Origin of the sequence: Paenibacillus lacisoli (genome assembly GCF_030580655.1) — a bacterium.
Lineage (GTDB): Bacteria > Bacillota > Bacilli > Paenibacillales > Paenibacillaceae > Paenibacillus > Paenibacillus lacisoli.
On record NZ_JAUQTB010000005.1, the window covers coordinates 1 to 57,671 of the forward strand.

49 protein-coding genes, 2 tRNA genes, 1 rRNA gene, 1 pseudogene and 2 other annotated features (1 of these 55 running past the window's edge) are annotated in these 57,671 nt (G+C 51.8%); of the genes and pseudogenes, 3 read left to right on the top strand and 50 right to left on the bottom strand.

All coding sequences use genetic code 11. The features are described from left to right. From Q5741_RS10650 to Q5741_RS10870, 45 genes and pseudogenes are all read right to left on the bottom strand, one after another. Positions 1-74, bottom strand: a 16S ribosomal RNA gene (locus Q5741_RS10650); the annotation flags it as partial. 330 nt (positions 75-404) lie between these two features. Continuing rightward, entirely contained in the window at positions 405-1,958 is a 1,554-nt protein-coding gene (locus tag Q5741_RS10655; protein ID WP_305024076.1) for a LysM peptidoglycan-binding domain-containing protein, read from the bottom strand. A gap of 194 nt (positions 1,959-2,152) precedes the next feature. After that, on the bottom strand, positions 2,153-3,040 hold the full coding sequence (gene ilvE / locus Q5741_RS10660) for a branched-chain-amino-acid transaminase (protein ID WP_305024077.1): 888 nt from the start codon (positions 3,038-3,040) through the stop codon (positions 2,153-2,155). A 4-nt stretch (positions 3,041-3,044) separates the two neighbouring features. Continuing rightward, positions 3,045-3,932 carry a prephenate dehydratase gene (gene pheA, locus Q5741_RS10665; RefSeq protein WP_305024078.1) on the bottom strand — a complete coding sequence of 296 codons (888 nt, stop codon included), beginning with the start codon at positions 3,930-3,932 and terminating at the stop codon, positions 3,045-3,047. Next, positions 3,929-4,897, bottom strand: coding sequence for a homoserine kinase (gene thrB, locus Q5741_RS10670; protein ID WP_305024079.1), 969 nt, complete (start codon positions 4,895-4,897; stop codon positions 3,929-3,931). Before thrB ends, pheA begins: the two co-directional genes overlap by 4 nt. A gap of 64 nt (positions 4,898-4,961) precedes the next feature. Then, positions 4,962-6,248, bottom strand: coding sequence for a homoserine dehydrogenase (locus tag Q5741_RS10675; protein ID WP_305024080.1), 1,287 nt, complete (start codon positions 6,246-6,248; stop codon positions 4,962-4,964). Positions 6,249-6,276: 28 nt separating this feature from the next. Beyond that, complete coding sequence (locus Q5741_RS10680) at positions 6,277-6,714, bottom strand: ACT domain-containing protein (protein ID WP_305024081.1); 438 nt, start codon at positions 6,712-6,714, stop codon at positions 6,277-6,279. Between the two features lie 241 nt (positions 6,715-6,955). Further along, the gene (gene obgE, locus Q5741_RS10685; RefSeq protein WP_305024082.1) at positions 6,956-8,266 is read right to left on the bottom strand and encodes a GTPase ObgE; all 1,311 of its coding nucleotides are present in this window, start codon (positions 8,264-8,266) and stop codon (positions 6,956-6,958) included. A 15-nt stretch (positions 8,267-8,281) separates the two neighbouring features. Continuing rightward, positions 8,282-9,019: a Spo0B domain-containing protein gene (locus Q5741_RS10690; protein WP_305024083.1), complete on the bottom strand. Its 738-nt coding sequence runs from the start codon at positions 9,017-9,019 to the stop codon at positions 8,282-8,284. 142 nt (positions 9,020-9,161) lie between these two features. Continuing rightward, complete coding sequence (gene rpmA, locus Q5741_RS10695; protein WP_305024084.1) at positions 9,162-9,473, bottom strand: 50S ribosomal protein L27; 312 nt, start codon at positions 9,471-9,473, stop codon at positions 9,162-9,164. Between the two features lie 18 nt (positions 9,474-9,491). Beyond that, positions 9,492-9,824 (bottom strand): ribosomal-processing cysteine protease Prp, encoded by a 333-nt coding sequence (locus Q5741_RS10700; RefSeq protein ID WP_305024085.1) that lies wholly within the window; start codon positions 9,822-9,824, stop codon positions 9,492-9,494. A 12-nt stretch (positions 9,825-9,836) separates the two neighbouring features. After that, positions 9,837-10,148, bottom strand: a complete 312-nt coding sequence (gene rplU / locus Q5741_RS10705) for a 50S ribosomal protein L21 (RefSeq protein ID WP_305024086.1) — start codon at positions 10,146-10,148, stop codon at positions 9,837-9,839. Positions 10,149-10,161: 13 nt separating this feature from the next. Beyond that, positions 10,162-10,254 (bottom strand) — a sequence feature (ribosomal protein L21 leader region). 114 nt (positions 10,255-10,368) lie between these two features. Next, positions 10,369-10,809 (bottom strand): MarR family winged helix-turn-helix transcriptional regulator, encoded by a 441-nt coding sequence (locus tag Q5741_RS10710; RefSeq protein ID WP_305024087.1) that lies wholly within the window; start codon positions 10,807-10,809, stop codon positions 10,369-10,371. 212 nt (positions 10,810-11,021) lie between these two features. Further along, positions 11,022-12,206 (bottom strand): Rne/Rng family ribonuclease, encoded by a 1,185-nt coding sequence (locus tag Q5741_RS10715; protein ID WP_305024308.1) that lies wholly within the window; start codon positions 12,204-12,206, stop codon positions 11,022-11,024. Positions 12,207-12,328: 122 nt separating this feature from the next. Beyond that, on the bottom strand, positions 12,329-13,180 hold the full coding sequence (locus Q5741_RS10720; protein ID WP_407074346.1) for a M50 family metallopeptidase: 852 nt from the start codon (positions 13,178-13,180) through the stop codon (positions 12,329-12,331). Then, positions 13,173-14,105 carry a M23 family metallopeptidase gene (locus tag Q5741_RS10725; protein ID WP_305024088.1) on the bottom strand — a complete coding sequence of 311 codons (933 nt, stop codon included), beginning with the start codon at positions 14,103-14,105 and terminating at the stop codon, positions 13,173-13,175. Before Q5741_RS10725 ends, Q5741_RS10720 begins: the two co-directional genes overlap by 8 nt. Positions 14,106-14,316: 211 nt before the next feature. Further along, complete coding sequence (gene minD / locus Q5741_RS10730) at positions 14,317-15,114, bottom strand: septum site-determining protein MinD (protein ID WP_305024089.1); 798 nt, start codon at positions 15,112-15,114, stop codon at positions 14,317-14,319. 3 nt (positions 15,115-15,117) lie between these two features. Continuing rightward, positions 15,118-15,780, bottom strand: a complete 663-nt coding sequence (minC, locus tag Q5741_RS10735) for a septum site-determining protein MinC (RefSeq protein WP_305024090.1) — start codon at positions 15,778-15,780, stop codon at positions 15,118-15,120. 83 nt (positions 15,781-15,863) lie between these two features. Next, complete coding sequence (gene mreD, locus Q5741_RS10740) at positions 15,864-16,397, bottom strand: rod shape-determining protein MreD (RefSeq protein WP_305024310.1); 534 nt, start codon at positions 16,395-16,397, stop codon at positions 15,864-15,866. Beyond that, positions 16,397-17,272 (bottom strand): rod shape-determining protein MreC, encoded by an 876-nt coding sequence (gene mreC / locus Q5741_RS10745; protein ID WP_305024091.1) that lies wholly within the window; start codon positions 17,270-17,272, stop codon positions 16,397-16,399. The genes mreD and mreC overlap by 1 nt, the downstream gene beginning before the upstream one ends. Before the next feature lie 154 nt (positions 17,273-17,426). Beyond that, positions 17,427-18,461, bottom strand: a complete 1,035-nt coding sequence (locus Q5741_RS10750) for a rod shape-determining protein (protein WP_305024092.1) — start codon at positions 18,459-18,461, stop codon at positions 17,427-17,429. A gap of 113 nt (positions 18,462-18,574) precedes the next feature. Continuing rightward, positions 18,575-19,263 (bottom strand): annotated as a pseudogene (gene radC / locus Q5741_RS10755) (RadC family protein). Between the two features lie 19 nt (positions 19,264-19,282). Beyond that, a complete protein-coding gene (locus tag Q5741_RS10760) occupies positions 19,283-19,891 on the bottom strand; it encodes a Maf family protein (protein ID WP_305024093.1) in 609 nt (202 codons plus the stop codon). A gap of 32 nt (positions 19,892-19,923) precedes the next feature. Beyond that, positions 19,924-20,166 (bottom strand): DUF4321 domain-containing protein, encoded by a 243-nt coding sequence (locus Q5741_RS10765; protein ID WP_305024094.1) that lies wholly within the window; start codon positions 20,164-20,166, stop codon positions 19,924-19,926. A gap of 133 nt (positions 20,167-20,299) precedes the next feature. Continuing rightward, positions 20,300-21,580 (bottom strand): SPOR domain-containing protein, encoded by a 1,281-nt coding sequence (locus Q5741_RS10770; RefSeq protein ID WP_305024095.1) that lies wholly within the window; start codon positions 21,578-21,580, stop codon positions 20,300-20,302. A 216-nt stretch (positions 21,581-21,796) separates the two neighbouring features. Next, positions 21,797-23,161, bottom strand: a complete 1,365-nt coding sequence (gene murC, locus Q5741_RS10775) for a UDP-N-acetylmuramate--L-alanine ligase (RefSeq protein ID WP_305024096.1) — start codon at positions 23,159-23,161, stop codon at positions 21,797-21,799. Between the two features lie 5 nt (positions 23,162-23,166). Next, complete coding sequence (locus Q5741_RS10780) at positions 23,167-24,543, bottom strand: bifunctional folylpolyglutamate synthase/dihydrofolate synthase (protein ID WP_305024097.1); 1,377 nt, start codon at positions 24,541-24,543, stop codon at positions 23,167-23,169. 37 nt (positions 24,544-24,580) lie between these two features. After that, complete coding sequence (locus Q5741_RS10785) at positions 24,581-27,253, bottom strand: valine--tRNA ligase (protein WP_305024098.1); 2,673 nt, start codon at positions 27,251-27,253, stop codon at positions 24,581-24,583. Positions 27,254-27,301: 48 nt separating this feature from the next. Beyond that, positions 27,302-27,597: a binding site (T-box leader), on the bottom strand. A 256-nt stretch (positions 27,598-27,853) separates the two neighbouring features. Then, on the bottom strand, positions 27,854-29,365 hold the full coding sequence (locus tag Q5741_RS10790; protein WP_407074347.1) for a LysM peptidoglycan-binding domain-containing protein: 1,512 nt from the start codon (positions 29,363-29,365) through the stop codon (positions 27,854-27,856). Positions 29,366-29,516: 151 nt separating this feature from the next. Continuing rightward, positions 29,517-30,425, bottom strand: a complete 909-nt coding sequence (locus tag Q5741_RS10795; protein WP_305024100.1) for an RluA family pseudouridine synthase — start codon at positions 30,423-30,425, stop codon at positions 29,517-29,519. Next, positions 30,422-31,726, bottom strand: a complete 1,305-nt coding sequence (hemL, locus tag Q5741_RS10800) for a glutamate-1-semialdehyde 2,1-aminomutase (RefSeq protein ID WP_305024101.1) — start codon at positions 31,724-31,726, stop codon at positions 30,422-30,424. Before hemL ends, Q5741_RS10795 begins: the two co-directional genes overlap by 4 nt. A 31-nt stretch (positions 31,727-31,757) precedes the next feature. Next, a complete protein-coding gene (gene hemB / locus Q5741_RS10805) occupies positions 31,758-32,759 on the bottom strand; it encodes a porphobilinogen synthase (RefSeq protein WP_305024102.1) in 1,002 nt (333 codons plus the stop codon). Positions 32,760-32,787: 28 nt separating this feature from the next. Then, positions 32,788-34,341, bottom strand: coding sequence for a uroporphyrinogen-III C-methyltransferase (gene cobA, locus Q5741_RS10810; RefSeq protein ID WP_305024103.1), 1,554 nt, complete (start codon positions 34,339-34,341; stop codon positions 32,788-32,790). A 4-nt stretch (positions 34,342-34,345) separates the two neighbouring features. Beyond that, a complete protein-coding gene (gene hemC, locus Q5741_RS10815; RefSeq protein WP_305024104.1) occupies positions 34,346-35,302 on the bottom strand; it encodes a hydroxymethylbilane synthase in 957 nt (318 codons plus the stop codon). Between the two features lies 1 nt (position 35,303). Beyond that, on the bottom strand, positions 35,304-35,948 hold the full coding sequence (locus Q5741_RS10820; protein ID WP_305024105.1) for a precorrin-2 dehydrogenase/sirohydrochlorin ferrochelatase family protein: 645 nt from the start codon (positions 35,946-35,948) through the stop codon (positions 35,304-35,306). A gap of 4 nt (positions 35,949-35,952) precedes the next feature. Next, on the bottom strand, positions 35,953-36,753 hold the full coding sequence (gene ccsA, locus Q5741_RS10825; RefSeq protein ID WP_305024106.1) for a cytochrome c biogenesis protein CcsA: 801 nt from the start codon (positions 36,751-36,753) through the stop codon (positions 35,953-35,955). 42 nt (positions 36,754-36,795) lie between these two features. Continuing rightward, positions 36,796-38,193 (bottom strand): glutamyl-tRNA reductase, encoded by a 1,398-nt coding sequence (hemA, locus tag Q5741_RS10830; RefSeq protein WP_305024107.1) that lies wholly within the window; start codon positions 38,191-38,193, stop codon positions 36,796-36,798. Between the two features lie 305 nt (positions 38,194-38,498). After that, positions 38,499-39,128, bottom strand: a complete 630-nt coding sequence (yihA, locus tag Q5741_RS10835; protein WP_305024108.1) for a ribosome biogenesis GTP-binding protein YihA/YsxC — start codon at positions 39,126-39,128, stop codon at positions 38,499-38,501. An 18-nt stretch (positions 39,129-39,146) separates the two neighbouring features. Continuing rightward, entirely contained in the window at positions 39,147-41,483 is a 2,337-nt protein-coding gene (gene lon / locus Q5741_RS10840) for an endopeptidase La (RefSeq protein WP_305024109.1), read from the bottom strand. A gap of 86 nt (positions 41,484-41,569) precedes the next feature. After that, positions 41,570-43,300 carry an ATP-dependent protease LonB gene (gene lonB, locus Q5741_RS10845; RefSeq protein ID WP_305024110.1) on the bottom strand — a complete coding sequence of 577 codons (1,731 nt, stop codon included), beginning with the start codon at positions 43,298-43,300 and terminating at the stop codon, positions 41,570-41,572. 187 nt (positions 43,301-43,487) lie between these two features. Beyond that, entirely contained in the window at positions 43,488-44,609 is a 1,122-nt protein-coding gene (gene ispG, locus Q5741_RS10850) for a flavodoxin-dependent (E)-4-hydroxy-3-methylbut-2-enyl-diphosphate synthase (protein WP_305024111.1), read from the bottom strand. A gap of 112 nt (positions 44,610-44,721) precedes the next feature. Next, positions 44,722-45,984: an ATP-dependent protease ATP-binding subunit ClpX gene (clpX, locus tag Q5741_RS10855; RefSeq protein WP_305024112.1), complete on the bottom strand. Its 1,263-nt coding sequence runs from the start codon at positions 45,982-45,984 to the stop codon at positions 44,722-44,724. A gap of 14 nt (positions 45,985-45,998) precedes the next feature. Further along, complete coding sequence (gene clpP / locus Q5741_RS10860) at positions 45,999-46,589, bottom strand: ATP-dependent Clp endopeptidase proteolytic subunit ClpP (protein WP_305024113.1); 591 nt, start codon at positions 46,587-46,589, stop codon at positions 45,999-46,001. 380 nt (positions 46,590-46,969) lie between these two features. After that, positions 46,970-48,289 carry a trigger factor gene (tig, locus tag Q5741_RS10865; protein WP_305024114.1) on the bottom strand — a complete coding sequence of 440 codons (1,320 nt, stop codon included), beginning with the start codon at positions 48,287-48,289 and terminating at the stop codon, positions 46,970-46,972. Between the two features lie 142 nt (positions 48,290-48,431). Beyond that, entirely contained in the window at positions 48,432-49,265 is an 834-nt protein-coding gene (locus Q5741_RS10870) for a hypothetical protein (RefSeq protein ID WP_305024115.1), read from the bottom strand. Between the two features lie 349 nt (positions 49,266-49,614). Here Q5741_RS10870 and Q5741_RS10875 point away from each other — a divergent pair. Beyond that, positions 49,615-49,688: transfer RNA gene (locus Q5741_RS10875), tRNA-Arg, on the top strand. Positions 49,689-49,880: 192 nt separating this feature from the next. On the opposite strand, the gene bglX is transcribed toward Q5741_RS10875, so the two are convergent. From bglX to Q5741_RS10890, 3 genes are all read right to left on the bottom strand, one after another. After that, positions 49,881-52,040 carry a beta-glucosidase BglX gene (bglX, locus tag Q5741_RS10880; protein ID WP_305024116.1) on the bottom strand — a complete coding sequence of 720 codons (2,160 nt, stop codon included), beginning with the start codon at positions 52,038-52,040 and terminating at the stop codon, positions 49,881-49,883. 174 nt (positions 52,041-52,214) lie between these two features. Continuing rightward, positions 52,215-53,210 (bottom strand): LacI family DNA-binding transcriptional regulator, encoded by a 996-nt coding sequence (locus Q5741_RS10885; RefSeq protein ID WP_305024117.1) that lies wholly within the window; start codon positions 53,208-53,210, stop codon positions 52,215-52,217. Between the two features lie 407 nt (positions 53,211-53,617). Beyond that, positions 53,618-53,691, bottom strand: a tRNA-Arg gene (locus Q5741_RS10890). A 222-nt stretch (positions 53,692-53,913) separates the two neighbouring features. Here Q5741_RS10890 and Q5741_RS10895 point away from each other — a divergent pair. Then, positions 53,914-54,219, top strand: a complete 306-nt coding sequence (locus tag Q5741_RS10895; RefSeq protein WP_305024118.1) for a DUF4870 domain-containing protein — start codon at positions 53,914-53,916, stop codon at positions 54,217-54,219. A gap of 52 nt (positions 54,220-54,271) precedes the next feature. On the opposite strand, the gene Q5741_RS10900 is transcribed toward Q5741_RS10895, so the two are convergent. After that, positions 54,272-54,640, bottom strand: coding sequence for a hypothetical protein (locus tag Q5741_RS10900; RefSeq protein WP_305024119.1), 369 nt, complete (start codon positions 54,638-54,640; stop codon positions 54,272-54,274). 142 nt (positions 54,641-54,782) lie between these two features. Here Q5741_RS10900 and asnB point away from each other — a divergent pair, with 142 nt between their 5' ends. After that, on the top strand, positions 54,783-56,627 hold the full coding sequence (gene asnB, locus Q5741_RS10905; protein WP_305024311.1) for an asparagine synthase (glutamine-hydrolyzing): 1,845 nt from the start codon (positions 54,783-54,785) through the stop codon (positions 56,625-56,627). 148 nt (positions 56,628-56,775) lie between these two features. Here the strand turns inward: asnB and Q5741_RS10910 are convergent, their stop codons facing one another. After that, positions 56,776-57,671: the 3' portion of a LacI family DNA-binding transcriptional regulator gene (locus Q5741_RS10910; RefSeq protein WP_305024120.1), read on the bottom strand. Its footprint extends 91 nt past the window's final position; the window shows 896 of its 987 coding nt (coding positions 92-987); the start codon falls outside the window, past its right edge; its stop codon occupies positions 56,776-56,778.

Genomic DNA, 57,671 nt, shown 5'->3' on the forward strand with positions numbered 1-57,671 from the left:
AAACCCCGCTCGACTTGCATGTATTAGGCACGCCGCCAGCGTTCGTCCTGAGCCAGGATCAAACTCTCCAATAAAGTTATTGAAAAGAGCGATAAGCTCATTTTGAATCTGACGAGATATAAATCTCATGGTTTGCTGTTACTTACGCAACAGCGATACTCACTCGTTGTTCAGTTTTCAAAGATCAAACAGTCATCTGCATTTTCAGCAGCAACTCTTATAATATATCAGATCTCTTCAGACAAAGCAAGTCTTTCTTTTAAATCTTTACTGCTTTACTTGCTGTCTCTTCAGAAGAGAACTTTTATAATTTATCATAGGATAACATACTAATGCAACTGTTAATATAACCCATAAGGAAAGGCACCAAGAGAATCCCGGTGCCTTTAATACCGAAAATAGAGCTATCCTTGAATCCATGGGCTGTTGCGCTTGGAGCGCGACACCCGTTCCTTTGCTTTACCTTTACTGTTTTCACCTGATGTCTTGGAACGTGCAGCCTTACCAGATGAGGAATCACTTTGCGAAATCTTTACCTGTTTGTGTTTGGACGGGGCTTTGGCAGCTGCCCCCCTCGGAATCGTCTGCGGTTTTGGTTCCTCAGCTGCAATGGTAACCGATGGTGTAACTTCCTCATCCGGCTGGATGATAAAATTAGCATCTTGTGTTGAAAGCACAGCCTGCGTCTCGCGGCACCCGCAATCTCCAGCTTTGGGCGGATATATGCCGCCGTATGCACCGGATGGCTGCTGTGGTACACCAGGCTGGTTAAAATAAATCGGTTGAACCGGATATTCATAGCTGTGGCTTATGCCTGCTTGAGGCTGATAGCTATAAGGCATTGGCGCCTGGGCGCCGCCGCATCCACAATCGCCTCCCGCTCCTACAGGTCCATACATAGAAGGACTGGTCATGGGAGGCTGCATCATCAGTGGTGAAGCATAAGACTGCTGAGGCTGGTAAGGCATCGGGACTGGATATCCGTTAGGATAGCCGCCTCCCTCGTGATGATACTCTGCCATTAACGGAGCCTGCATATACGGCTGAATTTCCGGCATCCATGTCGGGCCTTTATGGCCGTGGCAGCCGCAGTCATCCATATAAGGGAGCGGTTGACTATAGATCGGCTGCATGTTTGCAGCTCCTACCTGCTCCGGCTGGATGCCCGGATAAATCCCCATTCCCATGTCCCCACACTCTTCCATCTTGTTTCCTACCTCGGAATACATATCAGGCATCATCGCATAAGGCATAGGAATAGGCGCTGGCATTTGCCCGCAGCCGCAGTCTTCTTTCGGCTTCTCATATCCGCAAGGCATTTCCTGCTGCGGCGGCATCATAATCGGCGCGGGAACCGGCTGAGGCAGCGGAGCTGGTGCGGGCGGTGTAATCATTACAATCGGCTGGGGCATCTCCTGCACAGGAGGAGGAGTCGGCTGGACCGGCATCTCGGGCATGACCGGAAGCTGCTGAACAGGAGGCAAAGGCATTTCCTCCTTCGGCTTGGTCAGTTCCTCTTTAGGTGCGGTCAGTTCTTCTTTCGGTTGGGTCAGCTCCTCTTTAACCCCTGTATAGGTTTTCCCCCCCGGCATCTTCGGATTGCTCGGAACAGTCATCTGTTCTCCCTTGACTTTGGGGATGTTGACCGTTTCACCAACCAACAGCGCATTCGGGTTCTTCAGCTGCGGATTAGCTTCAATCATGTTCTGCAGTGGAATTCCCCACGCTTTGGAGAGCTGCCATAGTGTATCCCCCTGCTTCACCTTGTGCTGATACACGACATCCTGGGCCGGTGATGCCGGAACCGCTTCTGACGGAATTTTAACCTTCATACCAATTTCAAGCTGGTTGGGATCCGTTATCTGCGGATTCGCCGCAGTGATTTTCTCCAGGGTCACTCCATACTTCTGAGCCAGCAGATAGAGAGTATCTCCCTTTTTGACGATATGGATCTTCACGTATCACTAACCTCCTAGACGTATCATTTGGGTCAACCTGCACCCGTCTTTCCGATACTACATCCTATGCAGGGACTGGGCGAATGACATCCTTATCTGTAAAAAAACACTCCGCTGACCGCCAAAGCCTTCGCGCACCCGACAAAAAAAGCCCTTTCTCCGAAGAGAAAGGACTTGATGCTAAAGCATAAGACTTATTCAGCTGGCCATACCTTGTAACCGTCTTGGTCCACGATCGCACGGAACTCCTGAAGCAGCTGCAGTGTGATTGGACCCGCCACGCCGGAACCAATCGTTCTGCCGTCCACTTCATAAGCAGCGATAACTTCAGCAGCCGTACCTGTGAAGAATACTTCATCGGCAACATACACATCATGCAGGGTAAATGGTTGTTCCTTCAGCGGAAGGCCGATTTTACCGCAGATGTCAATGATCGCATTACGGGTTACACCTTCAAGCGCCCCGAGATAGCAAGGCGGGGTATAGACCACACCATTTTTGATGATAAAAATGTTATCACTAGAGCCCTCAGTTACATATCCCTGGGAGTTCAGCATGATAGCTTCGCCTACACCGGCGTAGTTGGACTGGATTTTAACCAAAATATTATTCAGGTAATTCAAGGATTTGATCTTCGGATTCAGTGCATCCGGAATGTTGCGGCGCTGGGAGACCGACACCGTCTTCAGGCCAGTACGGTAGGCTTCCTCCGGATAAATTGCCAGCTGCTCCACGATAATCAATACAGTAGCTTTGGGACAGCGGTTCGGATCAAGACCCAGATTACCTGCACCGCGGGATACAACCAGACGGATATATCCGCTGCGCATCTCGTTACGACGGATTGTCTCCGCCATGGCTTCCAGCATCTCGTCATAGCTCAGCGGAATGTTAAGCTGGATGGATTTAGCTGAATCATAAAGACGATCCAGATGCTCTTTGCATTTGAAAATATTGCCGTTATAAATACGAATCCCTTCAAAAATGCCGTCACCGTACAGAAAACCATGGTCGTAAACGGAAACTTTTGCGTTCTCCTTGGTAACAAACTCACCGTCTAAATAAATCCATTGCTCTGCCATTGTACTACTGCACCTCCGTGGATAGTTCTTGATAAGTATAGTTGGGGTAGGAGCCAAGAATCCGCACCTGGCATTGCAGCGCTTCGATCTCAGCTATAGCTGCCGGAAGCAGTACCGAATGGATGGTCTCCAGAACCTCAATGTAAAAATAATAACTGCCCAGCTGCCTTTTGGTCGGGCGCGATTCGATGCGCGACAGATTCAGACGGCGCCAGGCAAAGGCCGACAGCACCTGGTGCAGTGCACCAGGAAAGTCTTCCGGCTGAGTCACAATTAGACTGGTGCGTACACCTTCAGGCTGACGTCTAAACTCTGCCGGCTCACGTCCAACCAGAACGAAGCGGGTAAAGTTATTGTCGTGATCCGTAACCTTGCTGGCCATAATATCCAGCTGATGCTTCTCGGCAGCCAGAGACGTACCGATCGCTGCCCAGCCTGAACCCGGATTATTCTTGACGATAGCCACAGCCTCGGCCGTACTATTCACACTTTCCAGCTCAGCCTGAGGCGCAAACTTTTGGATGAACTGCTGGCACTGCGGGATGGCAACCGGATGGGACATAATTTTGGTAATACGCGTGAAATCCACATTACCGTCACGGTCCTGAAATTCATTGCGGTGTCCGATCAAATTCTGAATGGAGGGGTATACCCACTCGGCCTGCATTGGGATATCCACTTCATGCACGAGCCAATCCATATGTAAGCTCACCGAGCCGTCAATGGTGTTCTCAATCGGAATGACGCTATAATCGGTTACTCCTTGCTCCGTTGAACGAAACACTTCAGAAATATGCTTGTAGTGTACAAGTTCATAGGGAACATCACCCGCCAGGTACAGAATCGCTTCGTGCGAGACGGTTCCTTCGGGTAATACAGCAATCTTTTTCATATTGTAACGTCCCCTTTTATCATATCCAAAAATGACAAGGATTGCATCTGGGAAATCAGCTGCACACCTTCCAGATCCGGCAGAAGCTGCAGAGCTGCAGCCTGGATTCCAGAACGCTCCATCGTCTCCAGCAGGTACCGGGTCAACTCTCCGCTCCGTCCTTCCCGGCGGTCAGCCAGTGCGAGTACAGTCGGTCCTGCGCCACTTAGTGCAGCACCCAGTGCTCCGTGTTCAGGAGCATGCTCGAGAATTTCAGCCATCCCGGGTACCAGGGATGCACGGTAAGGCTGGTGAAGGCGGTCCTTCATCGCCGTCCGGATCAGGTCCAGTCTTCCCTGCGCCAGCGCCGTCGCGAGCAGTGTGGAACGGCTGATGTTAAATATAGCATCCCCCATGGAAAGCGATGCCGGCAGCACTTCTCGCGCCTTGCTGGTAGACAATTGAAAATCAGGGATGACGACAATAACCTCCAGATTCTCGTCCGGTATAATTTTCAGACACTCTGCCCGGCTGCCGTCCCATACAGCTGTGATAATACCGCCATACAGAGAGGCCCCCACATTATCGGGGTGTTTCTCGATCGCTGTGGCCATATCGAACAGCTTGCTTTGCGGCAGGGGAAAACCGATAAGCGCATTCGCCGCAGCCAGTCCGCCGACAATCGCTGATGCACTGCTGCCAAGCCCACGGGTCAGCGGGATATCTGAATACATAGCAACTTCAATCTCCGGTACATGCACTCCCGCTTCCCGGAAGACAAGCTGGGCCACTTCGTAAATCAAGTTGGATTTATCCACGGGCACTCCGTTCATTTGGTCACCATGGAGGTGAAACGTAGTCTGATCTGAAGCCTTCATCTCCATCCAGGCATACAGGGACAGTGCCATTCCCATTGTGTCAAACCCGGGCCCAAGGTTAGCTGTACTGGCCGGGATCCTTACTCTAACGCCTTCTTCGCGAATCATGCAAAACTTCCTCTCCAGCTGTAAAGCAGCTTTCTGTATAGTACAGCGTCATCCAGCCGGGTGTTTAGCCGACTACACGATAGACACTTTTAATTTTGCGTATGACTTCCAGGGATTCAAAATGCTCAAGCACCTGCTGCACACTTGCCTTGCTGGCGGCGTGCGTGACGATGATAATCTCCGCGTCCGGATTATGCTCATTCGGCTGCTGCACCACAGAGGCAAGGCTGACATCAAATTCAGCAAACACCTGTGTGATTTTGGCCAATACGCCGGCCTTGTCGTCCACATGCAGCAGAATAAAATTTTTGCAGAAAACAAGTTCATCGCTCATCAGCCGCTTCGGCTTATAAGGCAGCATCGCTTTCGATCCGTTCACACCCAGCTTCATGTTCCGTACAACAGCTACGAGATCGGCCACAACCGAGGTCGCTGTCGGCATTTCACCGGCACCCGCACCGTAGAACATCGTCTCGCCAACCGCTTCGCCATGAACATATACTGCGTTGAACACACCATTAACAGCTGCTAACGGGTGATTCTGGCTGACCATTGTCGGCTGCACACTAACCGTGAATGCGTCATCCTGCATCTCGGCAATGCCCAGCAGCTTCATTTCATATCCCAGACGTTTGGCAAAAGCGATATCTTCGCTGGATATTCCGGTAATCCCCTCAACCGATACATCCTTCAGCTCCACATGGCTGCGGAAACCAAGCGTCCCCAATATAGCCATCTTCCGCGCAGCATCCAGGCCTTCCACATCGGAAGTCGGATCCGACTCGGCGTAACCGAGCTGCTGTGCTTCTTTGAGCACCGATTCGTACGAAGCACCTTCCTGACTCATTTTGGTCAGAATATAATTGGTTGTGCCGTTCACAATTCCCATAATCCGTGTGATCCGGTCCGATGAGAACCCTTCAATCAGAGTTCGGATGATCGGTATACCGCCTGCTACACTTGCCTCGTAAAATACGTCACATTGATGTTCCTGCGCCTTGGCAATAATCTCAGAGCCATATAGGGCCATAAGGTCCTTATTCGCGGTAACCACGTGCTTGCCGTGTTCCAGAGCCGCCAAAATATAAGCTTTGGTCTGATCGATCCCGCCCATAACTTCCACAATCACATCAATTTCCGGGTTCTTGATGACCTCCCAAGGGTCCTCCGTTAATTTTTCCGGACTAATTGGGATACTCCGAACCTTGTCGGTATTCTTAACTACAATCTTCTCTATTACAATCGGCGAGCCGACCTGACTGCTCAGGTCTGCCTGATTGCCTTCCACGATGCGGACTACACCTGTACCTACAGTACCCAGGCCCAGCAGTCCTACTTTTACCGGTCTCATTCCCATACCCCCGATATCTTCTCTCTTCCTAACCTTGGCCAATCAGCCGCACACGTCTTACACCTGCAAGAGCGCCCAGTCCTTCCAGCATATCACCCAGCCCGTCGTTTAATCGAGACATTTCCACCGAAATCACCACATTGGCTCTGCCCTGAAGAGGGATGCTCTGGTTGATAGTCAGCACGTTAGCTCCGAAATCCGCTACCACCCCCAGCACCTTGGAGAGCATACCTGATTCATGTTCCAGATCGATCGAAATATTCACAATCCGTTCCCGTTCCAGCTGGTTGATCAAGTGAATACCATCTTTATATTTATAAAAGGCACTGCGGCTTAATCCGATTTGCTCGACCGCTTCATGAACGGTTTTGACATCTCCGGCGGCAAGCAGCTGCTTGACCTGCATCGTCTTCACGACCGCCTCGGGCAAAATGTCTTCACGCACTAAATAATAGCGTTCCTTCAAAACGTCCTCTCCTCAAAGACTCTTGTTTTTATTTAGTGGACATTATATCGAAACAATGAGATTAGGGCAATAGGCAATGTCCGTTTTTTTCAGCCTAACCTTATCAGCAGGTTCTTATCTGCACTTCAAGCTGCCTGTTTGAATAAACCTGGAACAGATATCTACGGTATTTTTATTTGGTGTTTTGTTATGTAAAAAGCCGGTCCTCCTCTTGAAGTCAAGATAAGAACCGGCTGTTTTCTTAGTAGTAACTGCTGCCTTCCACAAATTCAAATTCAAAATCGCCTATACGTACAATGGTACCATCTTCGGCTCCACGCTGACGCAGGGCATCATCCACACCCATGTGGCGCAGTGTACGTGCAAGCTTGAGAATAGCATCATGAGAATTCAGCTGCATGCGTTTCATCATCCGTTCAATCTTCGCACTCTCCACCACATACACGTCATTATCGCGTACGATTCGGAAGCTGTCATCTTCCTTCTTGTCCAGCTTGTAGACTTTGCGCTCTTCGACTTCAGCTACTTCCTCTACAGCCGTCTCCTCTGGAATCTGCTCCAGGATATCTGCTGTACGGTACAAGAGCTCCTGCACCCCTTGGCGGGTCAGCGAGGAGATGGGCATAATTTCGATATCCGGACGAAGCTCACGCACCTGCTCGCTAAAACGTTCCAGATTCTCCTGCGCTTCCGGCATATCCATTTTGTTAGCTGCCACAATCTGCGGACGCTCTGACAGCTGCTCATTATACAGCTTTAGTTCGTCGTTGATCTTCTGCCAGTCTTCAAACGGATCCCTTCCCTCGGAACCTGCCATATCCACCACATGGACAATAACACGAGTACGCTCTACATGACGCAGGAATTCATGCCCCAGACCGACACCTTCATGGGCTCCTTCTATGAGTCCCGGAAGGTCAGCCATAACAAAGCTTCTTCCTTCACCTACATCCACAACACCCAGATTCGGCGTTATCGTTGTAAAATGATAGGCTCCGATCTTCGGCTTTGCCGCAGATACCACAGACAGCAGGGTCGATTTACCCACACTCGGGAAACCTACCAGACCTACGTCTGCCATGACCTTCAGTTCAAGGGTAATGTAGCGCTCCTGTCCTTCTTCCCCGTTCTCTGCCAATTCAGGTGCAGGGTTGTTCGGCGTAGCAAAGCGGATATTACCGCGGCCGCCGCGGCCGCCTCTGGCCACAACGACCTGCTGCCCATGACGGGTCAAATCTGCCAGCACTTCACCGGAATCGTCGTCCACAACAACCGTACCCGGAGGAATTCGAACCACCATATTCTCGGCATTCGCTCCATGACGGCTTTTGTTCTTGCCCTTCTCTCCGCGCTGTGCTTTGAAATGGCGCTGGTAGCGGAAGTCCATCAGCGTTCTCAGACCTTCATCGACACGGAAAATAACGTCGCCGCCCTTACCGCCGTCGCCCCCTGCCGGTCCGCCTTCCGGAACATATTTCTCGCGGCGGAAGGAGATGAGACCATCCCCGCCATCGCCGCCTTTAACATAAATTTTAGCTGTATCTACAAACATTTATTGACACCTTCCTTATATTCCGCACGGCATCCTAAATTGAAAAGATGCCTGTCCGGCGTTTGACTGCTCTGCTACGATATGCTTGTGCTCCAGTGCCTTAACAATCTGATGCAGCAGCTCGGGATCCTCCATCTCGGAGGCTTCAAAACGCACCACAGCGTCTCCCTGATCCAAAGTAAAATAAATGGTCAAGCTGCGCACTTCTCCCCAGGACGACCGGCCCCCACTGTATTGATATGCCCTTACTGTATCCATGACAGCCGTAGCAAGGGACTCGCCGTCTTCGGGAGACATGACAGCGCCCAGCTGCATTTGATCCTGCACTTCCACATGTAACTCCAGGTTGGCTCCATAACTGCGGAACGACTGCAGGAAAAATACCAGCGATGGAATACCCAGCTTAGCGATTTTACTCTCCTCAGCGACCCGTTCCTTTATTCTTTCCACACACTGCACGGTTTTATCATGCTTGCCCAGCCGGATATATCCGTACAGCACCTGCAAATCATTCATCCAATCGTGTCTATGATGGTTCAGCGTGGAAATGGCTGTTCCCTGCACCGTGCGCAGCAGCTGCTGTTTCTCCTGCTCTGCCGTCCGGCGCAACATCTGCACGGCCAGCATCACGGAGCCCACACACCAAATTACGGCTGCAACCAAAGTAACGATTGTAGGATATACAAAAATAAAAACCAAAGGAATCAAAATGGAGCATGCGGTAAGCAGCGGCACCTTGGTCCAACTTCTCATGGCTTCTCTCCGTTCTGCAATCTGTTAAATGGGTTCCATAACCATAAATCAGTATATCATAGAGATTACACCCGTGGGCACCACGATACAAAAAAGCCCCCGGCAGAAGTGCCGGAGGCTCCTTATTCGGCTAACGCCGTTATTAAGCTTCCACTGCAGCCGCTACTGGAGCGACTTCAATCGGGTAGACGCTCACTTTTTTGCGGTCGCGGCCCCAACGTTCGAATTTCACAACGCCGTCCACTTTAGCAAAAAGAGTGTCGTCAGAACCGATGCCCACGTTCGTGCCCGGATGAATTTTCGTTCCGCGCTGACGAACCAGGATGCTGCCGCCAGTCACTGCTTGACCGTCAGCACGTTTCACGCCCAGACGTTTAGCACGGCTATCACGTCCGTTCTTTGTGGAACCTACACCTTTTTTCGATGCGAACAATTGAAGATTCAATTTCAACATGTTAGTCTACCTCCTTCTTTAGTTATTGCCTTGCTCTACACGTATATACTTACCATATGACGCTGCGATACTCTCCAGCATGACCACCATGGACTCAAGCAGCAACTGTACCTGTGAAGACACGGAATCCGCCAGCGGTTCCGTCAGACGGGCGCTAAGAAAACCATTCTTCATCTTCGAATCAAGCTCCACCCCGGTAAGGGCTTCGATCGAGTTCACGGTTCCAACCGTAACAGCTGAAACACCGGCACAAACGATATCACGACCGGCTTTTGCAAAGTTTGCATGGCCTTCAATCGAGAAACCTTCAATACTGCCGTCATCCAGTCGGGCAATGTGCACGTTAATCACGGATGCACCTTCTTATGCTTGGATTTTCTCGATGGTTACTTTCGTGTACGGTTGACGATGGCCTTGCTTTTTGTGGTAGTTCTTTTTCGGCTTGTATTTGTATACAACAACCTTTTGACCTTTACCATGCTTCTCCACCTTAGCCGTTACGGAAGCTCCGGATACCACCGGCGTACCTGCCGTAAAACCTTTGTCGCTGGACACTGCCAGGACACGGTCGAACGTTACGCTCTCGCCGTCATTTGCGTTCAGCTTCTCGATGAACAATACGTCGCCCTCTTGAACTTTGTATTGTTTACCACCTGTTTCGATAATAGCGTACATTTGCTTGCACCTCCCTATGTCTCAGACTCGCCTGATTCAGGTGTCGTCCCTCTTATCCAGGATAAGAGCACGAGCTTCAACCCGATCGGAGCGGTTACAGCATGTGCAGCAATAATTACTAGACACATACTAATGGATTATAGCATGCTGCCTATCATAAATCAAGCTATTCTGTTAAAACAGTTAGACTAAATTGCAGAAAATTCTGTTATTGTTAGTCCTATTTATCATTTACCTGATGTGACAGCTTGCGAATCGCCGAATTTAGCGCCTGTGTCTCTTCAACAGTCATACCCGAGGCTTCAAATAAGGAACGGGGAATACACATCGCTTTGTCCCTCAGCTCCGCACCTTTATCGGTAATCTTAACCATAACAAAACGCTCATCCTCCGTTGTACGGCTGCGTTCGACCAAGCCGGCGGCTTCCATCCGTTTCAGCATAGGTGTCAGTGTGCCCGAATCAAGCTCCAGCCGCTGTCCCAGAACCTTGACTGTAGTCTGACCCTGCTCCCACAGCACCAGCAGCACCAGATACTGCGGATAAGTCAGTCCAATCTCATCGAGAAACGGACGGTACAGCCTAAGAATGGCCCTGGAGGACGCATATAAAGAAAAGCAAAGATGATCGTCCAAAGATAAAAAGGGTCCCGAGTTACTCATGTTCTGATCGCCATCCCAAACATTATATTGATTATTCCGCTCAAGACATCAGCTAATACACCCGACGCATTTGTGCAAAATTTAATTGATTCATCTAAGTCTATATCTCAATGCAGGTTTAATCAAGCAAGCAGTCGATCCTGCGCGAAATCATTGCAAGTATTTTATACTGCTGCACCAAAAAGCACAGGCTGAAGGCCTGTGCTTTTATGCTAGGACAATGTTTTTTCTTCTCTTACTTTTTTGCGAGTGAGCTCGAGCAGGCCAAGCCTGGTCCAGCCGACAACATAGGTCTGCGTGCGGTCTTTTTTGAGACATTCATCCAGGGCGTCCGTGACCCTGCGTCTGTTCTGTTCTTCTTCCATATCAATAAAATCAATAATAATGATGCCGCCGATATCTCTCAGCCTGATCAACCGGGCAATCTCAACCGCAGCCTGAACATTGGTCTCGGTGACCGTCTCCTCCAGCGTGCTCCCCCCGGTATATTTACCAGTGTTCACATCAATCACTGTCAGGGCTTCGGTATGATCAATCACCACATAACCTCCGCCCGCAAGCCATACCTTCCTGGCAAAATCACGCTCCAGCTGTCCCTTTACACCCATGGCACAGAAGATCGGCTCCGGCTTCGTATAGCTTGTGATCCGGGATTCGCGTCCCCCGTTAATCTGCTTCAGGTAGGCTGCCGCGTCACGGGCTTGTCCTTCATTATCAATCACCAGCTCATCTTCTCCTGGTGTAAACACATCGCGGATCAGCCGCTGTACCATACTCATATCCCGATGGAGCAGCAGCGGCGCAGACAGCTGATGTGATTTCTCCTGAATAAGCTTCCACTGCTCCCGGAGCTCTTCCAGATCGCCTGCGATAGCTTCCAGCGACTCCTTCTGCGAGACCGTGCGGATGATCAAACCTTCACCGCGGCGGCGCAGCTTCTCTCCCAGTGAACGCAGGCGAGCCCGTTCCTCTTCAGTTGCAATCTTCTTGGATACCGCAACATAATCCGCTTCGGGCATATATACAATCCAGCGTCCTGGCAGGGAATAGTGCGTTGTTACACGCGCTCCCTTACTGCCAACAGGCTCCTTAAGCACCTGCACTACAATCTCCTGCCCTACCCGAAGCAGCTCGGATATCGCGGGCTTGATCTTGGCATGCTTCTCCAGATTCGGATGCAGCACATCATCCACGTACAGAAAAGCGTTCCGCTTCTGGCCAATATCCACAAAAGCCGCCTGCATACCGGGAATGACATTCACGACTCTGCCTTTGAAGAAAGAACCCAGCAGGCCTTGTTCCCTTGTCTTTTCTGAAGCAAATTCCACCAGTTTCCCTTCGTCGAGCAGCGCCATTTCAGTTCTGTTCTCTTGACAATGTACTATCATTTGCTTCACGTCTTCACCTCTGCGTAAACCTGTCGCTCTTCTATCCAGGCCATCCTCGCCGATTGGCATCCCAACTTGAATCTTCATTCAATATTATACCAAAATGAGAGCGATAAAACTGCCGACCTGTATTATCTCGGACGCGAGGCGAAAAAAGACGCTATAATCCGTTGTTCCGGAATAATGCCTTCTACCGTTCCCTGCAAACCTACGATATAGATCAGATGATACTTATCTCTTCTGAACAGACGCAGAATTCCTTCTAAAGGTTTCGATGCAGCGGAGACAATTGGCACCGCTCCCGCAGCATCCGGTCCGAGATTCCTGTATTTCAGTTCCCGGCCAAGCAGGAAACGGACAAACCGGTAAGGGATGTTACGATAATCTACCAGATTCGAGTAGAGCAGGAACACGCCGATCATAAACAAATTCAGACGGATTGCACCTCCGCCAAGCGGCGGCATCAACGCATACCCCGTCACAACTGCACTGAACAGAATGCTGATACGCGACGTCCAGAGCAGGGTTGCATGATACGACCAGCAAAGGCTGGCAAGAGCATGTACGATTTTACCACCGTCCAGCGGCAGGATAGGGAGCAAATTAAACAGGGCAATCAACAGATTACACTGAATCAGGTAATCCATAAAAGCCTCATTACCCCAGCCTGCCCAGCCGGCCAGCCAGGCCGCAGCCATCATGATGACATTCTGCAGCGGACCGGCAAGGGCAATAATAATTTCCTTGCCTGCTGTCATGCTGCCGTGTTCCTCAATAACGGCTACTCCGCCGAAAGGCAGAAGCTGGATCGACCGTACCTGAATTCCCAGCAATAGTGCCGCAGCCGCGTGTCCCAGCTCATGAATAAGAACGATGGAGAACAGGGTCAGCAGCTCCAGAATATGACCGGTCACCACGGAGAGCAGCATCATGATGACGAAGAGAGGGTGAAGCGAGAACGTAATACTTCCTGCCCTAATCAAAAGCTACCGCTTCCACGGGATCGATATACTGATCCCCCTTCTGGGTGGCAAAAAATAATGTTGGCGTGTCAGTCCCAGATGCTTTCGGGAGCTGCCCGATGATATTTCCCTCTTCTACCCAATCGTTCGCCTTGAGACGGGTCTGATCCAGCTGTCCATAGGTACAGGTCAACCCGTCCACATGCTGAACGGTGACAAAGACCCCTTTTTGTGCATCCCGGCGGACTTCCACCACACGGCCCGCCTCCACACTATGTACCTCACGGGACAGACTCGAATCTGCTGCAGACGGCATACCTGGAGCAACCAGGACACCTTTGAGGTTGAGCGCAAAGGATTGGACGATCACCCCTTCGATCGGCGGCAGCAGACTGCGCTGAGCATTGACCTTCTGAGGGGGGGCCTGCTCCTGACCGAAGATCGGAACAAAGGAGGGGGCTCCGCCGAACACGGACTCATACCAGGCCGATGTACCGGCGAAATCCATCTCCTCCAGCAGTGCCATATGGATATGGGATTGAATGCTGCGGGTCCATGGCTGGTCGACCTGATAGACTCCCCATATCCCTCCAAAACAGACAACACTGACGATCAACCGCCTGCGAAAGGAACGCCAGAAGGAAGGCCCACTGCCCTCATTCAGCTCTTTCCATCCCTCTCGCTCCTGCTTCCACAGCTTCTCCGGGTCCCGCTCCTCTACGGGCGGCTCTCCCTGCAGTATAAATGGTCTGCGCTCTGCCCCTGCAGGCTGAGTTACTTCAACAGGTTCCACCGGAAACAAAGGCAGCTTGCTCGGTATATCGGCAGGACCGAACTCATTCAATTCCTTCAGCAGAGAGGGATCGGAATAGGGCAGACCTGCTGGGGTTTGCGGCCGGAATGAGGCTTTCTTGGACACCGGCTTCGACTTCGGTTTCATGAACATTCGCTTGTCCTCCTCCAAGAGGCTTGTATACTCCATCTTATGCCCGGACAGGCGGGGTTATGAACAGCAGCAGATTCCGCCCGTGTACCTTTTGCCGTCTGCAGCAAAGATGCACTGCAAAAAAAAGCACATTCTCCAGACTGGAGAATGTGCTTACTGAAATATTGAAAGTTATCCCTCTTCTGTCGGGGAAGACAAGTCAGTGCCAGTGTCAGGAACCCATACCGAAGAACCGCTTCATTTTGGTGAACATGCCCTTCTTCTGCTCCAGCTGCATGAGCGGGACGGTATCGCCAAGAATCCGGCGGGCAATGTTCCGGTAGGCAAGCGCCGCCTGGGAGTCGGGGTTCATCACCGTCGGCTCGCCGATGTTGGCTGCACGGATCACCAGCTCATCGTCAGGCACTACACCGATCAGATCGATGTTCAGTACTTGCAAAATATCGTCGATGTCCAGCATGTCCCCGGACTTCACCATGTTGTTGCGGATCCGGTTAATGACCAGCTTCGGCGAACGGACTTCCGAGTTCTCCAGCAAGCCGATGACCCGGTCGGCATCCCGTACCGCTGCATTCTCAGGTGTCGTTACGACAATTGCCTGGTCCGCTCCTGCTATCGCATTCTTGAAACCCTGCTCAATGCCTGCCGGACAGTCGATCAGAATGTATTCAAAATCTTTTTTGAGCTCCAAAATAATATCCCGCACCTGCTCCGGTGTCACCGCGTTTTTGTCTTTCGTCTGCGCGGCCGGGAGCATATACAGTTCATCAAAACGTTTATCCTTGACCAGCGCCTGATTGAGACGGCTGCGGCCTTCGGCAACGTCTACCAGATCATAAATAATGCGGTTCTCCAGACCCATGACTACATCAAGATTACGCAGGCCGATATCTGTATCTACAAGGCAGACCTTCTTGCCCTGCAGCGCAAGCGCTGTCCCAATATTGGCGGATGTTGTCGTCTTACCTACACCGCCCTTGCCTGAAGTCACCACGATGGCCTCTCCCATGTACTACACCCCTTTAAACACGTTAAAATCCCGGCTCAACCGAACGAAATTGCTTAATTTATCAATCTGCATCTTTCCGTCCTGCAGGTAAGCAAATTCCATCCCCGCTTCTCGGCTTTCCCATTCGTCCGGCGGTCGGCTGATCACTTCCGAAATTCTAAGCTGCGTTGGTGCAAAGTAAGAGGCGGCAATAATAGCCTCCTCGTTGCCACCATACCCGGCGTGCGCCATTCCACGGAGCGCGCCCATAATGTAGATATGTCCGGTGCACGTCACAATCCCGCCGGGATTGACATCACCCATGAACAGCAGATGACCGTCCAGATGCAGCACCTGGCCCGAACGGACGATGCCGGTCATCGTCGTTACGGACTGAACGGCTTCCGGTTCGGGCTCGGTGTCAGGTGATTCTATTGAACGAACCAGAAGATTCCCCTTCTGTTTCATAATGTCCATAATGGATTCCTTTTGTTCTTCATCCACCGCCCTGGCGCCAAGCTTGATGTCTACGTGAATGATCGGGCCGGTCAGAATATTTTGATGGCTGTGTTCCAGCTTATATCGCAATTCTTCAAGCAGGTCTTCGAAATCACATTGGTCGTCCATCAGGAATACCAGGCCATCTTTGATGCCTTTAATCGTCACATGATTCGATTTAACCGTCATAAGCCTGTCCCTCCCATCTCATTCATTTCGTGCTGAGACACGAAAGTTCCTCCTTTTTGTCGTGAAAAAGTGCGCAGGCTGTCTTACACCGTCTCTTCCTTGGGAGCGCGCCTTCCGAGCAGTTCAAGCTGTTTGCGAAGGGGGACATAGATGATCAGGGCGAACACAAAGTGAATAAACAGGTTTGGAATCATGTACTGCACCAGAGCCCAGTCATAGGCAGAGCCAACCAGGTTAAATATTTTATAAATACCGAATAAGATCGAGTCATTAAGCAGACTTCCAAGCATAACTACGGTCATCATGATCGGCATTGGAGCCCGGTTGACCTGGAGCACGAGACCTAGCAGGTATGCGGAGACTCCCATGGAGAAGGAATACGGGCCAATCATACTTCCATAATAAATTACGTCGTGCAGCAGTCCAAAGACAAGTCCCAGAATCAGCGCTGTATGGCGGTGACGGTATATCGCTACAAAAAGAATCACGATATATACCAGATTAAGTCCGATCCGGTCCTGCCAGATATCCGGGATCAGCCAGGGCAGAACGGTTCCTTCCAGGATAAACAGCAAGCCGAGCAGTGCAACCAGAATCTCACGCCGCATTCTTGACATCATTTCGGAACCTCAGGGGTGAATACAACAAACAGTTCCTTCCAGTCGACGAAACTTGCAGCCGGTTTAACGAGTGCTGTTTTGCTCAGGCCCATGCTGCTAACCGTTACTTTTTCCACTGTACCAATCAGCATGTATTTCGGAAAATCAACTCCGATACCAGAGGACATGATCTGATCGCCTTTCTTGATCTTGTCATCAACCGGTATGCGCGTCATCCGGAACATCTGGGAGGAGCGGTCATAACTCTCAATCATGCCGAACGAATCGTTCTCTCCGCCAACAACCGTTGCAGCAATGGCATCTGATGTCGAATCCTTCTCATCCAGCGTGGTCAGCAGCCTAACCGTAGAAGTAAAGTTGCTGACCCGGCTGATGGTGCCAACCAGCCCTTGGATGGAGGTGACAGCCATACCAGTCTTTACTCCATCACGGGAGCCGATGTCAATCGTCAGCGTCTTGGTATTCGGATCTGTATTCACACTGGTTACCTGGGCGATGCGATAATCATAATTATATTTGCTCTTTTGCATCTGCGTGAAATTTAGGTCCTCTTGAAGACGGTCATTATCTTCCTTCAGCGAACTGTATTTAATCTGATCACGTGTATAGTTCGCTTCCATAATTTTGAGACGCTCGTTCTCTTCATACACTTCACTCAAATTTCCGATATCTTTGAAGAAGCCCGCTATATGGGAAGCGGGCCGATAGAACAAATTCTGTACGAAACCAACCGTGTCCTTCGCGAATTTCTCCGGCCAGGACAAGGACGCTCTGTTACCGAGAGTAAAACCCATCAGTGCAATGAAGACAACCAGAGCGATCAACAGTATAAACAATCTTTTGTTCCCCAGCAGCTTGAACAGTTCCAACACCCTCTTATATCCTGTTTTCTCTATCTGACCAGAACCTCTGTATGAGGTTGAAGAGGCCGGCTTAGCCGGCCTCTCCCCTATCCTCTGATCAGTCCCATGATGGGGCATCCGCCTGGCTGCCAAGACAGCATGCCCTGTGTCTCACTCAGTCATATTAGCGTTTGGAGCGAACCGCAGAACTGCTGCGGGATTTGAACAGATGAATATTCTCCAGAGCCTTGCCTGTTCCGATAGCCACACAGTCCAGCGGATTCTCCGCCACGATTACCGGCATCCCCGTCTCACCGGCAAGCAGCTTGTCCAGGTTGCGCAGCAATGCGCCGCCGCCAGTCAATACGATACCGCGGTCCATAATATCAGCTGCCAATTCAGGCGGACATTTTTCCAAGGTTACCTTTACAGCTTCCACAATGGCGTTAACCGTATCAGCCAGCGCTTCGCTGATTTCATCCGATGTAATCGTAATTGTCTTCGGCAGACCTGTCACCAGATCACGACCGCGGATTTCCATCGTCTCGACCGCTTCCAGCGGCATCGCAGAACCGACTTCCATCTTCAGCTGCTCAGCCGTTCTCTCACCGATCATCAGATTATATTGACGCTTAATGTATTGAATAATCGACTCATCCATCTCGTCACCGGCCACTCGAACCGAACGGCTTGTCACAATACCGCCCAGGGAAATGACGGCCACTTCCGTTGTACCGCCGCCGATATCAACCACCATGCTGCCGGTTGGTTCCCATACCGGAAGGTCCGCTCCGATTGCAGCAGCAAACGGCTCTTCGATCGTGTAGGCTTCACGCGCGCCTGCCTGCTTGGTCGCGTCTTCCACCGCGCGCTGTTCTACAGCCGTAATGCCTGAAGGCACACATACCATCACATTAGGATGGCGCGGGAAGATCGAACGCTGCTTCTGCGCCTGACGAATGAAATATTTAATCATTGTAGCTGTTGTGTCAAAGTCGGCGATCACGCCGTCTTTCATCGGGCGGATGGCACGGATGTTGCCTGGTGTGCGACCGATCATTTTCTTGGCTGATTCACCTACAGCTTCGATGCTTTTCGTATCCGTACGCAGTGCAACCACCGATGGTTCTCTGACTACAATGCCTTTTCCACGAACATAAACGAGAGTATTTGCCGTCCCCAAGTCAATTCCCAAATCTTTTGTAAAGCCACCTAACATGCTGTAATCTCCCTTTCTGTTACCTGAAAATTCCTGTTACCCGCACAATCACCGGATATGTATTCAGGCCGGCTCTGCCGGTCATATCATCAATTTAATTTGTAAGTATTATATTATATCAATCCTTGTTCCTTCAAACTGATATAATTACCGTCTCCGATCACAATGTGGTCCAGCACTTCAATGCCTACAATCCCGCCTGCTTCGATCAGTCTTCGTGTGATGTTGATATCTTCGGAGCTGGGTGCGGGATCTCCGCTGGGGTGATTGTGGGCACATACGATGGACGCACTTCCATACTTAATAGCAGCACGAAACACCTCGCGAGGATGTACAATGGAAGCGTTCAGACTGCCTACGGACAACGTTTCACGGGCAATCACACGATTTTTGGTGTTCAGGAACAGACATACAAAATGCTCCTTCTGCAAATATCGCAGCTGCTCGGTGAGCAGATCGGCCGCATCCCGCGGACTCCGGATCACCGGCGAATCCTCATGACGGGCTGCTGCCAGCCTTCTTCCAAGCTCCATGCCTGCCTGCAGCTGGACCGCTTTGGCATGGCCGATTCCCTTAATCTGTGTCAGTTCCTCAACACTGAGATTAACAAGCTCACGCAGACTCCCTGCGTGCTGCAGCACACGCTGTGCCACATGCAGGGCAGATTCCTGCCTTGTTCCTGTCCTAAGCAGGATGCCAGCAGCTCTGCGTGACTTAAAGACTCCGCCCCATATTGCATCATGCGCTCTCTTGGTCTGTCTTCCTGGGGGATGTCGCGCAGCATGACCTTGTGCGACTCCATGACGTTCCCCTCTTCCCGTCTATTCTGCCAGCACGTGCATGCCAAACTCAGACAGCATGTCTGACAGCAGCGAAACAGGCAGGCCGACTACGTTAAAATAACAGCCTTCGATATAGTCAATGAGAACAGCACCAAGCCCCTGTATACCATAAGCACCCGCTTTGTCAGACGGCTCACCGCTGCGTATGTAAGCCCGAATGGCCGACTTGTCCAGCGGCTTCATCGTAACATAGGTAGACCGGTGCTTGACCAGCTGCCGGCCGGTTTCTGCATCAAGGCAGGCAACCCCTGTAAATACCTGGTGCCTCCGCCCTTGCAGCATGTTCAGCATCCGAAAAGCATCCTCTTCATCCCGGGGCTTGCCTAACACCTTGCCATCCAGGACAACAATCGTATCACTTCCGACAATGACACCGCATCGGCCCAGCTTCTGCACTTCTGCAAGAATTGCACCTGCCTTGCGGAGCGAAAGTTTCTCAACAATATCCTCCGGGGTCCAGGTCTCCGGCGTACTCTCATCAGCATGGCTTGGCATAAATTCATAAGGCAGTCCCAATGAGGCAATCAGTTCACGCCTTCGCGGCGAAGTAGAAGCCAGAATGATCCGGCGGGTATGCTTGTCGTCCAAAAAAGCCATACTCCTTTGTGTTCAAGTGTCCATTAGAACCGGCGGTACAGCCAGATCGCAGTAATCATGCCGATCAGACTGAGCAGGCTCAATTTTAATTGAATAGTTAAATTGTAGCTGATAATATCGAGATTCGCTTTGGGTGACCACGAAATCATCGTGGCATGTGTCAGAAAGGACAAGGAATGCACCGGCTCAAGCGCTTTGGCTATCCATGCGCCGATTAACCAGCCCAGAACAAGAAATAATATGAACATTCCAGCGTTCTTCTTCATCACGATCTTCCCTCGCCATTTTTTGACACCCACATTATTATACGGTTAAAGTTTCTGCAATACAAACATAAATGCGGCACGGGCAACTATTTCCAGTCGCCGTGCCGCATTCGTGCCGTATTACTGTGTGAGCTTATCTCTCAAGTGCAGCGATCAAGTTCTTCTGCTGGAGCAAATACTCGATCATCGCAGACTGGATATCCCATAAATACGTTACAGATGCATTTTTGCTGTACTCATCCCACGCTGACAGGCCTGTATTCATCGACTTCTCCAGGTTAACCGCTGCAATCTGGCCCTCTGCTGGCAGTGCAGATTTCAACTGACGGAACGTCTGAGTCCATCCTTCATGAAGCGCATTGATCCTGGCTGTCTGTTCAGCTGTAAGCTGTGCGGGTTCCGCTTGACCAATCAGGTCGGCGGACACCGTGCTAAGCTCATTCACCATGGCTGTACTTTGCTCGAAATAAGAAGTCAGCATCCGGCTGTCCCCTGCAAAAGCTGCCTTATCCAAGGCCGGCAGTTCCAGTTCCCGGACATAAAGACCTATACCCTTTGTACCTAAAAGACTGCTGATCGTCTTGGCCTGTTCCCGCTCCGTGGCCAGCCCTGCATAGACCCGGTTCTGCTCTTTTACATCAACCGCCGCTGTAATGCCTTGAGCCTGCAGTTCATTCACTGCGTCTTTGGCACGCGCTTCGCTGCTGAACAGCCCGTATTGAAGTACATAAAAAGTCTGTGACGGAACACCGGCTTGTACGACAGGCAGTGTATCGTCACGGCTGTCTCCGCCTGCGCCCGTCTCGGTTCCTGCGGAAGGATCCACCGTGGCGGCTGCCGGCACCGCTGCTTCGGTCCCGGTATGAGGTACAGAAGGGGGATTATTGAAGAAAGACAAAATAACATAACCGAACAAGGCCCCGGTAACAAGAGCACTCGCGACCGATCCGGCCAGCTTCCAGGAGGAGCCTGGCTTTCTCGGACGTTCATGTCCGCTCCCTGAGTTTTGCTCCCACCCTGCCCGGTACTGCTCATTCCACTGGTACTCCCGGTCCGTCTGCCAATCCGCATCAAGCACCTCAGACTCATCGTGATCGCCAGGATTTTGGCGGACCGGTACTGCAGAGTGGGTACTCCACGGCTGAATGGCCGATCCCAGCGGATCCTGCCATTCCGGAAAATCCGGAATAACGGGCAGCGGCGGCTCCGGGGCCCGTGGATGACGCTCGAATAGAATGACCCGATTGGGTCCGGACGTTCCTTCTTCAACCGTCTCCTGCCGTTCTGCCGGCAGCTGTAGGCTGCCTGTAACATCCGCAGCCCCTCTATATTCGGGCCGCTTCTCCCGGGAGGGCTCAGATTCAAACCGGAATGTCATTCTCGCCTTGTTCACGGTCACACGCTCCTTGTCCATTACTTTCCCTATTCCTGTTGTATGACGGAACCCGGGTCATTATGACCACTACCCTGACTGCCTGTTTCCTAATTTGCTGGATATCAAAAAAGCACGTCCTCTTCGGCTGCAGCCGAAAAAGACGTGCTTGTGTATCAGTAGGTGCTCGATGATCCGTTGGACCTAGTGCCGGCAGGTCCAGGCCCGGTTTCGGGCCTTTGCATCCTGGGCACAGATTTACAGATCTTTGGCCAGCTGGTAACCTGCCTTCCAAATATCGCCTGCCCCCATGGTCAGTACCAGATCTCCCGGTTGAAGACGAGACTGCAAATCCGCGACCACATCTTCCTTCGTCGGAAGGTAACGTGCTGACTTGTTGCTGTTCTGTACGATCAGTTCCACCAATTTGGCTGACGATATACCCTCAATCTGTTTCTCACCGGCAGGTGAGTAGATGTCGGTAATCAGCACTTCATCAGCCTCCCCGAACGCACGGCTGAACGCATCCAGCAGGAAAAATGTCCGTGTATAGCGCTGCGGCTGAAACACAGCAATGATCCGCTTGCCTGTAGCTTTGGCCGCACTAATCGTTGCTTCAATTTCGGTCGGATGGTGAGCGTAGTCGTCGATAACCAGAATATCATTCGCTTCGCCAAGCACCTGGAAGCGGCGTTTAGCTCCGTGAAATTTCACAATGGCATTCTTGACCGCTTCAAACGAGATACCGGCTTCCAGACAGGCAATGACAGTAGCCATGGCATTGTATACATTATGCTTGCCCGGCACCGACAGAGCGATCTCTCCCAGCTCCTGTCCTTGGTGCAGCAGCGTGAAGGTGCTCTGACGGTCACCCAGCACTACATTTTTCGCCATAAAATCAGCTTTCTGTTCAATGCCGTATGTTGTCACACGTGCCTGGATCTGCGGCAGCATCTCTCTCACATTTTCATCATCACCGCATACAATAGCCGTACCGCCTTGGCGAATCTGACTGAGATACTGAACATAAGCATCCTTCAGCTGATTAAAATCGCCCCCGTAGTTCTCCAGGTGATCCGCCTCAATATTGAGCACGATTCCAACCCACGGGTGGTACTGCAGGAAAGAACCGTCACTCTCATCCGCTTCGGCGACGACATAATCGCCCTGGCCTGCTTTGGCATTCGTACCGAGGTTCATAATTTCTCCGCCAATAATATAGGTCGGATCTGCCCCACATTCCTCCATGACCAGAGCGATCATCGAAGAGGTTGTCGTTTTGCCGTGTGCACCGGCTACAGCTACCCCTTTACGCTCGTTAAGGAGCCGGGCCAGCATCTGTGAACGGTGCAGAACCGGGATCTGAAGCTGCTCAGCAGCCACCTTCTCTACATTATCCTTGGACAATGCCGTTGAATAAACGACCAGGTCCGCGCCCTGAACGTGTTCGGCTGTATGCCCGATATATATTTTCGCGCCTTTGGCAGCGAGTTTCTCAGTCAGCTCCTGGGCTGCAACGTCTGATCCGGTTACTGTGTAGCCCATTTCCAGCATGACGCGTGCAATCGCACTCATCCCATAGCCGCCGATACCGATAAAATGTACATGTTCCATAGTATTCAACAGTTTCACCAACCTTTTTCAGAATCGGTTTGATACAAAAGGGCCGCGCGCACATCGGATATCAGGTATAATGTGCCAGACACTACCCCCAGATCCTCCGCTTCCGTACGTGACTGCAGCAGGTCAAGTGCACTGCGCCAATCACGTTCCACTATAATTTCCAACTCGGGCTTGGCATGCGACAGCTGCAATTGCTCTACGATGTGTAATAAATCTCCGGCATCCATTTTGCGGCGGAAATCAGGTTCGGTCAGGATAAGCGTATCCACTATTGGCAGTATATGCTTCAAGTAGGCTTCATGATGCTTGTTCGCAAGCATTCCCATCATCAAATTTAATTTCCGGTATCGGTACAAGCCAGGGATGGTCCGGGCAAGCGTCTCCGCACCCTCGGGATTATGCGCACCGTCGAGGACGATGCGGGGCTCCCGGCTGACCAGCTCCATCCGGCCTGCCCAAAATGTACGCCGCAATCCTTGCTTCATTTGTTCATCATCCAGCACGAAGGCCATATACTGGCGAAGCACCTCCAGCCCCATCACCGCACCTGCGGCATTGGCGACCTGGTGTTCTCCCTGCATCGTAATCTCCAATTCCATGGACCGGAAGGGTCCGCTGAAGCTGAACGATTGCCCTGCAATATCCGCACGGGACACTTCATACATGAACTGCTCGCCCAGCAGGTACAGCGTAGAACGCTGCTGCTGCGCAGTCTGACGGATCACTTCAATGACTTCAGGCTGTGTCACACAGCTGACCACCGGAACGCCAGGCTTAATAATCCCCGCCTTCTCCCCAGCGATTTGCTCCAGCGTGTCACCCAGCACATCGGTATGATCATATCCGACATTCGTGATCAGGGACAGGATGGGTGTCACAATATTGGTAACATCCATCCTTCCCCCAAGGCCGGTCTCCCATACGATGACGTCCGGATAAGTAACCTTGGCGTAATAGAGGATAGCCAGCGCCGTGGAGACCTCAAACATCGTCGGTGAACCCAGCTCAGTCTCGGCAATCTCCGCGACCAGCGGATGCAGCCGATTGGCCGCTTCCAGCAGCTGTTCCTCGGTAATATCCTGCTCATTAAATTGGAACCGGTTCGTGAACTTCGTGATGTATGGGGACGTAAACGTCCCGACATCGTAGCCGCACTCCCGCAGAACGGAAGTAAGGTAAGCACATGTTGACCCCTTACCATTCGTACCAGCCACATGGATAAACTTCAGATGGCGGTGCGGGTTGCCCAACATCTCCATCAGGCGTTCAATTCGCTCGAGCCCCGGCCTGATCCCGAACGGGATTAGGCCGTTAATCCAATTGACAGCTTCCTCATAAGATTGTAGAGGGGCAGTTTCATCCACCCCATTGAGATCGGTCATGCTCTTCACCTTCAGCTCATATAGTAGAGGCCTTATCTCAGCCTTTCAGTTCTTCAATCCGTGCAATAACTTTACTGCGTTTGTCCGAGTAATCGGCCTGCTTCGCTCGTTCTTCCTCAATGACCTTGGCAGGCGCTTTAGCGACAAAGCCCTCGTTGGACAGCTTCTTCTCCACGCGCTGAACCTCACTGTCCAGGTGCTGCAGTTCTTTCTCCAGACGAGCGATTTCCTGGGCAATATCGATCAGGCCTGCCAGAGGCAGATAGAGCTCTGCACCACTTACCACAGCAGACATCGCTTTATCCGGTGCACTCATATCAAGGCCTGCTTCAAAGCTCGACGTATTGCAGAAACGGCGTACATACTCGCCATTGCGGTTTACAATATCAAGAACCGATGCGTCGCTTGCTTTCACCAGCAGTTCAACCTTCTTGCTCATCGGAACGTTCACTTCGGCACGAATGTTACGAACCGCACGGATCACATCCATGAGAAGGTTCATCTCATTAACAGCATCCGCATTCTCAAGAGCCGCATCATATACCGGCCAGGAAGCGAGCGTGATCGTTTGACCTTCATGAGGCAGGTGCTGCCAGATCTCTTCCGAGATGAAAGGCATGAACGGATGGATCAAACGCAGTGTACGGTCCAGCACATAGGCCAGTACGGATTGGGTTTGCTTCTTGGCTGCCTGGTCCTCACCATAGAGTGAGAGCTTGGCGAATTCAATGTACCAGTCGCAGAGGTCATCCCAAATGAAGTTATACAGCAGACGGCCCGTTTCACCAAACTCGTAAGCATCCATTAGACGCGTAATGTCACGGGAAGTTTCGTTCAGGCGGTGCAGAATCCAGCGGTCAGCGGTGCTGAGATCTCCGGAAATGTCGATATCATCATAATCGAAGCCTTCCAGATTCATCAGCGCAAAACGGGAAGCATTCCAGATTTTGTTCGCAAAGTTGCGAGCCTGCTCCACACGTTCCCAACGGAAACGCAGGTCCTGGCCCGGTGTGCTGCTCGTGGACAGCATGTAACGCATTGCGTCTGTACCATACTTCTCGATTACATCAAGCGGATCAATGCCGTTGCCCAGCGACTTCGACATTTTACGGCCGTCCTCAGCACGAATCAAACCGTGAATCAGAACATCCTTAAACGGAATTTCATCCGTAAATTCAAGGGCCGTAAAGATCATACGGGCTACCCAGAAATAAATGATGTCATAGCCGGTAACCAGCAGGTCGGTCGGATAATAGCGCTTCAGGTCTTCCGTCTGATCCGGCCAGCCAAGGGTCGAGAACGGCCAGAGGGCAGAACTGAACCATGTATCTAGCACATCCTCATCCTGTCTCAGCTTGCGGCCGGCATTCTCAGGCTGTGTGGTTGGATCTTCAGCGGATACGATAATTTCACCGGTCTCTTCATCATACCAGGCGGGAATACGATGACCCCACCACAATTGACGCGAAATACACCAGTCACGGACATTCTCGATCCAGTTCAAATAAATTTTCTCAAAACGATCCGGCACAAAGTTAACGCCCTTACCGTTTTTCTGTGCTTCGATGGCACGCTCGGCGAGCGGCTCCATGGCTACGAACCACTGGGTGGACAAGTAAGGCTCAACCACTGCACCTGTACGCTCACTATGTCCTACCTGATGGACGTGGTCTTCAATGGAGATCAGGACGCCCTGCTCTTTCAGGTCGGCAACAATCTGCTTGCGGCAGTCGCTGCGGTCAAGACCCTGATATCGGCCTGCCTCCGCATTCATCGTACCGGTCTCATCCATCACCGTAATCTGCGGGAGCTGGTGACGCTGACCGACTTCAAAGTCATTCGGATCATGGGCAGGAGTAATTTTAACGGCACCGCTGCCGAATTCCTTATCCACATATTCATCCGCAATAACCGGAATTTCACGACCCACAACCGGAAGCACCAGCATTTTGCCGATCATATCTTGATAGCGCTCATCCTCCGGATGCACGGCAACGGCAGTATCTCCCAACATCGTCTCAGGACGTGTCGTCGCTACGGTAATGTGCCCGCTTCCGTCCTTCAGCGGATACCGCAGATGATACAGATGTCCGTTAACCTCTTTGTATTCCACTTCAATATCAGACAAGGCTGTACGTGCAGCAGGATCCCAGTTGATGATCCGTTTGCCGCGGTAGATCAAGCCCTTTTCATAAAGTTTCACGAATACTTCTCGCACAGCTTTGGACAAGCCTTCGTCTAGGGTAAAGCGCTCACGGGAGTAATCCAGCGAGAAGCCCATTTTTTCCCATTGGTTATGGATATTGTCCAGATACTGTTCCTTCCAGTCCCAGACCCGCTCCAGAAACTTCTCACGGCCCAGGTCATGGCGAGACAAACCTTCCTCGCGGAGCTTTTGTTCTACCTTGGTCTGGGTAGCGATTCCCGCATGGTCAGAGCCCGGCAGCCACAACGCATCATAGCCCTGCATCCGTTTGGCACGGGTCATGATATCCTGCAGTGTAAAGTCGAGCGCGTGACCCAGATGCAGCATGCCTGTTACGTTCGGCGGCGGAATCACAATCGTATAAGGTTTAGCGTCCGGACGCTGCCCTGCTTTGAAAAACTCATTCTCCATCCAGTATTTGTACCATTTCTGCTCCGCAGCTGTCGGATCATAGGTTGTTGGCATTTCAGCCGTCGGCTGCTGCCCTTGTGTTTGTTCAGACATTGGCATACCTCCATTAATATCTCAGAAAATAAAAAAAGCCCTTCATCCTCAAAGGACGAAAGGCTGTTCTTTCGCGGTACCACCTTTGTTTCACGGCATCCTGATGACGGTTCGGCAAAAACAACACGTCGATGCGTGACACTTCATGCAGATAACGGCTGCGACCGGCCGGCTCTAACTCATTTCTTCCATTCAGCCGATAAAGATCAGCCAGAACTTCCGAATCTGTTCAAACCAGCAACTCCCGGGCGACTTCGGCGATCTGCGTCCTGCGGAATCTCCCAGCGCAACAATTCCACTCTCTGAAGGGCTTCCTGCCTACTCTTCCCGTTCCCAGTTATTCTGTATTATTGTTCTTCCCACATTACCCAGCATACATTCATTACACTGAAGCTATAACTCCAAATGAAATATTGCAGGATGGATACCATGCGTTTCTCAATAACTAACATTATCATACCTTGGCAGCTTCTCTTCGTCAACCGTACCACGGCCCGGAATATCCGGAAGCAGCAGGGTTTCGTCCGTCCAGTTACGCTCCTGAAACCATACCAAAAAAGAGCCTGCACGTATGCAAGCTCTTCTAAGGGACGATCCCTATTAAGGAATGTACAGCACTTGTCCTTCCACTACCTGCTGCTCGGTCATACGGTTAAACAGCTGAATTTCACGAAGACTTAACTGGTATCGCTCGGCGATCGATTCCAGGGTCTCCTCCCGCTGAACAATGCAGAGTCTAACTTTCTTGAAGGGAGTCTGCTCCACTCTCGATCCGAAGAACAAATGCTTCCATTTGAGATCCTCTGCCGGGTAACTTTCCTGGAGGACCGGCTTTTCAGGCTGGGCTGAAAGATCCATGGATTCTGCTTCACGAGCCGGGCGGTCCGTATGGAACACGGTAGATAAGGCAGGAGCGGCATTGTCCATTTGCTCTGGTTTTTTACTGCCCCATGCGATCTTAAGCTCCGGCTCAAGCCGTTCCTCTTCAAGAGATGCTGAAGCCCATACTTCCTGGGACGGATCGGACGGCTGCTGCTGATCATCTTCTAAAGTAACTGTTGGCACGGCCTCTGCGAAAGTCTCTTCCGTCTCCAGTTTTGCCTCATCGGACTGACTCGAAACTTCCCGTTCCTCCGGGAGCCATGAGATCGATGCTGCAGAAGGGCCAGCAGCTGCAGGAGTGCTTTCAGCGGCCGTCTTTTCCGAAAACTCCCCAAAATCTGCGGCTTCCTGCGTAATTGCTGCTGGCTGCCCATTCACTTCTTCGGGTTGACGCTGGCTCACGGCAGCAGGTATGGACCAGGTCTGAATTTCCTCAATTTCTGTCTCTATCGGCTCGGGCTCCTGTTCTTCGGATGCAGGCTGTCGATTCCACAGGCCGCTGAACTCCTGAGCGATGTTGAATGAAGGCTGCAGCTCATCCTCCGGCCGGGTCTGCTGCCCCCCGAGCGGCTGCTGTGTATACCAGGGCTGCTGTCCTAGCTGTTGAGCGTTCTCGGGCTGATAAAAAGACTGCTGTTGATATCCCTGCTGCTGATTATAAAATTGCTGCTGGCTCCATAACTGCTGCTCATAGAGCTCCTGCTCGTACGCCTGCTGTGCCTGGGCCTGCTGCTGTTCCTGCTGCCAGAGTCTACTGGCCTTCTCTGCCTCCTCCTGCTCCTTGAATTCTTGATTGTTGTATAATCCCTCTTCCTGGTTGGGAGCATGGACGACTGTAAATTCATCCTCCTGCCAGCTCTGCTCCTCAGCCGCCAGGCTTCCTACACCTTGGAGGGACAATACTCCTGTAATATTCAGTGTACGTACAGATAACAGATCGACGTCAAACGTTTCAATCTCGACCGCCACTTCCTCCAGCCGCGCCACCCGGTTCAGCGGGATCGTAATCTCTACAGGGATCAGATGCTCCAGTTCCTCGGCTTCCCCTTCTTCGGCACGATACACACCGCTCAACAGCAGATGGCCACGCAGCGCAGCATGTTCTCCTTGGGCCACAACCTGAATGCGGGGCAGCAGTTCAATTTCCTCCAGCTCCTGAATGCCCGGCAGTTCCTCGGACAATTGAACACGTTCATAAATGTCAAACCTTAAACCATAGGGCTGATTCAAAGGCGGCATCCTCCTTTCGGCAACTGTGCGCCAGGTTCCTTATCGCGGGCAGCTTGATGCTGCAGTGCTTTCGGTTCATGTATATGCGTAAAAAAAGAGAGCATGCCTTCTTTGCAAGAAAGCATGCCCAACTTTTTCATCGTATACAGGGTTAGATCAATTTAAGTGACTGATAGAGCTCCTGCATATCAGCAGGCCACGGATCTTCCACCGTGATAGCTTCTCCGGTCAGGGGATGGCGGAAGATTAATAATTCCCCGTGCAGAGCCTGGCGTGCGATGGCCATCGCAGGACCGCCGTACAATACATCACCCAGCAGCGGATGTCCGGCATGGCTCAGATGCACCCGGATCTGGTGGGTGCGTCCTGTCTCCAGCTTCAGATGGACGAGACTGGCTCCATGCAGGACCTCGCCCAGAGAAACCCGGGTAACCGCATGCTGCCCCGAAGGCGACACACGTCTGCGCTGATTGTGATGCCGATCCTTCCCGATCGGCTCATCAATCACGGTTAAACCTGGCGATACCGTCCCTTCCACCAGGGCCGCATATTCGCGGCCGATCGTTTTGGCGCGCATCTGTTCATCCAGAATTGCCTGTGCAAAATCATTTTTGGCATACAGGACAGGTCCTGTCGTATCGGAATCCAGACGATGAACATGCCTTACCGGCACCTCGAGTCCATTCATCTGGTAATAAGAAGCTACAGCATGGTCCAAGGTGACGCCGCCGTCTTCACGTGAGCCATCCGGATGGACCTTCATCCCGGCCGGTTTATGGACCACCAGACAGAAGTCGTCCTCATACAGGACTTCAAGTTCGAACCAGCGGGGTTCGATACCCAGCGGGGCTTCCTTGAACAGAGACAGGCGCAGGCGGTCACCCGCAACCTGAATCCCTTTCTCATGCCTGAGTTTTCGCAGCAGCTTGTCAGGCATCCCCAGAACGTTCTGCATCCAGACCAGAGCCGCCTCTTCTTTATTATCGCTGCCTGTTAATGCTTTGCCTGGGGTAACCTCCAGCCACTCACCGCGCCTTTTCCAGCTTCCCTGCCAGCTCATAGTGATTTCAGCGCGTTATAATTCGCTTCGACGGTCGCATCGATGTCTTCAACTGTATGAACGCCTGATACGAACATACCTTCAAATTGAGAAGGAGCTACCGACACCCCTTCATTCACCATGGCTGCAAAATAGCGGCGGAAGTGGTCCAGGTTGCTGTTCTTTGCAATATCATAGTTAATGACAGGCCCTTCCGTGAAGAAAGGACATACCATCGAACCGACACGGTTAATGCTCACCGGTACGCCAAGTTCCTTGGCATTCCGCTCGAATCCGGCCTGCAGTCTCGCACCGCGTTCTTCCAGCTGCTCGTACACCGCTGGTGTCAGCAGCTTGAGCGTCGTGTAGCCTGCCGCCATCGCCAGCGGATTACCGCTCAGCGTACCCGCCTGATAGATTGGCCCTGACGGTGCCATCTTCTCCATAATATCGCGCCGTCCGCCATAAGCACCGACCGGAAGACCACCGCCAATGACTTTGCCGAGACACGTCAAATCCGGTGTTACGCCAAAACGGCCTTGGGCGGAATGAAGCCCTACACGAAAGCCTGTCATTACCTCGTCAAAAATCAGAAGGCTGCCGTATTGCTGTGTGATGCTGCGCAGACCTTCCAGGAAGCCCGGCTGAGGAGGGACTACACCCATATTGCCGGCAACCGGCTCCACGATGATCGCCGCGATTTCTTCCCCGAAATTGGTGAACGCCAGCTGAACCGATTCTAGATCGTTATAAGGAACGGTGATCGTGTTGGCAGCCACACCTTCAGGCACGCCCGGACTGTCCGGCAGGCCAAGGGTCGCTACACCGGACCCCGCCTTGATCAACAGACTGTCAGCATGTCCGTGATAGGATCCTTCAAACTTCAGAATTTTGCTGCGGCTCGTATAGCCGCGCGCCAGGCGGATCGCACTCATCGTCGCTTCTGTGCCCGAGTTGACCATACGTACGATATCGATGGAGGGTACACGTTCACAGACCAGCTTGGCCATCTCCGTCTCCAGCAGGGTAGGCGCACCAAAACTGGTCCCTTTTACCGCCGTCTCCTGCAGAGCCTGTACCACTTCCGGATGGGCATGTCCCATAATCAGCGGTCCCCAGGAACCGACATAATCGATGAATGCATTGCCGTCAATATCATAAACTCTTGACCCTTCTCCGCGCTCCAGATAGATCGGTGTGATGCCGACCGATTTGAACGCACGCACCGGACTGTTCACCCCGCCGGGAATATACTGTTTCGCCTCTTCAAATGCTGCTGCCGAACGTTCATCGGAACGCACCTTACGCTGCTGCTCGCTCATATCCAACACTCCTGTGACGTATAGTTTAGGTTTACTTCTCTGCCAGCCAGCGTGCGGCGTCCTTGGCGGAATAAGTAATGATGATATCTGCGCCTGCGCGCTTCATGCTCAGCAGGATCTCAAGCGTTATCGCCTTTTCGTCAACCCAGCCATTCTGCGCGGCTGCCTTAACCATCGCATATTCACCGCTGACATTATACGCGACCAGCGGAAGATCAAAGCGGTCCTTCACCTGACGCATGATATCCAGATAGGATAAAGCAGGCTTTACCATCAGCATATCTGCCCCCTCTGCGACATCGCTCTCGGATTCCCGGATCGCCTCCCGGCTGTTGGCAGGGTCCATCTGGTAGGACTTCCGGTCTCCGAACTGCGGGGCGGAATCGGCTGCATCCCGGAAGGGTCCGTAGAAAGCCGAAGAATATTTGACGGAATAAGACATGATCGGGATATGCTGAAATCCGTTCTCGTCCAGACCGGCACGAATGGCCTGCACGAAGCCGTCCATCATATTGGATGGGGCAATAATGTCAGCACCCGCTTTAGCCTGGGATACCGCAGTTTTGACATGCAGTTCCAGAGACTCATCGTTCAGCACATCGCCGCACACTTGTCCGTCCAGTTCATAAGTGTGCACCATACCGCAGTGGCCGTGATCCGTATATTCACACAGACAGGTATCGGCCACGACCAGCAGATGAGGGTACAACTTTTTAATTAACCGTGTAGCCTCCTGTACAATCCCGTTCTCTATGAACGCAGACGTTCCCACACTATCCTTCGTCTCCGGAATCCCGAACAGCAGAACGGCAGGAATACCCAGATCTACGATCTCCTTCAGTTCCTCTTCAAGCATATCCAGAGAAAAACGGTATACGCCCGGCATGGAAGAGATCTCACTCTTTACACCCGTACCAAACGTAACATAAATAGGCTGTATAAAATCATCTGCGGTCAGCACGGTCTCACGAACCATGCCGCGGATTGCAGCGGATTGACGCAAACGGCGGTGACGTACAAAAGGTAAACTCATCATGTATTCCTCCAACTCCAGATTAGGGTTAGTTCCCCTGCACAATAGGATGTGCATTCCATTCGCACAGGCCTTCAACCAGACTGTCCATCGTCGCCTCTTTGGCGAGAATCTCTACCTTCAGTCCGGCTTCCTCTGCCGTGCGGGCTGTCAACGGCCCGATGCAGGCTATCGTGACTCCTTCCAACAGCTCTACCGGCTCTTGCACACCCATACGTCTAACAATTTCCATAAAATTACTCACGGTCGATGAGCTGGTAAACGTGATGGCATGAACAGCCCTCTCTTCCAGGAGCTTCAGCAGCTCATCATCGTCCTCCCCGGCAAGTATCGTCTCGTAGACATCAGCCTCCGTAACCTCCAGCCCCATCTCCCGCAGCTGCTGCGGCAGCCAGGCGCGTGCGAGATCGCCGCGCGGCAGCAGCACCTGCTGGCCAGGCAGCAGACGGCTGCCGAAATCAGCCAGCAGACTCTCTGCCTGGAACGGGCCATGTACCTGTTCTGCCGCAATACCGCGGCTGCGGAGCGCGGCACAGGTGGACGGCCCTACCGCAGCGATCCGTGCTTTATAGAGGGAGCGTATATCTTTGCCCCGATCCTCAAGATGTCTGAAGAAGTAATCGACGCCGTTCACACTCGTAAAGAAAACCCAGTCATACCGGTCAAGCTGTTCAAACGTTGTGTCCAGCTGTGCCCGTGTGTCTGGATTACGCGGCATTACGGTCTCGATAACCGGATACTCATAAGGTTCACCGCCCAGCTCCTCAATCTGATGTACCAGGCTGCTGGCCTGGGAGCGGGAGCGGGTTACAAGAATCCGCTTGCCGAACAGCGGCAGGGCTTCGGCCCATTGAAGCTTCTCCCGAAGACGGACTACCTCGCCAACAATGATAATAGCAGGAGCCTCAAACCCAGCCTGCTTTACTTTGTCTTCTATATCTTCAAGCGTTCCGGTCAGCGTCTCCTGCTCAGCCCGTGTGCCCCAACGAATCAGGGCCACCGGTGTACTGGCAGGACGCCCGTGCTTGATCAGCTGTTCACTGATATAGCCAATTTTCGCCACACCCATCAGGAATACCAGTGTTCCTGTAGCATTCGTCACCTTATCCCAATGGATGCTGCGGTCCAGCTTATCCGGGCTCTCATGCCCTGTAATAATAGACAATGAAGAAGCATAATCCCGGTGGGTGACCGGAATTCCCGCATAAGCGGGTACACTGATGGCTGATGTGATGCCCGGTACCCATTCATAAGGAATTCCGTGATCACGCAGCAGCTGCGCTTCCTCGCCGACCCGGCCGAATATCGTCGGATCTCCGCCTTTAAGGCGTACGACCATTTTGCCCTGTAGGGCCAAATCCACCAGAAGCTGGTTGATTTCCTCCTGCTTCATCGTATGCCTGTCCGGCAGCTTGCCGACATAAATTTTCTCCGCACCCTGCTTCATCAGCTTCAGCAGCCGAGGGCTTGCCAGCCGGTCGTACACAACCACATCCGCCTTCTGAATGCATTCCCAGCCTTTGACTGTAATTAACCGTGCATCTCCAGGACCTGCTCCCACCAAGTATACCTTCCCCGCCATGCCGTCATCCCCTAACTTGTGCCAGAATCTGTTCTGCTCCCTTGGCGATCAGCCGCTCGGCAACTGCGCTTCCCAGCGCAATAGGATCTGTTCCTGTCAGCGTCTCTTTCAGGATCAGTCCACCCTCCGGCTCTCCCACCATACCCGTTAATTGTATAATGTTTTCACCGGAAGGGAAATGACTGTCTTCACCCTGCGCCCATACAGCGAATGCACCGATCGGTACCTGACAGCCGCCGTTCAGAACGCTGAGGAAGCGGCGTTCTGCTGCCACCGTCAGCTCGGTAGCACGGTCATTGTAGAGTCGAAGCAGTGCAAGCAGCTCTTCATCATCTGCACGGCATTCAATACCAAGCGCACCCTGCCCTACTGCCGGCAGACTGATATCTGCGGGCAGGTAAGAGGTTATCCGATCCTGCCATCCCATACGGTGCAGACCGGCCGCTGCCAAAATAATAGCTTCGAAGCCCTCGGTTTCCAGCTTGCGCAGCCGGGAATCAATATTGCCGCGAACCGGCTCCAGCACCAGATCCGGACGGTAAGCGCGCAGCTGGCTGGCACGGCGCAGACTGCTCGTCCCTACCTTGGCGCCCTGCGGCAGCTCATCAAGCGATGCGCCATTCCGGGAAATGAGGCAGTCCCGAGCATCTACCCGGCGTGGAACTGCACCATTGATCAGTCCTTCCGGAAGTTCAGACGGCATGTCCTTCATACTATGTACCGCCATATCAATCTCCGAAGACAGCAGCGCCTGCTCGATTTCTTTAACGAAAAGGCCTTTACCGCCTACCTTCGACAGCGTAACATCGAGAATCCGGTCACCTTTTGTTACGATTTTACGCACTTCAAAATCAAACTGAAATCCCTCACGGGCACTGATTGTCTTTAAATCATCAATGACATGTCCTGTCTGTGTCAGTGCCAGTGCACTTTGTCTGCTTCCTACCACGATCGTCCGCATATTATTCCTCCTGATTTTGGGCAATCCATGCCTCAATCTGCTGCCGTGACCAGCTCTCCTGAGTGAGCATATAACGTTCGAAAAACGCCTCACCGGCCATTTGCTTCAACAATCTGCTTCTCGCTTCCGGAGAACTTACTTTCTCCCGGATCACAAGCCGCATTTGGTACAACAAGTCCATATAAGCTTCATATTCCGGCCCGAACAGCTCTTCCAGGCAGGTAGTAATCCGCTTGGAGACCGCTGGCCCTGCACCAGAGGTGGAGACCGCCAGCGTGAGCCGCCCCCTGCGCACAACCGAAGGCGTCATGAAGCTGCCGTACTGCCCGTCATGTGCCACATTGACCAAAATTCCCGCTTTCCCCGCCTCGGATGCGACCCGTTCATTCAAGTCCCGCTGATCGGTTGCCGCATATACAAGAAAGGCGCCCTGCAGATCCCCGGTCATATAATCCCGGTTCACCCAGCGCAGCCGCCCTTCGTCTGCCCATGCACGTATATCATCCGAGGCCGACGGGCTTACCACCGTAATCTTGGCCTCTGCGGCAAGCAGCCCGTGCACTTTGCGTTCAGCGACGCGGCCGCCGCCAACGATCACAACCCTTCGTCCTTCACATCGAATCATGAGCGGCAGCAGTTCAGCCATATAATTACCCCCATGCCCAGTGATGAAAGGCAGACCACGTATTCACCACAAAGTTCAAAATAATAAAGGCGTACGCAATGAGTGTCCATTTGGCCATATTCAAGCCGGAACGGTTGCGGTACCTTTTGAACACCAGATAAAAGATATAAACGCCGAGGGCCGCCACCGTTGCCCATACCTTCAGATCAAGCAGCAGCGCCCACTTGTTCTCCGCGATGATGGACAGTACCGCTACAATGACAGATACGGCGAGCAGCGGCGTACCGATCAGCATCGCATGATAGGAATACTTGTCCATCAGCTCAAGACTGGGCAGACGACGAACGGTGTCATTCCACTTCTTGCGCTTGAGACGCCTGTGAAGGAACAAATACATGACCGCAAACACAGCAGCAACCGTCAAGGCGGCAAAGCTTAGATTAGCAAGTGTAATATGCAGCACCAGCAATCCATGCACCATATACCAGCCGCTTCCCAGCGGCGTATCGCCGGCCTGGAACCAGAACCTGTTCAATACTGCCACAGCGAAGCCGACAATACCCAGCAGCAGCACAGCGAATTCCGAATTCCTGAACCGGCCCATCACCAGTGCGGTAAGCACCAGACTGAACGAGAACAGGAACAAGAAATCGTAAGCTGTAAAAATCGGCAGATGCCCCTCAGTCCAGGTACGGAGCACCAGGTGGCAGAGCTGCAGCAGAATAACGACAACAAGAAGCCCTGTGCCCGTTCGCTTCGCACCCGCATTACGTCGAATGCAATCCGAGAAAACAAACAGAAGGCTCAGGGCATAAATATAAATCATCGTATCATATATAAAACTGTTCGCCGGCAAGAGATCACCGCCTTACAGATTGGCCGGCGCAAATGCGGCCGGTAAGGCACCGCGGGTATTGCCCGACCCCTTCTGTGTGCGGTCAACCTGTTTATGAGTCGCTGAAGCATGGCTTTGCTCCACTTTCTCGGCTGCATCTTCCAGCCGGTCCTCCAGGGCAAAGATATGAGTGAACATCTCTAATGCCTCAGCCCCCTGCTTCTCAACCGCCATTTCCTTGATGCGGTTAATCGGGTCGGAAGACATTTGGTTCACGATACTCTTCGTCAGACGGCTGATCACCTTGCGCTGATGCTCATCCAGCTCCGGAAGTTTGTTGAACAGACTCTCCAGGGTCTCCTGGTGAATCGCGGCTCCCTTCTCCTGCAGAGCGCGAATGACCGGTCGCACCCCCAATGTCTTCAGCCATTGATAGAAAGCTTCCGTCTCGTTCTCGATCATAACCTCGATCTTGGCTGCCTCGGTACGGCGCATTTCGAGATTGCTCTCCACGATGCCTTCCAGGTCGTCAATATCATACAGGAATACGTTCGACAGCTGACCAATGGCCGGATCAATGTCACGCGGCACCGCGATATCAATCATGAACAGCGGCCGGGCCTGACGGCGCTTCATGCCCTCGCGCACGGTGTCTGCATCCAAAACATACCCTTCGGCGCCGGTCGAGCTGATGACGATATCCACATCGGACAGACGGGCCATACCTTCTTCAATCGTGCAAGGCGTCCCATGAAACTTGGATGCAAGCTCCTGGGCGCGGGCCAGCGTACGGTTGGCAACGACAACTTCCGCCGCACCGCCGGCATAGAGATGCTTCACCGTCAGCTCGGACATTTTGCCAGCCCCGAGAATCAGAACCTTTTTATCTGTAAACATGCCAAAAATCCGCTTGCCCAGTTCAACCGCCGCATAGCTGACTGATACTGCACTTTCGCCGATCGTTGTTTCAGAATGAGCACGCTTGCCCAGCGTTACTGCCTGCTTAAAAAGCATATTAAACCAGGTTCCTGTGCTGCGCTTGGCTTGGGCTGTCAGGAAAGCATGTTTAACCTGTCCCAGAATTTGCGTCTCGCCGATGACCATCGAATCGAGCCCGCACGTTACACGCATCAGGTGATTAATAGCCTGTTCGTCTTCATAAATGTAAAGGTGCTGTGTAAACTGTTCACGCGGCACCTGAAACCACTGTTCCATAAAACTCCGGATAAAATAACCGCACATATGCAAGCGGTCCACAACTACATATAATTCTGTACGGTTGCATGTCGCTACAATAACGCCTTCCAATACACCCTTGGTCTGCTGAAGCTGTTCCAGCGCTTCCGGCAAATCCTTTTCCGCGAATGTAAAACGTTCCCTGACTTCCACAGGCGCCGTGCGATAGTTCAACCCAACTACGACGATGTGCATTGCAAGTTCACCTGCCTAATCTATTTCAATACGTATGGATTTCATTTGGTAATAAGCTTTGTCCTCTAACCTTTGTTAAGTATATCACATCTATCCGGCCGTCCCGGCCGTTTTTATGAAATGTTTATGAAATCCTCATTCTGCATTTTTTTGTCAATGGTTTGGCTGCACCTCTTATCCCACAATACATATTTAGCTTTTTCATTTGATCCGCACTTTATTCCCAGCATATGAAATCCGTGTTTCGGTTGGTGCTCCTATTCCAAATAAAAAACGGCACCTGCACAGGTGCCGTCTCTTTGTCCTTATTCTTCGCTTGTCGTTCCTTCGGCTGGCTCACTGCCTGTATTTAAGCCCGCGTAACCGGCAATGACTGCCCACAGCTCTTCACGGCCGATCCCTTCCTCGGAAGAGAACTGAATAAACGGATCACCAGGACGCAGTCCCAGATCTTCCTTGATCACCTTCGCATGCTTGGCCCGGCGTGAACGGGGAATCTTGTCCATTTTGGTTGTTACCACACAGACCGGAAGCCCGTGGTGCTTCAGCCAGTCGTACATCATAATATCGTCTTTGGTCGGCGGATGCCGCATGTCGATCATCTGCATGACCAGCTTCAGCGGTTCGCGTTCCAGCAGATAATTCTCCATCATCTGTCCCCAGGCGGCGCGCTGGGTCTTGGACACCTTGGCATAACCGTAACCCGGAAAATCGACAAAATAAATGTCGTCATTGATAAGGTAGTAGTTCAACTGCTGGGTTTTGCCCGGTGTAGAGCTTGTACGAGCCAGGTTCTTGCGGTTGATCATCCGGTTGATCAGGGATGACTTACCTACATTGGAACGGCCGCACAAGGCAATCTCAGGCAGCCCATCCTCCGGAAATTGGTTTGGACGGACCGCACTGATAATAAAATCGGCTTTTGTTACTTTCATGTTCGGATTAATTCCTCTCTAATGCACACTTGCTTGCTGTACAAGGGCATGCTGCAATACTTGATCCATATGTGCTACAGGTACAAATTCCACTTCCTGCTTGATACTGTCCGGGATGTCCCGCAGATCGCGCTCGTTGTCCTTCGGGAGAAGAATCTTTTTATATCCCGCCCGGTGGGCAGCCAGCGATTTCTCTTTGAGTCCGCCGATGGGCAGCACCCGGCCCCGCAGCGTAATCTCGCCAGTCATGGCAATATCCTTTGACACATGGCGGTTGGTCAGAGCAGAGATAAGAGCCGTAGCGATCGTAATACCAGCTGACGGACCATCCTTCGGAATAGCGCCTTCAGGGATATGAATATGGATATCGTTCTTCTCGTAAAAATCAGAAGGAATACCCAGTTCGCCGGCCTTGGAACGGGTATAGCTGAAGGCAGCTTGTGCCGATTCCTTCATAACATCACCGAGCTTACCGGTAAGGATCAGCTTGCCGGAACCAGGTACAACCGTAACCTCAATCGTCAGCGTCTCGCCGCCCACTTCGGTCCAGGCCAGCCCGGTTACCGTACCAATCTGATCCTCCAGCTCCGCAACACCATATCTGAACTTCGGAATGCCCAGGTAGTCCTTAATGGCTTCGGGTGTAATGGTCAGCTCCTCCAGCTCACCAGAGACGATCGACTTGGCCGCCTTTCGGCACAGGGAAGCCATCTGCTGCTCGAGATTCCGCACGCCGGACTCCCGGGTATACTCCCGGATGACCTTCAACAGGGAATCTTCACCAAGCACCAGCTGATCCTCTGCAAGTCCATGCTCCCGCTTCTGCTTCGGCAGCAGATACTGCTTGGCGATCTGCAGCTTCTCCAGCTCGGTATAGCCTGGGATGTAAAGCGTCTCCATCCGGTCCATCAGCGGCCGCGGAATATTATGCGCGGCATTCGCCGTCGTCACGAACATGACGTTTGACAGATCAAAGGGCAGCTCTACGAAATGGTCGCTGAACGTATTATTCTGCTCGGGATCGAGCACTTCGAGCAGAGCAGAAGATGGGTCGCCGCGGAAATCCGACGCCATCTTATCGATCTCATCCAGCAGGAACACCGGGTTCATCGTCCCTGCTGTCTTCATGCCCTGGATGATTCGGCCAGGCATCGCGCCCACATAAGTTCTGCGGTGGCCGCGGATCTCGGCTTCGTCGCGTACACCGCCGAGCGAGATACGAACGAACTCTCTGCCAAGCGACTTCGCAATGGAGCGGGCCAAGGAGGTCTTACCCACCCCCGGCGGTCCTACCAGGCAAAGAATCGGGCCTTTGATCTTCTTGACGAGCTTCCGCACGGCCAGATATTCCAGCACGCGCTCCTTCGGCTTCTCGAGACCATAATGATCTTCATCCAGAATCTGTTCCGCCTTCTGGATATCGAGGTCATCAGCCGTGGTCTCGCTCCAGGGCAGGCTCAGCAGCCAGTCCACATAGTTGCGGATTACGCCGCCTTCCGCAGAGCTGGCAGGCATTTTCTCCAGACGGTCGATCTCTTTCTCTACCCGTTCACGAACCTTCTCCGGCAGCTCCGCTTTCTCCATCTGGCTGCGAAGCTCTTCCACTTCACCGGCACGGCCTTCCTTCTCGCCGAGCTCCTTCTGGATCGCTTTCATCTGCTCACGCAGGTAGTATTCCTTCTGGGTTTTCTCCATCTGCTTTTTAACACGCTGATTGATCTTACGTTCGAGCTCCAGTACCTCGCGCTCGTTATTGAGAATATCGAGCAGCTTTTCCAGCCGGCTGCGCACATCGATCGTCTCCAGAATTTCCTGCTTATCCCTGATCTTCAGCGCCAGGTGGCTTGTGATCACGTCTGCCAGACGGCCGGGCTCTTCGATATCTGACACGGCTGCAAGCGTTTCCGGTGTTACCTTTTTCGACAGATTGATATAGTTCTCGAACTGGGACAGTACGGTCCGCATCAGGGCGTCTGTCTCGGGATGGGAATGTTCATCCTCCGGCAGTTCCTTTGCCATAACCTCGTAAAATTCTTCATGATCTGTATAATTTATAATTTCAGCCCGTTCCAGGCCTTCTACGAGCACTCGAATCGTTCCGTTCGGGAGCTTCAGCATCTGCCGAACCTTGGCTACCGTACCGATCCGGAATATATCCTCTTGTGTAGGTTCTTCAATATTTACTTCCGATTGAGAACACAGGAGAATCAAATTATCATCTACCATCGCTTTTTCCAAAGCCTTGACCGATTTCTCCCGGCCCACATCGAGATGCAGTACCATACTCGGGTAGACGAGAAGTCCTCTCAAAGGCAGTAAAGGAAAACGACGACCTTTCGATTTGTTCGGTCCCATCGCTTTCGCACCTCCAATGGCTCTCAGGTTGTAATCATTACATATTCTATCAAAAGATGCATTAAAAAACCAATGAGGGTCAAGCGTTAGCAAGACCCTGTATCGGTTACCGTGCTGCCAGAGCCTGATGCGTCGGCCTGCAGGAATGAAGCAGGTGCCGGCGAGAAGGCTTCAGTATTACTGTTCACTTCTGTCTCCATTTGCATTCCTTCCCCGAACACCTGACGAAACACATCGCTGACCGTCTCAACGGGAATGACCTTCACCTGCTCCAGACTGCCGAAGATCGACTGCCAGTTATCCGCCGGAATCAGAACCGTTTTGGCTCCCGCCTGCACCGCAGCCTCCACCTTGGCGAGCACACCACCAATCGGCTTGACTCTTCCGTGAATACTGACTTCTCCCGTCATGGCTGTCTCATGATCCACCGGAATGCCGCGGATGGCTGATGTAATGGCGGTCGCCATCGCAATCCCTGCTGATGGACCATCAATCGGAGTCCCCCCCGGGAAATTGATATGAAGATCATAATCAGCCGGACGCAGTCCTTGGGAGCGAAGGACCGTCAGCACATTCTCAATCGACCCTTTGGCCATGCTCTTACGCCGAAGTGTACGTGAACCGCCGCCGATCTCCTCTTCATCCACTACACCGGTAATATTGTAAGTGCCTTGTCCTTTGGCAGCAGGAACCGCCGTAACTTCAATCTCCAGTAATGTCCCCATGTTCGGACCATAGACGGCCAATCCGTTCACGAAACCTACCTGCGGCTGCAGAGGAACCTTGCGGTCAGGACGGGGCTGAATCTGGCTGCTGCCTGCGACCCACTCCACATCAGAGGCTTCAAGCGTCTCCCTTTGCTCCGTGAGGGCCAGGCCAGCAGCCAGCTGGATCATATTGACGGCTTCACGGCCATTGGTAGCATAACGCTTAACGACCTCCACCGCTTCCGGACATTCCTTGAATCCCAGCTTTTGTACGGCATCGGCAGCAATCCGCCCAATCTCTTCCGGGAGCAGAGAACGGAAATAGATCTCCATACAGCGCGAACGAAGCGCCGGCGGCAGCTCATGCGGCGACCGGGTCGTCGCTCCGACAAGCCGGAAATCGGCTGGAAGCCCGTTCTGAAACACATCATGGATATAAGCAGGTGTATGCGAATCCTCGGAATTGTAGTACGCACTTTCCAGGAATACCTTGCGGTCCTCAAGTACTTTTAACAGCTTATTCATCTGAGTAGGATGTAATTCACCGATTTCATCAATAAACAAAATCCCTCCGTGTGCCTTTGTGACGGCACCCGGCTTCGGCTGCGGAATCCCCGCAACGCCCATCGCACCGGCTCCCTGATATATCGGATCATGTACAGAGCCGATCAGCGGGTCTGCAATGCCGCGCTCATCGAAGCGTGCAGTTGTCGCGTCCAGCTCGGTAAACTTGGCATCCGATTTGAATGGGGATGAAGGATTCTTTTTCGCTTCCTCCATGACAACCCGTGCCGCGGCCGTTTTGCCGACTCCCGGAGGACCATAAATAATGACATGCTGGGGGTTGGCACTGCACAGCGCAGCCTTCAGCGCCCGCAATCCATCCTTCTGCCCGACAATATCCTGCAGCGTCTCCGGACGTGTCCGTTCTGCAAGCGGCTTGGTCAGGGAAATGGAGCGCAGCTTGCGCAGCTTGTCCAGCTCTTTCCTGGATTCCCGGTCCACTGCACTGCGGTTCGTTTTCTGACTCTTAAGCAGATTCCAAAAGTACAGCCCGATCACTACGCCAAAAAACAGTTGAACGAGCATGATAATCGCCGTTAGTTCCATTCGTAACATCTCCCGCTCTCTGAAATGGCCGCTATGAAAAGACGGCTATACTAAGGTAGTATAGCCTTTTCATTTGTTGCTAAACTCTTAGAAAGCAACTTATGGAATTTTGCAGAATACGAATGAAAAAAGACGGCTCGGAACATACCGAAGCCGTCTTTAATGCTGCATGCCTAACGGATAAAGATCAGGAGATGGTCTCGGGCGTATGGCGTTCTTTACGTCCAATAATCTCCCCGGTTGCTTCAAAATGAGCTACGATCTGATCGATTTCCTTCTTGAGCTCCTGTACCATCTCGCTCTCAGGTACTTTACGGATCATTTGCCCATGACGGAACAGCAGCCCTTCACCCCGTGCACCAGCAATCCCGATATCTGCTTCTTTCGCTTCACCAGGTCCATTCACCGCACAGCCCAGAACAGACACCTTAATTGGCACCTTCAATTTGGCGATATACTCTTCCACCTCATTGGCAATGGAGAAAAGATCAATATCCAGGCGTCCGCAGGTCGGACAGGATACGAGCGTAGCCGCATTCGTGATCAGGCCAAAGGCTTTCAGCAGCTCACGAGCTACCTTCACCTCTTCCACCGGGTCCGCACTCAAAGAAATACGCATCGTGTTACCAATTCCCAAGGAGAGCAGCGCACCCATACCTGCCGCACTCTTGACGGTACCGTTAAACAATGTGCCCGCCTCGGTGATACCCAGATGCAGCGGGTAAGGAATGACTTCAGCCGCTTTGGTGTAAGCCGCAATCGCCATTGGCACATCCGATGCCTTAAGCGATACGATAATATCATGGAAATCCAGTTCCTCTAGAATCCCAATGTGATACAAAGCGCTCTCTACCATAGCCTCAGGTGTCGGGTAGCCGTATTTGTCCAGCAAATGCTGTTCCAAGGAACCGGCATTTACGCCGATCCGAATCGGAATTCCTTTCTCCTTGCAGGCCTTCACGACCGCTTCCACCTTCTCGCGGCGGCCGATGTTACCCGGATTAATCCGGACTTTGTCGATCCCGTTCTCAATCGCCAGCAGAGCCAGCTTATAGTTGAAGTGAATGTCCGCCACGAGCGGAATATGAATGCGTTTTTTGATTTCCTTAATTGCAGCAGCAGCTTCTTCGTTGTTCACCGTAACACGTACAACCTGACAGCCCGCTTCTTCCAGACGCAGAATTTCCGCCACTGTTGCCTCAACGTCAGCTGTCTTGGTCGTACACATACTCTGGATAATAACTTCGTTGCTTCCGCCTATTGTCAAATTACCGACTTTTACAGGTCTTGTATCTTGTCGTAAGAACATTATTCTTTTCTCTCCCATAACGTCAAAGCTCCACCCCCTCATCCTGGCACAGCAGGACTGGATGGAAGTGGAGATGACGATTCATGATTTCGAGATCGCGGAATGGAATGCCTTAGGCGCTCTCTTCTTGTTTTTTATCCTTATTATCAGAACCGGCGAGCAGCTCAGGAATCATACGGTCCTGAACCACCTGCTCTGTAATCACACATGTCGTCAGATCTTCGCGGGAAGGAACTTCATACATGATTTCAAGCATGATGCCTTCAATGATCGCACGAAGACCGCGTGCACCCGTATTGCGCTTGATCGCTTCACGGGCAATAGCTTCCAGTGCCTTAGGTTCGAATTCCAGCTTCACATTGTCCAGTTCCAGAAGCTTCTGATACTGCTTCGTCAGTGCGTTCTTAGGTTCGGACAAAATGCGTACCAGTGTCGTCTCATCCAGCGGCTCCAATGTGGAGATAACCGGCAGACGGCCTACGAATTCCGGGATCAGACCAAATTTCAGCAGGTCTTCCGGCAGAACCATTGTCAGGTATTCACCTGGCTTGAGGTCTTTCTGCTCGGCAGATGCATTAAATCCGATCACTTTTTTACCAATACGGCGCTTGATCATTTGCTCCAGGCCGTCAAAGGCACCGCCGCAGATGAACAGAATATTGGTCGTATCGATCTGGATGAATTCCTGATGAGGGTGCTTGCGTCCGCCTTGCGGTGGAACTGAAGCTACAGTGCCTTCCAGGATTTTCAGCAGAGCCTGCTGCACACCTTCCCCGGATACGTCACGGGTAATGGAAGGGTTCTCGGATTTGCGGGCAACTTTATCGATCTCATCAATATAGATGATACCGCGTTCCGCCTTCTCCACGTCATAATCTGCCGCCTGAATCAGCTTCAACAGGATGTTCTCGACGTCTTCACCTACATAACCGGCTTCGGTCAGGGAAGTAGCATCTGCAATTGCAAACGGTACATTGAGAATTTTCGCCATGGTCTGAGCCAACAGCGTCTTACCTGAACCGGTAGGTCCAAGCAGCAGGATGTTACTCTTTTGAAGTTCAACATCATCGATTTTGCTCTGCGTATTAATACGTTTGTAGTGGTTATACACCGCTACGGACAGCGATTTCTTGGCCTGTTCCTGTCCGATAACATATTGGTCGAGGATGTTACGAATTTCCATTGGTTTCGGAATATCCTTCAGATCCACTTCTTCCTCGTGGCCGAGTTCTTCCTCTACGATTTCAGTACACAATTCAATACATTCATCGCATATATAAACCCCTGGTCCTGCTACAAGCTTGCGAACCTGATCCTGGGATTTGCCGCAAAAAGAACATTTGAGCTGTCCCTTTTCATCATTAAATTTAAACATGTAACCACACCCCTTTACAGATTGATCGGTCTGGTAAGAACTTGGTCAATGATACCGTATGCTTTGGCCTCTTCTGCGTCCATGAAGAAGTCGCGATCCGTATCACGCTCGATTTTATCAAGGGGTTGACCTGTCCGTTCCACATAAATCTGGTTCAGCTTCTGACGAGTCTTGATAATCCAGTCTGCATGGATCTGGATATCGGAAGCCTGACCTTGAATGCCGCCGAGCGGCTGATGGATCATCACTTCACTGTTGCTGAGGGCATACCGTTTGCCCGGTGCGCCTGCTGTCAACAGCAGCGACCCCATACTTGCGGCCATACCTACACAAATCGTAGATACATCCGGTTTGATGAACTGCATTGTATCATATATACCCATACCGGCGGTAACAGAACCACCAGGCGAATTGATGTACAGATGAATATCTTTCTCCGGATCCTCGGCCGCCAGGAACAGCAGCTGAGCAATGACGAGATTGGCTACATCATCGTCTATCGCACTACTCAGAAAGATAATGCGATCCTTGAGCAACCTGGAGTAAATGTCATAAGAACGCTCTCCGCGATTCGTTTGCTCGACAACCATAGGTATCAGACTCATTACGACCAACCTCTTTTCTTTGGTAAATGATCTTCTACGATCGGACTTCTGAAATATTTTAACACGTTCAGGGTCCCATGTCATTTTTTCGATACAGAATACCTTCAACTTCACGAAAAAATCATAATTCGTTCGTCTATTCCATCGAGGCCGTTACACTTATGTACAAGTTATGCCGGGAGGCTATTCACCTTTGCAGGTGATCGGCGCTTTCAACATTATATGTCTGATTCTCGGATCGTATCCCGCATGACTTGAGGCCTTATCCAGTTTGTTGGACTTTCATCCATAAAATGGATAGCCTTAGGTAAAAATAAGGCACGCGTTCGAAAACTACGTGCCTTATCACTCAACCTGACTGCCCTAAGGGAAGCAGGCTATTATTCTTCTGTAGTTTCAGCAGCTGGAGCTTCAACTTCTTTGCTGTTTTCAACGAGGAAGTCAATGGTCTTGCGAAGAGCAAGCTCTTCACGAAGGCTGCCCAGGGAGCCGTTAGCTGCCAGGATGCTGCGGATTTCTTCAGCGGAACGCTTGTAAGCTTCGCCCATCGTGTTCAGCTCTTCGTTAATTTCATCTTCGCTGACTTCGATGTTCTCCGTCTTAGCGATCTGCTCCAGAACCAGATTGTTGCGAACGCGTTTCTCAGCGTCAGTTTTCATCTGCTCTTGCAGGTCTTCAGTCGTTTGACCGGAGAAGCTCAGGAACATTTCCAGGTTCATGCCCTGGTTGCGAAGACGGTTGTCGAAATCACGCATCATGTTCTGAACTTCACTCTGAATCATGGACTCAGGGATGTCGATTGTAGCACCTTCTGCTACTTTCTCTACCACTGCGTTCTCACGGGCAGCTTTAGCTTCGCTTTCTTTGCGGCCTTCAAGCTGTTTCTTCAGATCTTCTTTGAACTCAGCCAGTGTATCAAATTCACTTACATCTTTGGCAAACTCGTCGTCCAGTTCAGGAAGCTGTTTGCGTTTGATTTCGTGAACTTTCACTTTGAAGACAGCGGCTTTACCAGCCAGCTCTTCTGCATGGTAAGTCTCAGGGAATGTCACTTCAACATCCTTGAAGTCTCCAGTAGCCATACCGACTACTTGCTCTTCGAAACCTGGGATGAAGCTGTTGGAACCGAGTTCCAGAGAATAACGCTCAGCTTGTCCACCTTCGAATTGAACGCCGTCAACGGAACCGTCGAAGTCGATTACTGTGATGTCGCCGGATTGAGCAGGCTCGTCATCGACAACAACCAGCTCGGCATGACGCTGCTGCAGACGCTCAAGTTCTTCAGCTACTTCTTCGTCAGTAACTTCAAATTTCACAGCCGGAACTTCTACACCTTTGTAGTCGCCCAGAGTTACTTCTGGTTTAACCGTAACTTTTGCTTTGAATTTGAAAGTTTCGCCTTTTGCGAACTGGTCGATCTCAACGTCAGGACGATCTACAGGGAAGATATCTGTTTGGTCAACAGCTTCGCTGTACACTTCTGGAAGAAGGATGTCGATCGCATCTTGGTAGAGACTCTCTACGCCATAGCGTTTTTCAAAGATCGGCCGAGGTACTTTGCCTTTACGGAAGCCAGGTACGCTAACTTGTTTTACAACTTTGTTAAAAGCTTTGTCCAGTGCAGATGCTACGCGTTCTGCATCTACTTCAACTTCAAGAACCCCAAGGTTCTTCTCTATTTTTTCCCACGTTGCTTTCATCTTATGCTTTCCCCTCCAAAAATAATTCCATTGGTCACGTTATCAACACGCACAAAATAACCACTTTAGTATAAACCAATACCCTTACCTTTTTCAAGGATAAAACCTTACGGGCTTTTAAGGAAAACGTTTCCGCCTGCTATTACGTTTTGAGTCCGGCCGAAACAAATTGCTTCATCGAACGATGCGCCTGTTCAAATCGGAAGCGGAGCGTCCCCGTAATCCCATACAGGGAGCGAGTTTCCTCCTCATCCTTGCCGGTACCCAGGCTCTCTGATACTGTCTGATGCAGAGCCGCCGCCCAAATATCCAGCATCAGGTCATCGTCTGTCAGCATGGAATCATAATCTCTGGTACCGTACACTGCCATAACAAACTGCGACCATAATTCCTGCGCAAAATAGAATAGAGTCGGTTCATGCACTTCAGTCTGATCCGCCACCCGTTCCAAAATATGAATAATCGGCTCCGGAAAATCAGCCGGCTGCAGCGGAACGTCCTCAATCTCCACCTGCACGTCTTCACCCGCACGGCGGAAGCTCACCGTTCCCTGGGTACCGCGCCGGCGCAGAGTCTGAAGTATACGGAACTGCAGGAGCGGGTGCAGATCCTGATTCTGAAGCCATTCCATTAACGCCTGGTCAATATCAGGATGCTCCAGATAGGACAGCTGGTCCAGTGCAAGCATGGTCTGCTCGGACAGCGGCTCTTCCATAGCCCTGCGCAGCATCTTCTCTTCATACTGGGCATCCTGGCTTTTGCGGGACTGGGCTGCCCGCCGGGCCAGCTCTTCTTCGCTGAGTTCCTCTTCCTCCCGTTCAACGGTTCCGCTCACACCAATATACTGAGGGAATGCCGTCTCCAGCCATTGGAGCAGCGCTTCCCACTCTTCATAGTGGCGTTTCTCCTGGCCCTGGCACTGCAGCAGGAAGCGCAGCATGTTCATCGCCTCGCCATAGCGTTCATTCTCCAGCATAACCGTTAATTGAATCTGATAGAAATCCAGCGTTTTCGGAAACAGGACAATGTTGTTCTCTCTGGAAGTCTGGTCTGAAACGTTGATAACAGTACCTCCTTTCTCTATGCGATACTCTCTACAATATAGATGTAGATTATATGAGAAACTTCATCTCAAGTCCAATTCCGGCTTTAGTGCCCTAATAACTTAACTTACCCCATTTTTTCTGAAAAATAACTCTTCCCATGACTTTATCCGGTCTTTTCCAAAAAGATACGCATAAAATAGTCACATATTTAATTTAATTAGTTTCTCACTTGCTAAACACCTGAATGTATGGTATATTAATCTTCGCTTGATTTTTCTTGTCCCAGTAGCTCAGCTGGATAGAGCAACGGCCTTCTAAGCCGTCGGTCAGGGGTTCGAATCCCTTCTGGGACGTTTTATTCAAGTCTTCTGAGAAGAAGCCGCGATTTCGCGGCTTTTTTTTGCTATAAACTCCAAAAAAAACGGAACTGCTCTTATAGCGGCTCCGTTTTTTTGGATAATCATCCTGGGTTTAATCCTGAACTGTACAAATTACTACATATAATACAAGCAATTTACGAACAGTTCAGCTAAGCTGCCCACACGTTAAGACAACTGAAATGGAAGATCCGCTGTATCCCGGCTGTTAGGCCCAACAGACACTACAAAACGTCCGGGATCGCTGCGATGACTCAGATCAGCATGATAATAACGCAGCTGCGGCTCATTCAAAGTAAAAGTAACCTCACGGCTTTCTCCGGGCTGAAGTGTAATTTTCGCGTAATCCTTCAGCTCCTTCACCGGTCTGACTACATCGCCCGAAAGATCTCTGACATACAGCTGAACCGTCTCCTCACCAGCATTTGCCCCTGTGTTGGTCACCGTCACGGACAAGCGCAGCGGCTCGTCACCCGTCATGATGTCCTGCTCCAGAACCGGTGTGCTGTAGGAGAACGTGGTATAAGACAGGCCGTATCCAAATGGCAGCAGCGGTTCATTCGGGACATCCAGATACTGTGATACATAGCGCACCTGCGCATCTGGAGCGTCCTTCGGTCTTCCCGTATTGAAGTGATTATAATACACTGGTACCTGTCCGACCGAATAAGGGAAGGACATCGCCAGACGGCCGGAGGGATTGCGTTCCCCGGCCAAAATGGAAGCCAGTGCCTCGCCGCCCTCGCTGCCCGGGAACCAGGCTTCCAGAATCGCATCCGCTTCCTCGAATATGCCATGAAGATCCAGCGGACGGCCATTAAACAGCACAGCAGCCATCGGCTTGCCCAGCCTGCCGAGACGGGAAACCAGCTCCAGCTGCGCGGCAGGCAGGCGGATGTCAGCCCGGCAGCCGGCTTCACCACTCATCTCCGAATCCTCCCCAAGGGCAAGGACAATCACATCTGCGCGGGCCGCCGCCTGTTCAGCCGACAGCATCTGCTCTTCAGTGATGCTCTCTACACCGCAGCCTTCCACAATCAGCCTGCCATCGCTCCAGCGGCGCTGCATAGCCTGATCAAGACGGACTGCATCCTGGCGAGAGCCCGTCCATGACCATGGGCCGAGGATATCGCTGTTCTCGGCAAACGGTCCAATCAATGCGACGGTCTGACCGGGATTCAGCGGAAGAACACCGTTATTTTTGAGAAGCACGGCCGATTTGACTGCCAGCTCTCTAGCTGCCTCCCGGTGCTCCTCACAGAAAATAATTTCCTGTTCGGCTGCCGGATCAGCCCCGCGGATCGGATTCTCGAAGAGACCCAGCTTCTCCTTCAGCTGCAGAATGCGCAGAACAGCTTCATCGATCATCGACTCTTCAACAAGACCTGTCTTCACAAGCTCCGGCAGGTGATGAACATAGGTAGATGTCATCATTTCAATATCTACACCCGCAAGAATCGCCTTCAGCGCTGCTTCCCGTTCATCTTCGGCTACACCGTGCGGAATCAGTTCCTTAACTGCTCCCCAGTCAGAGATCAGCACGCCGTCGAATCCCCATTCCTTGCGCAGCAAATCACGCATCAGCTTCTGATTGGCGCTCGCCGGAATCCCATCTACTGTATTGAAGGCCGTCATAACCATCTCACAGCCTTCATCCAGGGCTGCCTTGTAGCCTTTCAGATAAAATTCCCGCAGCTGGCGTTCGGACAGATCCACCGTGTTATAATCACGACCGCCTTCCGCCAGGCCATATGCAGCAAAATGCTTCACACAAGCAGCAACCCGGGTCCGGTCTTCTGCCAGATCTTTTCCCTGGAAACCTCTCACAAAAGCGCGGGCGAATTCACTGTTCAGATAAGGGTCCTCCCCCGTCGATTCCATAACCCGCCCCCATCTGGGATCACGGACCAGATCGGCCATTGGAGCAAAGGTGACATGGACCCCGGATACGGCTGCTTCCCTGGCAGCGATTTCCGCACTGCGCTCGGCCAATGCCAAATCCCAGGAGCATCCAATCGCAAGCGGCACAGGAAAAATCGTCTTAAACCCGTGCACGATATCTGCCATGGTCAGCAGAGGGATCCCCAAACGGTTCTTGGCCATATGCGCCTCCTGGACTCGAATCACTTCCTCAGCCCCGGCTAGTCCCAATACCGAACCGCTGTCTGATACCATCTGAGGCGTGACGCCCAGTGATTCCATCGGTCCCGTGATTTCACCTCCGCTCTCTGCACCTTCATAGAAGGGGGTCGCCAGCTGTAAGAGCTGGGCTGCCTTTTCTTCCAATGTCATCTGCTGCAGGAGCTCCTGCATGTGCTGCTTTGCCATGTTATTTCCTCCTTAGTCTGCTATCGCAGTCTCTCTGTTGAAATTGTATTCGAAACGTTTCGAAAAATGAGCAGACTGGTGCCGCCAGTCAAGGATCGAGCCGGAATGATCCCCTGATTCATATGACGATTCTGCAGCCTGCCGGAAGCATGCGACAGGCATCTGCCCATCTGTCTAATGCTCCCTCTTCCGGACAGATTTCCGCTCAACCAGCTCGATGCCGAGCTTGAATTGTTCGTCGACCGACTCTCCATCCAGCATTTGAAACAGCAGGTGGCCCGCTAACGAACCCGCTTCACTCTTTGGCTGCCGAACCGTGGTCAATGGAGGATTAGCATAGCCGGCCAGTTCAATATCATCGAAGCCTATGACGGAGACCTCATCCGGAATCGAAATTCCATGGTCCTCAAAAGCTTTCATACCGCCGACAGCCATTTCATCATTGCCATAAAAGACAGCCGTCGGGAGCTCACCCTGCATGATCATCATTTTTGTAGCACTATAACCGCCTTCACGGACAAAGCCGCCGCTAAGCCGCCATTTAGGCTTCTCGGACAAACCCGACTCATGCATAGCCCGTTGAAAACCTTTATAGCGCTGCTGATTATCATAAGAGTTCAAAGGTCCGCTGATATAAGCTATAGATCGGTGTCCGGCTTCAATCAGATATTGCGTCGCCCGGTAACCGCCCTGCTCCCCATCAACCAGCACGTTAACCAGGTGGTCCCCGGTCAGCTCACGATCCATTACAATGATGGGAAACCGTTCACCTGCGGATTCAAGCAAAATATCGTCTGCGATGTTGTGAGCCAGCACGACAGCCCCATCGACCCGCTTCTCCCGCAGAAATTTGATGGCCGTAGAATCTCTCTCACCCATCGAGCTGCAGGCAATCAGATCGTGGCCATGGGCCAATGCAACGTCCTGAATGCTGCGGATTAACTCGGAATAATAAGGGCCGGACAGATCGGTCAGGATCAGAGCAATCGTATTCGTACGGCTTCGCTTCAAATCCATGGCAATACCGTTCTTGCGATAATTCAGCGACCGCGCAGCTTCCAGAACCTTGGCCCGGGTCTTGGGGCTGACCTTGCTGTCGCCGCTGAGCGCATAAGATGCTGTGGACAGCGCTACCCCCGCAAGCTTGGCCACATCTTTAATGGTTGCCATAATGTCTCGTCCCTTCTGATTTCGTTCTGCACTCTTGAAAACACTTACAAATAAGTTTACAAAAGAAAATTAATTCATACAATATCTTATGCATCACTGGAGCAGTAATATCAATCACTGTAATACCAGTATTGCGCTGCAAGCCGCCATCCATGCTGCAGGGCAGCTTTCTTTTCAATATTCGAAACGTTTCGATAAACTCATTATAATGAGCGCATACTGTGATATCAAGAGATAATTTACTTTCTCCAGTCGAATGGAAAATACAGTCATAATCTGCCTCCGCACTGCCAGAGCGAGAGAAACTGAACATCTTTCTATTAAACCTTAGCAAAGATACAAGAAGAAGTGATGACAAAAAAAGCTGTCCTTCGTCAATGAACTTGACAAAAAACAGCTTCTCTCTACGTCCCAGAAGGGATTCGAACCCCTGACCGACGGCTTAGAAGGCCGTTGCTCTATCCAGCTGAGCTACTGGGACAAGATGCAAAAGAAATAAATTATGTAAACAGTGCGAGATTTATTATAGCCTTATTTAAGGGAAATTGCAAGCTTTTATCTGTAATGATATGAATCATCAGAAAAGCCAGCTTATCTATTCTAAATATTTGTAGCAAATATGAACCAATCTTATTCGGAATGTTTATATTTGAAGTAAGCCTGACGATTGGATATTACCAATAAATAATAAAGGAGCCTGATCATGCGCCAAATTCTAGCCTCACTCTGCTATTTCAGTATCTTTTTCGCTCCCTTTCTCTTCCCGATCATCGTCTGGATCGCAGCCAGGGATGCCTATGTCTCTTCCCATGCCAAAAAATCACTGTTCTCTCATTTCATCGGATTTGCAGCTGTCCTGGTGTTTATCGCCCGATTTTTCCTTATCTTATTTAATGCGGGCACCCCTGGCTCATTCTGGACAACATTTTGGGTATGCGGCGTCGTTTATGCAGCCTCCTTCGTCTATAACGTCGTGTTGGGCTTCAAGGTTCTTCGTGATTACGCCTGATATCCGGCATATAAAACAAGGGCATCTCCTGTGAGGAGGTGCCCTTCGCCATTCATTTATCGCTTTTCTGCAGCCTACCGCCTATCTCCTGCCGCAAATTACCGTAACCAAGAACTTCATGAAGAAATTTGCCCCGCTCCTGTTCAGCGGTATACAGTGCTGTATTGGTGAATGCCTCTGCTGTCACATCTTCAAATGCCGAATGAAGACTATTATCATACCAATCCAGAGCCAGGTCCGCATCATTGCGGATTAGACGCTTGATTTCATAACCTTCGCCGCCGGTTTCCCCGCTTGTTCTTGCCACATAAACCAGCAGCTGAGGATCATCTGCAGCTCCCGGGTGAACCTCTACCTCCGCACAGGGAACCCCGTCGACCTCGGTGATCCGCCGGATACCGGCTTCCTTAATGTAATACATCCTGTACTCCTCCTCTGTAACCGTGTCTCCGGTAGTTTCACATGCGGACAGACATTTTATCCCTTATTTCCACATATATTTGTTTATACTTTGGCGGATATATGTTGAAACCACCAGGACGATACAAGAGAGGATGAAGCGCATGTGCGGAATTACCGGATTCGTACAGTGGAATCGGGATTTGACACACCAGTCCGAACTGCTCGAGAGGATGACCGAGACGCTCAGCGACCGCGGGCCCGATGCCAAAGGCACTTGGATTTCCAATCCGGTCGCCTTTGGCCACCGCCGCCTGAGTGTGATGGACCCCCAGAACGGGGCACAGCCCATGATTCGCAGACGGGAGGACCAAGATTATACCCTTGTTTATAATGGCGAAATCTATAACGCCCCCGAGCTGAAAAAAGAGCTCCAGCAGCGGGGGCATCATTTTCTGACCGAATGCGACACAGAAGTACTGCTCGAAGCCTATATCGAATGGGGACCGGATTGTGTAAGCAGGCTGAACGGAATATTCGCATTCGCAATCTGGGACAGCGGACGCCAGCATGTCTTCATGGCCCGTGACCGGCTGGGCGTAAAACCTCTGTTCTACAGTCATACTCCGGATGGGCTGGTATTCGGCTCCGAGCCCAAAGCCCTGCTGCAGCACCCGGATGTCGGAGCCGTCGTCGGGCCCGAAGGCCTGGCGGAGATTTTCATCATCGGCCCAGCTCGTACGCCAGGTCATGGTGTATTCCAGAATTTGAAAGAGCTTCGGCCCGGGCAAACGCTGCTGTATGATCGGGGCGGCCTGCGGATCCAGACGTACTGGAAGCTCGAGAGTATACCGCACGAAGACAGCGTAGAAGAGACGGCAGCGAAGGTACGGGAACTGCTCCAGGATACCCTGGAACGGCAGCTGGCTTCTGACGTTCCGGTCTGCTCCCTGCTCTCCGGCGGCCTCGATTCCAGTGCACTGTCTGCACTTGCTGCCGATTACTACAAACGCACAGGACAGGGACAGCTTAATACCTACTCGGTTGACTATGTGGATAATGACAAGCATTTCAAAGCCCACTCCTATCAGCCGGGAGCAGACGGCCCGTGGATTCAGCGTATGATCGACGAGCTGGCCACCAAGCACCATTTTGTCATATTAGATACTCCGGAGGTCGTTGCAGCCCTTGACCAATCCACCTTCACCCGTGACCTGCCAGGGATGGCTGATGTGGACTCCTCACTCTATCTCTTTTGTCAGGAAATCAAGAAAAACGCAACCGTAGCCATCTCGGGCGAAGCCGCCGATGAAGTCTTCGGCGGTTACCCATGGTTCCACCGGGATGAGCTGCTGAATTCCGGCACCTTCCCTTGGGCGGTTGCCCCGGATATGCGGGCATCGCTGCTTACACCTGCCCTGCGGGAGTGGATCCGGCCGCTTGAATATTTGCAGGACCGATACGCTGATGCGGTGGCAGAAGCGCCGAAGCTGCCCGGTGAGACCGGGAAGGCCGCGCAGATGCGTATCATGTCCTACCTGAATATCACCCGCTTCATGCCTACTCTGCTGGACCGCAAGGACCGGATGAGCATGGGGGCGGGTCTTGAAGTCCGTGTCCCATACTGTGACGACCGGCTTGTCCAATACGTATGGAACATTCCATGGGAAATTAAGATGACGGGCGGACGTGAGAAAGGCATCCTGCGTAAGGCACTGGAAGGTGTCCTGCCTGACGATGTGCTCTACCGCAAAAAAAGTCCGTATCCAAAGACACATAATCCCGCCTACCTTGCCGCCGTCCGGACACAGATCTTGACGATCCTGGATGATCCGTCTTCACCGGTCCTGCAGTTTATTGATCCAGCCAAAATCCGGGAGATTGCTGCTTCTCCTGAAGCCTCTTCGAACCTGCCATGGTTCGGCCAGCTAATGTCCGGACCCCAGCTGTTCGCTTATCTGGCCCAGGTCAACAACTGGCTCAAAACCTATAAAGTGTCGGTCAGCTGAATTTCTCTGTATAACACAAGCAGGGTATCCGGAGGCTTTCAAGCCAACCGGATACCCTGCTTTATTTAGTCTTCAGGTAGTTATCATCTGTTCTGCAGCTCTCGCTAGGTATTCAAGCAAATAGATCTGAGCCGCTCAGCCGTTTGTGCTATGTTGCGTTCACCTGCATTCTAGCCTTGGCTACCGATTCTCCTTGAATCAGTGTGACATAGATCCGCTCATGCTCTACTTCATCGCCGGACAGCAGCTTGATCAGCTGCTCCGCCGCAAGCTCTCCCCACTTTCTCTTCGAATAATTGATCGTGGCCAGGCGCGGCTGCATATAGCGGGTCAGCTCAATATTGTCAAAGCCGATCAAGTGCACATGCTCACCAATGCTGTATTCTGTATCAGCCAGACGGTTGCAGAAGCCAATAGCCATCTCGTCATTCAGGCAAAAGACCGCCGCCGGGCTGCTGTATTCCTCCATTACCCGTTCGGCGGCGCGTTCTCCGCCGCTTTTCTTGAAATTACCGGGGATTTCAATCCATTCCACATCCGGATTCCGGTCTGCTACCATCTTGATCGCCTTCATCCGCTGTGCCGAGTCGAACGAGCCTTCGGGTCCGGTAACGATATAAACTTTATGATGACCCTGTTCAATGAGATATTCCGCTGCAAGCGTAGCGCCGGCTTTGTTATCCAACAGCACCTGATTAATATTGGGATGATCCAGTTCCCGGTCAAGCACGACGATCTTATGATCACGTCCGGCGTACTGGAGCAGCTCCTTACTCTCAAATTCCTGGTCCAGGATAACCGCCCCGTCGATCATGCGTTCCGGCAGCATCCGGTGTGACTGCTTGCCGCTGCATACGATAAGATCGTAGCCCTGGGCGTTGCAGACCTCCTTCATGCCGTCCAGCAGATCCCCGTATACGTCACCCTTAAAATCCGTCAAAAATACACCAATAATCCGGGACTCCCGTTTCTTCAGTGATCTCGCAGCCGCATTCGGCACATAATTAAGCTCCTTCGCGATCGCTAAAATTCTAGAGCGGGTCT

Bases quoted from the DNA above. Each gene is read 5' to 3' on its own strand.
- Q5741_RS10710 (WP_305024087.1), bottom strand. From the start codon at position 10,809: ATGAGTAACTCGGGACCCTTTTTATCTTTGGACGATCATCTTTGCTTT.
- rplU (WP_305024086.1), bottom strand. From the start codon at position 10,148: ATGTACGCTATTATCGAAACAGGTGGTAAACAATACAAAGTTCAAGAG.
- Q5741_RS10765 (WP_305024094.1), bottom strand. From the start codon at position 20,166: ATGAAGAAGAACGCTGGAATGTTCATATTATTTCTTGTTCTGGGCTGG.
- hemC (WP_305024104.1), bottom strand. From the start codon at position 35,302: ATGCGGACGATCGTGGTAGGAAGCAGACAAAGTGCACTGGCACTGACA.
- ispG (WP_305024111.1), bottom strand. From the start codon at position 44,609: ATGTTCTTACGACAAGATACAAGACCTGTAAAAGTCGGTAATTTGACA.
- lonB (WP_305024110.1), bottom strand. From the start codon at position 43,300: ATGGAACTAACGGCGATTATCATGCTCGTTCAACTGTTTTTTGGCGTA.
- Q5741_RS10750 (WP_305024092.1), bottom strand. From the start codon at position 18,461: ATGTTAGGTGGCTTTACAAAAGATTTGGGAATTGACTTGGGGACGGCA.
- Q5741_RS10725 (WP_305024088.1), bottom strand. From the start codon at position 14,105: ATGTTCATGAAACCGAAGTCGAAGCCGGTGTCCAAGAAAGCCTCATTC.
- minD (WP_305024089.1), bottom strand. From the start codon at position 15,114: ATGGGAGAGGCCATCGTGGTGACTTCAGGCAAGGGCGGTGTAGGTAAG.
- cobA (WP_305024103.1), bottom strand. From the start codon at position 34,341: ATGGCGGGGAAGGTATACTTGGTGGGAGCAGGTCCTGGAGATGCACGG.
- hemB (WP_305024102.1), bottom strand. From the start codon at position 32,759: ATGAGTTTACCTTTTGTACGTCACCGCCGTTTGCGTCAATCCGCTGCA.
- tig (WP_305024114.1), bottom strand. From the start codon at position 48,289: ATGAAAGCAACGTGGGAAAAAATAGAGAAGAACCTTGGGGTTCTTGAA.
- clpX (WP_305024112.1), bottom strand. From the start codon at position 45,984: ATGTTTAAATTTAATGATGAAAAGGGACAGCTCAAATGTTCTTTTTGC.
- ccsA (WP_305024106.1), bottom strand. From the start codon at position 36,753: ATGATTTATATTTATGCCCTGAGCCTTCTGTTTGTTTTCTCGGATTGC.
- Q5741_RS10785 (WP_305024098.1), bottom strand. From the start codon at position 27,253: ATGTCTGAACAAACACAAGGGCAGCAGCCGACGGCTGAAATGCCAACA.
- Q5741_RS10895 (WP_305024118.1), top strand. From the start codon at position 53,914: ATGCGCCAAATTCTAGCCTCACTCTGCTATTTCAGTATCTTTTTCGCT.
- Q5741_RS10770 (WP_305024095.1), bottom strand. From the start codon at position 21,580: ATGGACAAGGAGCGTGTGACCGTGAACAAGGCGAGAATGACATTCCGG.
- yihA (WP_305024108.1), bottom strand. From the start codon at position 39,128: ATGAAAGTAACAAAAGCCGATTTTATTATCAGTGCGGTCCGTCCAAAC.
- hemA (WP_305024107.1), bottom strand. From the start codon at position 38,193: ATGCACATCGTCGTAGTTGGGTTGAACTATCGCACGGCGCCTGTGGAA.
- Q5741_RS10870 (WP_305024115.1), bottom strand. From the start codon at position 49,265: ATGCTGGAGAATGAACGCTATGGCGAGGCGATGAACATGCTGCGCTTC.
- minC (WP_305024090.1), bottom strand. From the start codon at position 15,780: ATGACGGTTAAATCGAATCATGTGACGATTAAAGGCATCAAAGATGGC.
- Q5741_RS10795 (WP_305024100.1), bottom strand. From the start codon at position 30,425: ATGAGCTGGCAGGGAAGCTGGAAAAGGCGCGGTGAGTGGCTGGAGGTT.
- thrB (WP_305024079.1), bottom strand. From the start codon at position 4,897: ATGATTCGCGAAGAAGGCGTTAGAGTAAGGATCCCGGCCAGTACAGCT.
- asnB (WP_305024311.1), top strand. From the start codon at position 54,783: ATGTGCGGAATTACCGGATTCGTACAGTGGAATCGGGATTTGACACAC.
- Q5741_RS10820 (WP_305024105.1), bottom strand. From the start codon at position 35,948: ATGGCTGAACTGCTGCCGCTCATGATTCGATGTGAAGGACGAAGGGTT.
- pheA (WP_305024078.1), bottom strand. From the start codon at position 3,932: ATGAAAAAGATTGCTGTATTACCCGAAGGAACCGTCTCGCACGAAGCG.
- lon (WP_305024109.1), bottom strand. From the start codon at position 41,483: ATGGGACCGAACAAATCGAAAGGTCGTCGTTTTCCTTTACTGCCTTTG.
- obgE (WP_305024082.1), bottom strand. From the start codon at position 8,266: ATGTTTGTAGATACAGCTAAAATTTATGTTAAAGGCGGCGATGGCGGG.
- Q5741_RS10675 (WP_305024080.1), bottom strand. From the start codon at position 6,248: ATGAGACCGGTAAAAGTAGGACTGCTGGGCCTGGGTACTGTAGGTACA.
- ilvE (WP_305024077.1), bottom strand. From the start codon at position 3,040: ATGGCAGAGCAATGGATTTATTTAGACGGTGAGTTTGTTACCAAGGAG.
- hemL (WP_305024101.1), bottom strand. From the start codon at position 31,726: ATGAGCGAGCAGCAGCGTAAGGTGCGTTCCGATGAACGTTCGGCAGCA.
- Q5741_RS10780 (WP_305024097.1), bottom strand. From the start codon at position 24,543: ATGACCGATCTCAATGGGGTGGATGAAACTGCCCCTCTACAATCTTAT.
- Q5741_RS10690 (WP_305024083.1), bottom strand. From the start codon at position 9,019: ATGAGAAGTTGGACCAAGGTGCCGCTGCTTACCGCATGCTCCATTTTG.
- bglX (WP_305024116.1), bottom strand. From the start codon at position 52,040: ATGGCAAAGCAGCACATGCAGGAGCTCCTGCAGCAGATGACATTGGAA.
- clpP (WP_305024113.1), bottom strand. From the start codon at position 46,589: ATGAGTCTGATACCTATGGTTGTCGAGCAAACGAATCGCGGAGAGCGT.
- rpmA (WP_305024084.1), bottom strand. From the start codon at position 9,473: ATGTTGAAATTGAATCTTCAATTGTTCGCATCGAAAAAAGGTGTAGGT.
- mreD (WP_305024310.1), bottom strand. From the start codon at position 16,397: ATGTCAAGAATGCGGCGTGAGATTCTGGTTGCACTGCTCGGCTTGCTG.
- Q5741_RS10900 (WP_305024119.1), bottom strand. From the start codon at position 54,640: ATGTATTACATTAAGGAAGCCGGTATCCGGCGGATCACCGAGGTCGAC.
- Q5741_RS10885 (WP_305024117.1), bottom strand. From the start codon at position 53,210: ATGGCAACCATTAAAGATGTGGCCAAGCTTGCGGGGGTAGCGCTGTCC.